The sequence below is a fragment of the Pseudomonas sp. PvP100 genome (assembly GCF_017833055.1).
Lineage (GTDB): Bacteria > Pseudomonadota > Gammaproteobacteria > Pseudomonadales > Pseudomonadaceae > Aquipseudomonas > Aquipseudomonas syringae.
The window spans coordinates 4,212,508-4,270,178 of record NZ_JAFIBO010000001.1 but is presented as its reverse complement, the minus strand read 5'-3'; the positions used below and the strand labels follow the sequence as shown (position 1 = coordinate 4,270,178).

Below are 57,671 nucleotides of genomic sequence, written 5' to 3'. Positions count from 1 at the left end.
GCTGGACCGTCTGGCTCCCCGCTACTTTATCCAGCCCTTCGCCGATTGCTTCGTCAAGCGCGGCAACTTCATCGGGTGGTATTGGCGATGTCATTTCAGCGGGCTCAACTACAAAATTAAATTCGTTGGCCCCATCCAATGGTAGTAAAGCAGCTTCATCGAGGCCGAGTAGAAGACGAGGAGGCTATCAAACAGGCTTTGCCAGCAGAGATCCTGCCGTGAGGAGTGCACGCCAAAAATATTATGCTGCACTTAAAACCGCTGGTATTAAAAAGCCTAAGCCTGATAGTCCTGTCTATATTGATGGCAAGCTGGAAACTGAAGCGTTTGCTACAAGAATTAACTATTTTCAAGAGAAGATGAATTATATGTCCAGTATTAAAGGTACTGATAATTATAATCCAACCACCTATGCCAATCAGGTCACAGCATTGAAGCGAGAAAAAAGGGACCAGGCTAAGTGTCTACAGAACCCGAGAGAAAAAAATAAATCCACTCAGTCGTAATTCTCAATCGGCTCTCTTCACCAAAAACACCGGCAAATACAACCCCAAATAAGCATCAAACACCCGCATCCCTTCCTCAGCCATGCGCGGTGTGATCTCGTCATGCAACTGCACCGACCGCGCATACACCCGATCCCCCAGCTCCATGGCCAGCGCAAACACGTCGACATCGTCCGGCAGTGCGGGCAACTGGAAGTGGCGATCAAATACCTCAAGCATCAGCTGCCCCAGCTCAATGTCGTGCTGGCGGTCGGCCTGGTTGATTTCAGTCAGGCCGTGCTGGGCGAGGATCAATTGGCGAGCGGCGGCGTCGGCGTTGTAGATGGCCAGCATGCGCAGCTCGACGATGCGTGACAGGTCGCGCCAGGTGGTGAGCTGGTCGTGATCGATGGGGGCCTGCAGCGACGCGCGAAAGGCGGCGTGGATGTCGGCGGTCAGTGCTTCAAGCAGCGCGGGGACGCTGGCGAAGAAGTGGTACACCGACGAGGGTGGAATGCCGGCTCGCTCAGCAACGCTGTAGATCGACAGACTGGCCACGCCTTGTTCGGCAAGCAGCGTGCGCGCGGCGTCGAGAATCGAATCGATTCTGGCCTGGCTGCGTGCTTGAGGTTTGCGAGGCGTGGCGGCGCGGGTCATGGGCGTGGCTCTTGGTTGGGCTGCGGGCATTGTAAGGGATTACAACGGGATGAATCGCTGTCGTTGCCAAACGATTATCGCTCCCACGCTGGAGCGTGAGGATCGATAAGCGTCGGGATACACACCAAACAAAAACGCCGCACAGCTAAAGGCTTTGCGGCGTTTTGTGTTGCTCAGCCTCAATCAGACCGTATGCAGATACCAGTTGTACTCGAGGTCGGAGATGGAGTGTTCGAACTCTTCCAGCTCGCTCTCTTTACACGCCACAAAGATGTCGATGTATTTCGGGTCGATGTACTTGGCCATCACCGGGTTGTCGTCCAGCTCGCGCAATGCATCGCGCAGGTTGTTCGGCAGGCTTTGTTCGTGCTGTTCGTACGAGTTGCCTTCTACCGGGGCGCCAGGCTCGACCTTGTTGACCAGGCCGTGGTGCACGCCCGCCAGGACCGAAGCCATCACCAGGTATGGGTTGGCATCGGCACCAGCAACGCGGTGTTCGATACGTACCGCATCGGCGGTGCCGGTCGGTACGCGAACGGCGACCGTGCGGTTATCCAGACCCCAGGTCGGCGAGTTGGGCACATAGAACTGCGCACCGAACCGGCGATACGAGTTGACGTTCGGGCACAAGAAAGCCATTTGTGCCGGCAGGGTCTCGAGCACACCGCCGATTGCGTGACGCAATGCGGCGTTCTGCTCGGGATCCTCGCTGGTGAAGATGTTCTTGCCGTCGCGATCCAGAATCGAAATGTGAACGTGCAGACCATTACCCGCCTGACCCGGATAGGGCTTGGCCATGAAGGTCGTGTCCATCTCGTGATCGTAGGCGATGTTCTTGATCAGGCGCTTGAGCAATACGGCGTAATCGCACGCCTTGATCGCGTCGGCGACGTGATGCAGGTTGACTTCGAACTGGGCCGGGGCGCTTTCCTTGACGATGGCGTCAGCAGGAATGCCTTGTTCCTTCGCACCTTCGAGGATGTCCTGAAGGCAGTCGACGTATTCGTCGAGGTCGTCGATCAGGTAGACCTGTGTCGAATGCGGGCGTTTGCCGGAGATCGGCGAGCGCGGCGGTTGTGGGCGACCGTTCACGTTCTCCTGATCGATCAGGTAGAACTCCAGCTCGAACGCTGCGCAGATAGTCAGGCCCATTTCGTCGAATTTGGCGACGACCTGGCGCAATACTTCACGCGGGTCGGCGAAAAACGGATCGCCTTCGAGTTCGTGCATGGTCATCAGCAATTGCGCAGTAGGGCGCTTTTGCCATGGCTCGTTGCACAGGGTGTCGGGGATGGGATAACAGATTCGGTCAGCATCACCGATGTCCAGGCCCAGGCCGGTGCTTTCCACCGTGGAGCCATTGATATCCAGAGCAAATAAAGAGGCAGGCAGGTTGATGCCCTTCTCGTAAACCTTATGGAGGCTGGTGCGTTCGATGCGTTTGCCACGCACCACACCATTCATATCTGCAATCAGAAGGTCAACGTACAGAACCTCAGGATGTTCCTTAAGGAACGCGTTCGCTTCGTTAAGCTGAACGGCACGCGGGGGTACCGACATGATGCAACACCTTTGTTGTTAAAAATATCAATCATCAATGATTGCGGATCTCAGTCAATCCGAAAGCCATGATGAAGTCAATAGAGCCTTTTTTTGCCCTAAAACTGCGCCAAATGGCCTTTTTTGCTGCTATTTAGGGCGTTTAATTCCGTTTTTGACCGTTGTTAAATACGAGCTAGAGCGGCCTGTCTTCTATTCTTAACGGCTTGTTGTATAAAAAAATGAACGAGGCTAAGCTCGATCGCAACCCAGTAGAGCAACACTAGCGGGGGTCCCATGCTTCACCTTTCCCTGGTCGACACGCGGCTATCAAGTCCGTACGGCGCCCATCATGCCTGTGATCTCGGTGCTCGTGGTGGGCTGCCACACTTTGCGACATCCCTGAACGGCTATCGAAGCCAGTCTGCTCTACGCTCAACGCTGGACATTACCACTATAACGGCATCGTCAGTGTGACCGCGGCCGTCTGGAAATCCGGCCCCGCAGCTGTCACCTTACCCCTATTCGGCGTCTGCCGAAACGAGTTGTACATCATGACGCCGATGCGTCTGGAACGCCTGATCACGATCAGGACAATAAAACCCTGAGGTATTTATGAGTACCAACCTCGACCAGCTCACCGATTGGTTGAAAGAACACAAGATTACCGAAGTCGAATGCATGATGTCCGACCTCACCGGGATCACGCGCGGCAAGATCTCGCCGACCAACAAGTTCATCGCTGAAAAAGGCATGCGTCTGCCTGAGAGCGTGCTGTTGCAGACGGTGACCGGTGACTACGTAGAGGACGATATCTACTACGAGCTGCTGGACCCGGCAGACATCGACATGATCTGCCGCCCCGATCAGAACGCGGTGTATCTGGTGCCCTGGGCGGTCGAGCCCACTGCACAGGTGATCCACGACACCTACGACAAGCAAGGCAACCCCATCGAGCTGTCGCCGCGCAACGTGCTGAAGAAGGTTCTCAAGCTCTATGCCGATCAGGGCTGGCAGCCCATCGTGGCGCCGGAGATGGAGTTTTACCTGACCAAGCGTAGCGACGACCCTGACTACCCGCTACAGCCGCCGATCGGGCGCTCCGGGCGTCCTGAAACGGGCCGTCAGTCGTTTTCGATCGAAGCGGCCAACGAGTTCGATCCGCTGTTCGAAGACGTCTATGACTGGTGCGAACTGCAGAACCTGGACCTGGACACGCTGATCCACGAGGACGGCACGGCGCAGATGGAGATCAACTTCCGGCACGGTGATGCGCTGTCGCTGGCCGATCAGATTCTGGTGTTCAAGCGCACCATGCGCGAAGCCGCCCTCAAGCACGATGTCGCGGCGACCTTCATGGCCAAGCCGATGACCGGCGAGCCAGGCAGTGCCATGCACTTGCACCAGAGCATCATCGACATCGAGACCGGCAAGAATATCTTCTCCAATGAAGACGGGACCATGAGCGAGCTGTTTCTGAACCACGTCGGTGGCCTGCAGAAGTTCATCCCCGAGCTGTTGCCGCTGTTCGCGCCCAACGTCAACTCGTTCCGACGCTTTCTGCCCGACACCTCGGCGCCAGTGAATGTCGAGTGGGGCGAAGAGAATCGCACCGTCGGCCTGCGTGTGCCGGATGCCGTGCCGCAGAACCGTCGCGTGGAAAACCGTCTGCCGGGTGCGGATGCCAACCCTTATCTGGCCATCGCCGCCAGTCTGCTGTGCGGCTTCATCGGCATGGTCGAAGGTATCAACCCGAGCGCACCGGTGGTCGGGCGCGGTTACGAGCGACGCAATCTGCGTCTGCCGTTGACCATCGAAGACGCGCTGGAGCGTATGGAAAACAGCAAGACCATCGAAAAATACCTGGGCAAGAAATTCATCATCGGTTACGTCGCGGTCAAGCGCGCCGAGCATGAAAACTTCAAGCGCGTGATCAGTTCGTGGGAGCGGGAATTCCTGCTTTTCGCCGTCTGATCACGCAGAGCGCCGCCGCAGTTGAGGCGCGGCGCTCTGCCAACTGACCTGATCAAAGGAAGTGCTGCATGAGTGCCAACAACCCGCAAACCCTCGAATGGCAGGCCCTGAGCAGCGAGCATCACCTGGCACCGTTCAGCGACTACAAACAATTGAAAGAGAAAGGCCCGCGCATCATCACCCGTGCCGAGGGCGTTTATCTGTGGGACAGCGAGGGCAACAAGATCCTCGATGGCATGTCCGGGCTGTGGTGCGTGGCCATCGGTTATGGCCGCGAAGAACTGGCCGACGCAGCCAGCAAACAGATGCGCGAGCTGCCGTACTACAACCTGTTTTTCCAGACCGCCCACCCGCCGGTGCTGGAGTTGGCCAAGGCCATTTCCGAGATTGCACCGCAGGGCATGAGCCATGTGTTCTTTACCGGTTCTGGCTCTGAAGGCAATGACACGATGCTGCGCATGGTTCGTCATTACTGGGCGCTGAAAGGCCAGCCGAACAAGAAAACCATCATCAGCCGTGTCAATGGCTACCACGGCTCCACCGTCGCCGGTGCGAGTCTGGGTGGCATGACGTACATGCACGAGCAAGGCGATCTGCCGATTCCAGGGGTGGTGCACATTCCCCAGCCTTACTGGTTCGGCGAAGGCGGCGACATGACGCCGGACGAGTTCGGCATCTGGGCTGCCGAGCAACTGGAGAAGAAAATTCTCGAGCTGGGCGTCGAGAACGTCGGTGCGTTCATTGCCGAGCCGATCCAGGGCGCAGGCGGTGTGATCGTCCCGCCTGATTCCTACTGGCCGAAGATCAAGGAAATCCTCTCCCGCTACGACATCCTGTTCGCCGCCGATGAGGTGATTTGTGGCTTCGGGCGTACCAGTGAGTGGTTCGGTAGCGATTTCTATGGCCTCAAGCCGGACATGATGACCATCGCCAAAGGACTGACCTCCGGTTACGTGCCGATGGGCGGCCTGATCGTGCGCGATGAAATCGTCGCGGTGCTCAATGAGGGCGGCGATTTCAATCATGGCTTTACCTACTCCGGGCACCCGGTGGCTGCCGCGGTGGCGCTGGAGAACATCCGTATCCTGCGCGAAGAGAAGATCGTCGAACGGGTCAGGTCGGAAACGGCACCGTATTTGCAAAAGCGTTTGCGTGAGTTGAGCGATCATCCGCTGGTGGGCGAAGTCCGCGGTGTCGGGTTGCTCGGGGCCATTGAACTGGTGAAGGACAAGGCCACCCGCGAGCGCTATACCGACAAGGGCGCGGGAATGATCTGTCGAACCTTCTGCTTCGACAATGGCCTGATCATGCGGGCTGTGGGCGATACCATGATCATTGCTCCACCGCTGGTGATCAGTTTTGCGCAAGTCGATGAGCTGGTAGAGAAGGCGCGCAAATGCCTGGATCTGACGCTGGCGGTGTTGCAGGGCTGAAAATGCCAAAAAAGCGTCGATTCAAGCGCAATGTGCATTGTTTGAGGGGCTTCGGCTTGAAAGCCTGCCCAGGAAGTTGCCAGACTAATGGCTACACGCCGCTAACTGACGGTCAGTGATAAAAATACATTGGAGCTACGCATGAAAAAATTTGGCAAGACCCTTCTCGCGCTGTCACTGATGGGCGTTGTGGCCACTGTTGCGCAGGCCGATGACAAAGTGCTGCACGTCTATAACTGGTCCGATTACATCGCGCCGGACACCGTTGCCAAATTCGAGAAAGAATCGGGCATCAAGGTGGTCTACGACGTTTTCGACAGCAACGAGACGCTCGAAGCCAAATTGCTCGCGGGCAAATCCGGCTATGACATCGTCGTGCCGTCCAACAACTTCCTGGCCAAGCAGATCAAGGCAGGCGTTTATCAGGAGCTGGACAAGTCCAAGCTGCCAAACTGGAAGAACCTCAACGAGTCGCTGCTCAAGGCCGTGTCGGTCAGCGACCCGGATAACAAGCACGCATTCCCGTACATGTGGGGTTCGATCGGTATCGGCATCAACCCGGACAAGGTCAAGGCCGCTCTGGGTGCTGACGCGCCAGTCAATTCCTGGGACCTGCTGTTCAAGCCGGAGAACGCTGCCAAGCTGAAGTCGTGCGGCATCAGCTTCCTCGACTCGCCGACCGAAATGCTGCCGATCGCCCTGCATTACCTGGGCTACCCGACCGACTCTCAGGACAAGAAGCAGCTCGCCGAAGCTGAAGCGTTGTTCCTGAAGATTCGTCCGTCGATTGGCTATTTTCACTCGTCCAAGTACATCTCGGATCTGGCCAACGGCAACATCTGTGTAGCGGTCGGCTACTCGGGTGATATCTATCAGGCCAAGTCCCGCGCTGCCGAAGCCGGTGGCAAGGTCAAAGTTGCTTACAACATTCCGAAAGAAGGCGCCGGCAGCTTCTACGACATGGTCGCCATTCCCAAGGATGCCGAGAACGTCGAGGGTGCCTACAAGTTCATGACCTTCCTGATGAAGCCGGAAATCATGGCCGAGATCACCAACGCTGTACGTTTCCCGAACGGTAACGCGGCGGCTACGGCGCTGGTCGACAAGGAAATCACCAGTGACCCTGGCGTTTATCCACCTGCCGACGTCCAGGCCAAACTGTATGCAATCGCTGATCTGCCTGCTGCCACGCAGCGGATCATGACCCGCAGCTGGACCAAGATAAAATCGGGTAAATAAGCCTGTCATCAAACCTGTGGATGCTGCGTAGCCTCGGCCGCGCAACATCCAGTAGACAGGAATATCGCCTAAACCTTTGCTGGTTGGACGCATAGACGGTAAGTTGCGCGCCGGTTTGGTTTTCGGGACGCCCTCCGGCGCTCAGGCCCCTCTGTTAAAAGGACTCATTATTTGTCTATTTCTATTCTTTCCAAAGCCTTGCTGGCGGCTGCCGGGCTGACACTGTCGATCAGTGCCCAGGCTGAGTCCACCGTGCATATTTATAACTGGTCCGATTACATCGGCAAGACCACCCTGGCCGACTTCGAAGCCGCTACCGGCATCAAGCCGATGTACGACGTGTTCGACTCCAACGAAACCCTGGAAGCCAAGCTGCTGGCCGGACGCACAGGCTATGACGTGGTGGTGCCGTCCAATCACTTCCTCGGCAAGCAGATCAAGGCCGGTGCGTTCCAGAAACTCGACAAGTCGCTGTTGCCCAACTACAAGAATCTCGACCCGGCGCTGCTCAAGCGCCTGGAGAAGAACGATCCGGGTAACCAGTACGCCGTGCCGTACCTGTGGGGTACCAACGGCATCGGTTACAACGTCGAGGAGGTCAAGGCGGCACTGGGCGTCGACAAGATCGACTCCTGGGCCGTGCTGTTCGAGCCGGAGAACATCAAGAAGCTCTCCAGCTGCGGCGTAGCGTTTCTCGACTCCGCCGATGAAATGCTGCCAGCGGTGCTCAACTACATGGGGCTGGACCCCAACAGCACCAAGGAAGCCGATTACAAAAAGGCCGAAGCCAAGCTGCTGGCGATTCGTCCTTACGTGACCTATTTCCACTCGTCCAAATACATCACCGACCTGGCCAATGGCGACATTTGCGTTGCCGCAGGTTTCTCGGGCGATGTGTTCCAGGCCAAGGCCCGTGCAGAAGAAGCGGGCAAGGGCGTGAAGCTCGCCTACAGCATTCCGAAAGAGGGCGGTAACCTGTGGTTCGACATGCTGGCGATCCCGGCGGACTCGAAGAACATCAAGGCGGCCAGTGCCTTCATCAACTACATGCTCGACCCCAAGGTGATCGCCAAGGTCAGCGATGAAGTCGGTTACGCCAACCCCAATCCCGCCTCCGGCGAGTTCATGGACCAGAGCATCCGTACCGATGAAGCGGTCTATCCGCCTCAGGAAGTGCTGGACCGCCTGTTCGTGAACAGCGAGTTGCCACCCAAGGTGCAACGTCTGATGACCCGCAGCTGGACCAAGGTCAAGTCGGGCAAATAAAAATCCAGCACCCGGCCATATGGGCCGGGTTGCCTACCTGTTGGGAGTTTCACCCATGGCAGTTGCCTCCGGCGCCTACAAGAAAGCCATCGAAGGCGGTCAGCAACCCAAAGAGGTGCTGGTCAAGATTGATCGGGTCACGAAAAAGTTCGACGAGACGATCGCTGTGGACGATGTGTCCCTGCAGATCAACAAGGGCGAGATCTTCGCCCTGCTTGGCGGCTCTGGCTCCGGCAAATCGACACTGCTGCGCATGCTGGCCGGGTTCGAACGGCCGACCGAGGGGCGCATCTACCTCGACGGTGTCGACATCACCGACATGCCGCCGTACGAACGCCCGATCAACATGATGTTCCAGTCTTATGCGCTGTTCCCGCACATGACCGTGGCGGACAACATCGCCTTCGGCCTCAAGCAGGACAAGCTGGGCAAGCCGGAAATCGAAGCCCGTGTGGCAGAAATGCTCAAGCTGGTACAGATGACCCAGTACGCCAAGCGCAAGCCGCATCAGCTCTCCGGCGGTCAGCGTCAACGCGTTGCTCTGGCCCGGTCACTGGCCAAAAAGCCCAAGCTGTTGCTGCTCGACGAGCCGATGGGCGCGCTGGACAAGAAACTGCGTTCGCAGATGCAGCTGGAGCTGGTGGAGATCATCGAGCGCGTTGGCGTGACCTGCGTGATGGTGACTCACGATCAGGAAGAGGCCATGACCATGGCCGAGCGCATCGCGATCATGCACCTGGGCTGGATCGCGCAGATCGGCAGCCCGATCGACATCTACGAGACCCCGACCAGCCGTCTGGTCTGCGAATTCATCGGCAGCGTCAACCTGTTCGAGGGTGACGTGATCGAAGACATGGAAGCCCATGCGCTGATCCGCAGCCCCGAGCTGGAGCGCAATATCTATGTCGGCCACGGCGTCAGTACGTCGGTGGAAGACAAGCACATCACCTATGCACTGCGTCCGGAGAAACTGCTGATCACCACCGAGCAGCCAGGCTTCGAATACAACTGGTCGCGCGGCAAGGTCCACGACATCGCCTATCTGGGTGGTCATTCGGTGTTCTACGTCGAGCTGCCGGGCGGCAAGCTGGTGCAGTCGTTCGTCGCCAACGCCGAGCGTCAGGGCGCACGGCCTACCTGGGGCGATGAAGTCTACGTCTGGTGGGAAGACGACAGCGGCGTGGTACTGCGCTCATGAAAATCCGCAAGATCAAGCGCGCGTTCGAGCGCATAAAGCCCAACGGGCGGCAGATGGTCATCGGCGTGCCGTTCCTCTGGCTGTTCCTGTTCTTTGCTCTGCCGTTTCTGATCGTGCTCAAGATCAGCTTCGCCGACGCCGACGTCGCGATCCCGCCGTACACCGAAATCTTCAGCTACGCCGACGAAAAGCTGCAGATGGTCCTCAACTTCGCCAACTACACTTTGCTCAGCGGCGACGATCTGTACGTTTCGGCCTATCTGGGCTCGCTGAAGATGGCCTTCATCAGCACCTTGCTGTGCCTGCTGATCGGCTATCCGATGGCCTATGCCATTGCCAGCGCGCGCAAGGACCTGCAAACGGTGCTGTTGCTGCTGATCATGATGCCGACCTGGACGGCGATTCTGATCCGTGTCTACGCCTGGATGGGCATTCTCAGCAACAACGGGCTGCTCAATGCATTCCTGATGTGGCTGGGGCTGATCGACGCGCCGCTGCAGATCCTCAATACCAACCTGGCGGTGTACATCGGCGTGGTCTATTCCTACCTGCCGTTCATGATCCTGCCGCTGTACGCCAACCTTGTGAAGCACGACACCAGCCTGCTGGAAGCCGCCTCCGACCTAGGCTCGAGCACCTTCAACAGCTTCTGGAAAATCACCGTGCCGCTGTCCAAGAACGGCGTGATCGCCGGCTGCATGCTGGTATTCATTCCGGTGGTGGGCGAGTTCGTGATTCCCGAGCTGCTCGGCGGTCCGGAAACCCTGATGATCGGCCGCGTGCTATGGCAGGAATTCTTCAACAACCGTGACTGGCCGGTTGCTTCGGCGCTGGCGGTCATCATGCTGCTGGTGCTGATCGTGCCCATTATCCTGTTCAACCGCAGTCAGGCCAAAGAACTGGAGGGCAAGGCATGAACCGCTTTCGATTCTCGAACCTGATGCTGGTGCTGGGTTTGCTGTTCATCTATGCGCCGATGGTGATTCTGGTCATCTACTCGTTCAACGCCTCGCAACTGGTGACGGTCTGGGGCGGCTGGTCGGTGAAGTGGTACGTCGGCCTGCTGGACAACTCGCAACTGATGGGCTCGGTGATGCGCTCATTGGAAATCGCCTGCTACACCGCCATTGCTGCGGTGGCGCTGGGGACCATGGCGGCGTTTGTGCTGACCCGCATCAGCCGCTTCAAAGGCCGCACGTTCTTTGGCGGGCTGGTCACGGCTCCTTTGGTAATGCCGGAAGTAATCACCGGTCTGTCGCTGTTGCTGCTGTTCGTGGCCATGGCGCAATTGATCGGCTGGCCGCAGGAACGCGGCATCATGACCATCTGGATCGCGCACACAACGTTCTGTGCGGCCTACGTGGCGGTGGTGGTGTCGGCGCGCCTGCGTGAGCTGGACCTGTCGATCGAAGAAGCCGCAATGGACCTGGGCGCCCGTCCGTGGAAGGTGTTCTTGCTGATCACCATCCCGATGATCGCGCCATCGCTGGCAGCCGGGGGCATGATGTCCTTCGCGCTGTCGCTGGACGACCTGGTACTCGCCAGCTTCGTTTCCGGGCCCGGCTCGACGACCTTGCCGATGGAAGTGTTCTCTGCCGTGCGCCTGGGTGTGAAGCCTGAAATCAACGCCGTGGCGAGCCTGATCCTGCTGGCCGTGTCACTGGCGACCTTCCTGGTCTGGTTCTTCACCCGCCGCGCGGAAAACAACCGCAAGCGTGCGATCCAGCAGGCTATCGAGGAAAGCGCGGCAGACGCCTGGAAACAGCCTGATCCGAGGCGTGCTCCGGCGGCGTGAAGACCTGATCGTGCGCGATACACAAGCCCGCTCTTGATCCTGCCCGTAGGGCGTAGGAGCGAGCTTGCTCGCGAACTGCCGGGGACCGGCAGCCAAACCAGCGACCTCGGTTGTGCCTGATGTACCGTACGTGACGGTTTCACTGTCGGTTCCCGACAGTTCGCGAGCAAGCTCGCTCCCACGCCCTCCGGGCAGAAGCGCCATTTCTGGGCTCGGCGCAGAGAGTATCGCTACGCCCCCGGCACCAGCCGTAAAACCCTTGGAAGCAGCCTGATCGTGCGCGATACACAAGCCCGCTCTTGATTCTGCCCGTAGGGCGTAGGAGCGAGCTTGCTCGCAAACTGCCGGGGACCGGCAGCAAAACCAGCGACCTCGGTTGTGCCTGATGTACCGTACGTGACGGTTTCACTGTCGGTTCCCGACAGTTCGCGAACAAGTTCGCTCCCACGCCCTCCGGGCAGAAGCGCCATTTCCGGGCCCGCGCAGAGAGTATCGCTACGCCCCCGGCACCAGCTGTAAAACCCTTGGAAGCAGCCTGATCATGCGCGATACACAAGCCCGCTCTTGATTCTGCCCGTAGGGCGTGAGAGCGAGCTTGCTCGCGAACTGCCGGGGACCGGCAGCCAAACCAGCGACCTCGGTTGTGCCTGATGTACCGTACGTGACGGTTTCACTGTCGGTTCCCGACAGTTCGCGAGCAAGCTCGCTCCCACGCCCTCCGGGCAGAAGCGCCATTTCTGGGCTCGGCGCAGAGAGTATCGCTACGCCCCCGGCACCAGCCGTAAAACCCTTGGAAGCAGCCTGATCGTGCGCGATACACAAGCCCGCTCTTGATTCTGCCCGTAGGGCGTAGGAGCGAGCTTGCTCGCAAACTGCCGGGGACCGGCAGCCAAACCAGCGACCTCGGTTGTGCCTGATGTACCGTACGTGACGGTTTCACTGTCGGTTCCCGACAGTTCGCGAGCAAGCTCGCTCCCACGCCCTCCGGGCAGAAGCGCCATTTCCGGGCTCGGCGCAGAGAGTATCGCTACGCCCCCGGCACCAGCCGTAAAACCCTTGGAAGCAGCCTGATCATGCGCGATACACAAGCCCGCTCTTGATTCTGCCCGTAGGGCGTAGGAGCGAACTTGTTCGCGAACTGCCGGGGACCGGCAGCCAAACCAGCGACCTCGGTTGTGCCTGATGTACCGTACGTGACGGTTTCACTGTCGGTTCCCGACAGTTCGCGAACAAGTTCGCTCCCACGCCCTCCGGGCAGAAGCCCCATTTCCGGGCTCGGCACAGAGAGTATCGCTAAGCCCCCGGCACCAGCCGCAAAACGCCTGGAAGCAGCCTGATCATGCGCGATACACAAGTCCGCTCTTGATTCTGCCCGTAGGGCGTAGGAGCGAACTTGTTCGCGAACTGCCGGGGACCGGCAGCCAAACCAGCGACCTCGGTTGTGCCTGATGTACCGTAAGTAACGGTTTCACTATCGGTTCCCGACAGTTCGCGAACAAGTTCGCTCCCACGCCCTCCGGGCAGAAGCGCCATTTCCGGGCCCGCGCAGAGAGTATCGCTACGCCCCCGGCGCCAGCCGCAAAACGCCTGGAAGCAGCCTGATCATGCGCGATACACAAGCCCGCTCTTGATTCTGCCCGTAGGGCGTAGATACTCTGTTCGCTCCCACGCCCTCCGGGCAGAAGCGCCATTTCCGGGCCCGCGCAGAGAGTATCTCTACGCCCCCGGCACCAACCGTAAAACCCCTTCCGTATGCTCGGCAATGTCCTTCTCGCTGAAGCGCTGTGGCAGGTATTCGCCGTTCACGAATGCCTTGGCCTGATCGGAGTAGTGCTTGTCGAAGGGCACGCCGCTTTGTCCTACCGGGTTTATCCCCAGGCTGTGCGCCGGGTCGGCGAAGTCGATCAGGCGGCGGGTCGAGGGGCCGTAGCCGACTGGCCACGGGGCGGGGCGGATGCTCGATGACAGGTTGTTCGGTACTTCGTGCGTACCCGGCGCTGCGTAAGGGCCGACGTTGAAAATCATGTCCAGCGGCTTTTGCGAACCCAATGGGTGGCCTTGGGTCAGGGTATGCGCCTTGCCCCACACCCATTCGTCCGGGTTGGTGCCGTACAGCGACCGCAAATGCGAAACACTGGCGCGCCAGGCCACCTTGACGGTGTTGGCGCGGCTTTCTTCGTGGGGTGAATTGCGATTGTTCCACCACGGCGAATCGGCATCGGCGGCCAGGCGCGGCAGGGCGGCGTCCAGCACGCGGGTCGACAGCAGGGTTTCAAACATCGCGTCGCCCAATTCGTCGTGAAAGGTCTCTTCGGTCAGGTCGAACAGGAACTGATTGAACAGCGTGGCACCCACCGAATCGACGGGATAATCACCTTTCCAGCTGGCCAGTCGCTCCACGAGTGCCCGTTCGTCCGGGTCGCTGACAACGCTGCGCAGCACTGGAATCAATGGCCTGAGAATGCTCGGTGCATAGTCGGTCTGCGTGCTCAGTTGCAGCGCTTTGCTGGCGGCCAAATCCCATTTGATGCTGGAGTCACTGAGTTGCCGGTTCAGCGCTTGGCCGCGTTCGGCCGGGTTGTAGTAGCCGGGAATCGGCATGCCGGTCGGCGACTGCGGCTGGAAGTTGGCTGACACGATGTAGCCACGCGCCGGGTTTTCTTCGTGCGGGTTGGCGCTGAACGGGTAAAAGCCGAGCTTATCGGCCTGTGCCGTGCTGCCGTCCAGAATGAAGATGGGGTTGACGCCCTGCGGACGGATCGGCAGTTGCGCCGCAGCCCACCAGCCGATATCGCCCTTGGCGTTGGCCCAGACAATGTTGAGGCCCGGCGACTGAATCTTCTCGGCTGCGCTATGCATCTTGTCCAGTGTATCGGCGCGGTTGGCCTCGTAGAAACCGTCCAGCACCGGGTTGGCGGACGCCAGAAACGACCACCACATCGCGATAGGTGTCTGGCCGGCGTTCTTGCCCATCACGTTATTGACGATAGGGCCGTGCGGCGATTCCAGCAGCGTCAGTGTGACCGGGGCCTGGCCCTTGACGGCGATCTGCTGCTCGGTGCGTTTCATGTCCGTCCATTGCCCGTGGTACCAGACCTGATTCGGGTTATCCGGGTTGGTCTTCTCGGCAATCAGGTCCACGTCATCGTTCTGGAACATGGTCAGGCTCCAGCCGAAATCCATGTTGTGGCCCAGCAACGCGAACGGGTTGAGTGCAGGAAAGTGCCCGTACAGCTCGAAGCCCGGCGCAGACAGCTGCGCTTCGTACCATATCGAAGGTACCGAGAAGCGAATGTGCGGGTCACCCGCCAGGATCGGCTTGCCGCTTTGCGTGCGGCTGCCGGAAATCACCCAGGCGTTGCTGCCTTCGAATTGCGGCAGGCCAGCGTCTTCAAGCGCCTTGTGACTCAACTGCGCCAGCTGATTCAGGCCCTTCCAGTCGGCGTCGGCCAGTGCCGGTTTCGAGTCGAGCATGCCGTCCGGGTGCCAGTCCAGGTCGAAGACTTTCAAGTACTCCGGCCCAAGCTGATCGCGCACGTAGGTCAGCAGCGGCTCGGTTCTGAACGCCGCGGCAAAACTGTAAGCCAGATAGCCGGCGATGCTGACCGTGTCCTCTGTGGTGAAGCGTCGTCTGGGGATGCCCAGTGCGTCGAACTCCATCGGCCTTGCATGGGTGTCCTGATACTGGTTGATGCCGTCAATGTAGGCTTCCAGCGCTTTCCAGGTCGGGGTGTTCTTGTCCTGACGTGCGACATACGCGTCCGCGTGTTCACGAATGCGCAGGGTGCGAAACAGTTTGTCGGTCTCGACCAGATTCGGCCCCAGTACCTCTGCCAGCTCGCCACGTGCCAGGCGGCGCAGCATTTCCATCTGGAACAGCCGGTCCTGAGCATGGGCATAGCCCAGCGCACGGTAAAGGTCGGCTTCGTTCTCGGCGCGGATGTGCGGCACGCCACGCTCGTCGTAGCTCAGGGTGACGGGGGCCTGAAGACGGCTCATGGCGATCTCGCCGTCGCGTACTGGCAACTTGCTATTTACGTACCAGCCCGCGACACCTGCAAGCAGGGCGATGATGATGGCTAGAATGAAGAGGCTGCGTTTCATCCGGTTTCTCTGTAAATGGCGTAGGCAGGAATGGAGACTATCGTTGTGACGCAGTTGACTCGATGAAACCCGACACAAGAGCCATTTGAAGCGGCTTCAGGGCGAATTCGGGCGGGTGAGCTCGCAAGCATCGCCCAGTGTGCAGACAGTAATGTGCACGTTCAATGACAGATGTCTGCGATTACAGCGGCTTAGCTTGCCATGCCGTGGCAGACAGAAGAATATCGTTACACAACTTTACGAGCCATTTGTTGAAATCTGGAAACCACATGTCCGCCACGTTCGACCCCGATAACCTGCGTGCCAGCCTGCTGCCGCTGAGCGTTATTGATCCGCTTTCCATGGAGGGGCTGGCCTATCAGCGCTTCTACGGTCTTGCCGGACTGTGTGGCGACAACGTCATACGCAGCTGGCTGGGGCGCCTCGATGTGGCGGGCTACGAGGTGGTCGGGCAGGTCTGGCTGCCTGACAGCCCGGTCGCCACGCTGTTTCTGTTTCACGGCTTCTATGACCACATGGGGTTGTACCGGCATGTGATCGAGTGGGCTCTGGAGCAGGGTTTTGCCGTGATCGCCTGCGACCTGCCGGGGCATGGTCTGTCGAGCGGCAGTCGTGCCTGTATCAATGACTTCGCCGAGTACCAGTTGGTGTTGCAACGCCTGCTGCTCGAAGCCGAAGGCCTTGGGCTGCCACATCCCTGGCACCTGTGCGGCCAAAGCATGGGCGGTGCCATCGTGACGGATCACCTGCTTCATCAGGGGGCAGACTCGCCCGCGCAGGGGGAGGTGATCCTGCTGGCGCCGCTGGTCCGGCCGCGTGCCTGGGGCTGGTCGCGTCTGAGTTATCACCTGCTCAAACCGTTCGTGAACGGCATTGCCCGCCGTTTCACCGAAAACTCCAACGCACCCGCGTTCCTGCCTTTTCTGATGGCCGATCCGTTACAGCCGCTGCGGCTGCCTACTGCCTGGGTCGGCGCGCTGGCGCAATGGATCGCGCGTGTTGAAAGCGCGCCGCGCAGCCTGCGCAGCCCGCTGATCATCCAGGGCGAGGCGGACATGACGGTCGACTGGTCGCACAATCTGGCGATTCTGAAAGACAAGTTCAGCCAGCCGCAGATTCTGATGCTCGGGCATGCCCGGCATCATCTGGCCAACGAAACGCCAGAGCTGCGGGCTCGGTACTTTGATTTTCTGAAAGGGCGCTTGCGCTAGGCGCTCTGGTGACGATCAGGGATTAAGGCTCGACGCACTCTGTCCGACGGCCAGCCCGGCACGAATCGCGGCCAGAGCGGCCTGGTAATAGGCTTTGCCTTCCGTCGACTCGGCGAAGGTCGAGAATTCTTCGAGCTCAGGGTCCGACAAGTCGCGATAGACGTACAGCAGCGTGTTGTTCAGATCAGCACTCATCTGCGCCATCAGGCGCTCGCGCTGGCCTTCGAGCATGCCCTGCGCCTGGCCTCCACCGAGCAGGCCGGGAATCATCTGGCTCAGGCTGTCTGCGGCAACGCCTGCGATGGCAAGGCTGACTTCCGCGCCGGCCTCTCTGGCCGGCAGCGCCTGGGCCAGATGGCCGATCAACAACTGACGCGTCGCGTCCGCTTCGATATGCGGCAGCCCATGGGCATGTTTGGCCAGCTGATCGGCGCGGGTGGCGGTCAGCTCGGCATTGACGATCTTGCGGCCCAGCGGTGACTGGAAAAACTGCAGCGACGGGGCAGGGTCCTTGAGGCTTTCACGCAGGCGCTTCGAGGCGCGCTGGTCCATGGCCTGGGGGGCGAAACGCTGATTGCTGTTGTTGACCAGCGCTTGATAAACCGCGGGCGGCAGGTTGTTGCTGTAACGCTGTTGGGCAGCCTTGAGGGCATCGTTGAAATGCGCGCGCTGTTCCGGCCAGCCTGCAGACTTGTACAACTGATCGTAGCTGTCTGCCCAGGCAGGTGAGGTGCAGAACATCAACAGCAAAACAAACAAACGACGCATTGGGGACTCCTGTCGGCAGGCCGCTATTCTCCCGGTGTTGGCGTGGATTTGTCGAGTTATGAGTGGCTTCGGTGAATGAAATCTCATGCGTGTGATGCCGCCTGTATAAGCCTCTGTCCGATTTCAGGGCTTATGGATACTATGCACGCCATGCGCATACCCTCTGACCACCCACTGCTGTTACGAATCGTCGACGATCTGGCCGCCAACGGCTGGTCGCAGCAGAATATTTTCCTGCCCGAAGCTCTGACTCTGGAACTTGAGCAAGAGTGCCGCAAACGTGCGGCCGAAGGCGAGCTCGAGCCTGCCGCGATTGGCAAGGGAACCGCGCTGGAAATACGCGAGGGGATTCGTGGCGACCGCATTCAGTGGCTCGAGCCGGGGCAGGTGCAGTGCTGCGACCGCTATCTCGAGCTGATGGACAGTTTGCGTCAGGCGCTCAATCGCGGCCTTTTCCTTGGGCTGGAAGATTACGAAAGCCATTTCGCGCTGTATCCGCCGGGTGCCCGCTACCTCAGGCATGTGGACCGATTCCGCGATGACGACAGGCGCATGGTGTCGGCGGTGCTCTACCTCAATAACGCCTGGCTGCCCGAGCACGGCGGTCAGTTGCGCATGTACCTCAAGGACGAGGTGGCTTACGACGTTCAGCCTACGGGCGGCTGCCTGGTGGTCTTTCTGTCCGGCGAAATTCCCCATGAAGTCATGCCCGCCAGTCGTGATCGCCTGTCACTGACGGGGTGGTTCAGACGCCGGGGCAACGAGCTGTTCCAGTAACCTGCGGGCTGCGTTCATGAAAACAGTTTCATCAACGTAATGAGCCATTGAGCCGGACTGCGGTCTATCGTGAGCACTCCTGAACCGACGGATTCGTCGTGTGAGGGTCGACTTACGCCAACTGCAGCCGGAGCAATCATGAAATCCTTATTTTCTGGAACGATGGTCGCCGGCCTGTTGCTCAGCGCATCCATGCTGGCCAGCGCCGCCGATATACCACGCACCGCAGCCCCTGAAGGCGCCGAGGTGTACATCATCTCGCCCAAGGACGGTGAAACGGTCACCTCGCCGTTCAAGGTGCAATTCGGCCTCAAGGGTATGGGCGTCGCGCCTGCGGGTGTCGATGTTCCTGAGACCGGCCACCATCACCTGCTGATCGACGTGAAGGATCAGCCGTCGATGAATGCACCACTGCCGGTCAGCGACAACATCCGTCACTTCGGCAAGGGCCAGACCGAAACCGAAATCAACCTGCCGCCGGGCCAGCACACCCTGCAATTGCTGATGGGCGACAAAGGCCACATGCCGCTGAACCCTTCGGTCGAGTCGAAGAAGATCACCATCAATGTGAAGTAGGTATTTGATTTCACGTGCCGGGGTTTGACGCGGAGCGTCACGAACGGCATTCCCACGCTGGAGCGCTCATCGTTATACACAAGTCCGCTTTTGATTCTGGCCGAAGGCCGTGGGAGCGACCGGGGCGGCGATCCGCATTGCTCGCGAAGGGGCCCATGTAGTCGAAGAAGATGCATCGTTTGACGCACCGTCTTCGCGAACAAGTTCGCTCCTACAAAAGCCTGAGAGCCACGTTTTACGAGCTCTTCAGGACTTGTGTGTGACGATGAGCTGCGCTCTGATCAGAACAACACGCGGCTGCGGATGGTGCCTTTGATCTGTTGCAGCTTGGCCTGGGCGAGGTCGGAGTATTCGGCGTCGACGTCGATGACCACGTAGCCGACTTTCTCGTTGGTCTGCAGGAACTGACCGGAGATGTTGATACCGTTCTCGGCGAAGACCTTGTTGATCTCGCTGAGCACGCCCGGGATGTTTTCGTGGATGTGCAACAGGCGGTGCTTGCCAGGGTGCGCAGGCAGCGCCACTTCCGGGAAGTTGACCGAGGACACCGACGTACCGTTGTCGCTGTACTTGACCAGTTTTTCCGCCACTTCCAGACCGATGTTGGCCTGCGCTTCGGCAGTCGAGCCACCGATGTGCGGCGTCAGGATGACGTTGTCCAGACCGCGCAGCGGGCTTTCGAAGATGTCGTCGTTCGAACGCGGCTCGACCGGGAACACGTCGATGGCTGCGCCGATCAGGTGCTTGTCCTTGATGGCGTCAGCCAGTGCGTCCAGCTCGACCACCGTGCCACGCGCGGCGTTGATCAGGATGCTGCCCTTCTTCATCGCGCGGATTTCTTTTTCGCCGATCATCCACTGGGTTTCCGAGGTTTCCGGAACGTGCAGCGTGACGATATCGGACATGCCCAGCAGCTCGTTCAGGCTCGACACCTGAGTGGCGTTGCCCAGCGGCAGCTTGGTCAGCGTGTCGTAGAAGTACACCTGCATGCCCAGACCTTCAGCCAGCACCGACAGCTGCGTACCAATCGAACCGTAACCGATGATGCCCAGCTTCTTGCCACGGATCTCGAAGGAGTTGGCCGCGCTCTTGATCCAGCCGCCACGGTGGCAGGAAGCGTTCTTCTCGGGGATACCGCGCAGCAGCAGGATGGCTTCGGCCAGCACCAGTTCGGCGACCGAACGGGTATTGGAGTAGGGCGCATTGAACACTGCGATACCGCGCTCGCGCGCCGCGTTCAGGTCAACCTGGTTGGTGCCGATGCAGAAGCAGCCGACCGCAACCAGTTTCTTGGCGCAATCGAACAGCTCTTCGGTCAGCTGAGTACGGGAGCGGATACCGATGAAATGGGCGTCGGCGATCTTTTCTTTCAGTTCGGCTTCCGGCAGAGACTTGGTGTGGTACTCGATGCTGGTGTAACCGGCTGCCTTGAGGACGTCGACAGCGGATTGGTGGACGCCTTCGAGAAGAAGGAACTTGATCTTGCTCTTGTCGAGGGAAGTCTTGCTCATCTGCGTAAACCTGTGTCCCGAAGAAAATTGGCAGGGGGTGGCCGGATCGGCTCTGGGCACGACTCGCGGGGGGCGTATGCTAGCATATGAGCCCCGCGAAACCTCATCCCGAACGTGAACCGTTCTCAGGATGCCCATGAATCGTTCGAGAGTTGATTCAATGACCGATCGCGTTTTGATTGATGAGCTGCAGACCCTGGTCGACCCTGGCAAGGTGCTCACTGATGCCGGTTCTCTGGAGACTTACGGCAAGGACTGGACCAAGCAGTTCACCCCTGCGCCACTGGCCATCGTATTCCCCAAGACCACCGAACAGGTGCAGGCCATCGTACGCTGGGCCAATGAGCGGCTCGTGGCGCTGGTGCCCTCGGGTGGACGAACCGGGCTTTCGGCGGCTGCGGTGGCCGCCAACGGTGAAGTGGTCGTCTCGTTCGATTACATGAACCAGGTGCTGGATCTGAACCTCACCGACCGCACGGCGGTCTGTCAGCCTGGCGTGATCACCCGGCAATTGCAGGCGCTGGCTGAAGAAAACGGTCTTTATTACCCGGTCGACTTTGCTTCTTCGGGCTCCAGCCAGATCGGCGGCAATATCGGCACCAATGCAGGCGGCATCAAGGTCATTCGCTACGGCATGACGCGCAATTGGGTCGCCGGCCTCAAAGTGGTCACCGGCAAGGGCGACCTGCTGGAGCTGAACAAGGACCTGATCAAGAACGCCACCGGCTACGATTTGCGCCAGTTGTTCATCGGTGCCGAAGGTACGCTGGGCTTTGTCGTCGAAGCGACCATGCGCCTCGACCGTGCGCCGAAGAACCTCACCGCGATGGTGCTGGGCACCTCGGACTTCAACTCGATCATGCCGGTGCTGCATGCCTTTCACGGCAAGCTCGACCTGACCGCCTTCGAATTCTTCTCGGACAAATCCTTCGCCCGCGTCATGGCGCGCGGTGATGTGCCGTCGCCTTTCGACACGCCGTGCCCGTTCTACGTGTTACTGGAGTTCGAAGCGACCACCGAAGACCTCGCCGATCAGGCCCTGGCGACTTTCGAGCACTGCGTCGAGCAGGGTTGGGTGCTGGACGGCGTGATGAGCCAGAGCGAACAGCAATTACGCAACCTGTGGAAGCTGCGCGAGTACATCTCCGAAACCATCTCGCATTTCACGCCGTACAAAAACGATATCTCGGTCACTGTCTCGAAAGTGCCGGAGTTTCTGGCTGAAATCGATGCCATCGTTGCCGAACACTATCCGGACTTCGAAGTGCTCTGGTACGGCCACATTGGCGACGGCAACCTGCACCTGAACATCCTCAAGCCCGAGAGCCTCGACAAGGACGAGTTCTTCGTCAAATGTGCCCGGGTCAACAAGTGGGTGTTCGAGACCGTCGAAAAGTACAACGGCTCGATTTCGGCCGAGCACGGCGTCGGGATGACCAAGCGTGACTATTTGACGTACAGTCGCTCGCCGGTCGAAATCGAATACATGAAGGCATTGAAAGCGGTGTTCGATCCCAACGGGATCATGAATCCCGGCAAAATCTTCGCCGTTTGATCCGTCGCAACCATTTGATCCGTCGCAACAATAAGCAGGCTACCTCTTACAGCCTCAGGAGACGTCATGAGCTACCAGCACAAATATGTCGATGGCACCAACATTCACTTCCCGCTGGGTAAAGTGGTCTGCATCGGGCGTAACTACGCCGAACACGCCAAGGAACTGGGCAACGCGGTGCCTACCGAGCCGCTGCTGTTCATGAAACCCGGCAGCGCGGTGGTTGCGCTGGAGGGTGGCTTCACCATCCCGGCAGACCGCGGTTCGGTGCATTACGAAGCCGAGATCGTGGTGTTGATCGGCAAGCCCCTGAGCAAGAGCCCGTCGCGTGAAGAGGTGCTCGACGCGATCAGCGGCTTTGCACCTGGTCTGGACCTGACGCTGCGTGACGTCCAGTCTCGTCTGCGTGAGAAAGGCCTGCCGTGGGAGCTGGCCAAGTGTTTCGACGGCGCTGCGGTGATCCCGCCGTTCGTGCCCGCCGAGACCTTCCCGGATCTGGAGGACATCGGTATCCGCCTGACCCTCAATGGCAAGGTGGTTCAGGACGGCAACAGCAACATGATGCTCAACCCGATCGTGCCGATGATCCAGCACATGGCAGCCAACTTCTCGCTGCAGGCCGGCGACCTGATCATGACCGGCACGCCTGCCGGTGTCGGGCCGTTTGAAGCCGGCGACCAGATCGCGCTGGAACTGGTCGGGCAGACGCCTTTCGAGAGCGTCGTCAGGTAAGCCGACAGTCTTTCAGGCAGCGCCCAAAGCCACACGGGATCACTCTCGGGTGGCTTTTGTTTGTGGGGTGACTGATAGTCCAGTCGGTTTTGCGTTTTTTTCACACCTGTTCTGGATAATCCGGCCGTCCCTGCAAGGGCACCACGTCGTCATGAAGTCTCATTTGCTCAGGAACACATGAATGGCCAGTACTGCCGCAACGCCGCCTCGTACCAAAAAACGCTTCGCTTATCTGCGCAACATGCGTTGGTATTCGTGGTTGTTAGTGGTTGCTTTGCTGGGCTATGGGCTGGCGTTCATCATGCATTGGGATGACCGCGCGCTGCTCTGGTTTCAGGAGCGGTTCGAGAGCAAGGCAGGCCGTCACGCCAGCATCTGGCTGCCGGACTACCACGTGGATATCGACGCCAAGGTGCTGCCCGGCATGGAAAAGGACGAGGCGTCGGACCTGTCCTATAACCCGGTGACCAAAACGCTGTTTGCGGTCATGGGCAAAAATGCGTTTCTGGTGGAGCTGACGCTCACGGGCGATGTACTGCGCAAGATCCCGTTGGTGGGCTGGAGCAATCCGGAAGGCGTTGCCGTCATGAACGATGGCCTGATTGCGATCACTGACGAGCGCCAGCACAAGCTGACCATCGTTAAAGTGAATGCCGACACCACCACCCTGAACATCGCGGATTTCCCCCAGTATGAACTCGGCAAGTCCGCCAACCAGAACAAGGGCTACGAAGGCATCGCCTGGGACCCACAGCGTCAGCAGCTGATACTGGGCGAGGAGCGACCTCCCGCGCTGTATACGTGGAAAAGTGATGGCAGTGACGTGCTGACAGGCGACAAGCAGCCGCTATCAAGTCGCTCGCTGGACATGCGCAATCTGTCCTCGCTGAGCATCGACCCGCGCACGGGCCACATGCTCGCGCTGTCTGCCGATTCGCACATGTTGCTGGAAGTCGACGAGCAAGGCGAGCAGGTGAGCTTCATGACATTGTTGGGCGGCATGAACGGTTTGAAGGATACAATTCCGCGCGCAGAAGGCGTGGCCCTCGATGAGGCCGGTACGCTGTACATGGTCAGCGAACCGAACCTGTTCTATTCGTTTCACAGGGCGCTTCACAAGCACTGAGCCAGGACGGCCGCTACACAGGTCGCCGATACACATTCGGCAAACATATAGCACCATGCCATTAAGCTTGCTTTCAGGATGGCATGGTATCAATCCCGTCCGCTCAATCTGTCCGAGTCACCCTTCATGCGTCGCTCTACTCGCTCTTTAGTTCTGCTTCTGGCCCTTGTACCCCTGATCGTCGTGTTCGTGATCGCCAATCAGCGATACCGCTATGTTGAAAGCGCCCTGTTCGACTGGCAGGTGTTCTGGCAGTCCGACTCGCTTCAGTCCATTGGTCTGGATCAGTACCGCGTCGTCACAGAAGCACAGGTGATCGACGGGCTGCAGGATGATGTCTCGGGCCTGAGCTACGACCCGGACCGCAAGAGCCTGTTTACGGTGACCAATCAGAACCCCGAACTGGTCGAGCTGAGCCTGGACGGTCGTGTGCTGCGGCGCATTCCGCTGGTGGGTTTCGGTGATGCAGAGGCCGTCGAATACATCAGCCCGGGCACTTACGTGATCAGCGATGAGCGTCGGCTCCGGCTGATTCAGATTCACGTCGATGACAACACCAAAAGTCTGGACGCCGCCCAGGCAGAACAATTGACGCTGGGCATCACCGCCAGCGGCAACAAGGGCTATGAAGGGCTGGCCTATGATTCGGTGGGCAAGCGCCTGTTTGTCGCCCGGGAGCGTGATCCGGTGCAGATCATCGAGGTGCGCGGCTTTCCCAAGACCAACACCGAGGCTCCCGGCAATCTGCAGGTCATCTCCAACAGCAAGCGCGATGGCCGACTGTCGGTTCGTGACCTCTCCAGCCTGCAATTCGATGAGACCAGCGGCCATTTGCTGGCGTTGTCCGATGAGTCGAAGCGCATTCTCGAACTCGACACCAGTGGTCATCCGATTGGCAGCGGCTCGCTGGCAAAAGGGGCGATGGGGCTGAGCAAGGACGTGCCGCAGGCTGAAGGGATGGCCATGGATGCTGAAGGGGCGTTGTATCTGGTGAGCGAGCCGAACCTGTTTTACGTGTTCCGCAAGCCTTGAGCCTGTGAGGGTCATGCCCACCTTGCGTGGGCACAACCGGTTTTATCAGCGCGTCAGGGTTTTCACGCCGTCGTTGGTGCCCAGCAGCAACAGGTCGGCCGGCCGGGCGGCGAACAGGCCGTTGGTAACCACGCCGACGATAGCGTTGATCTGCGCTTCCAGCTCCACCGGGTTGGTAATGCTCATGTTGTGCACATCAATGATGATGTTGCCGTTGTCGGTCAGAACACCTTCGCGATAAACCGGGTCGCCGCCCAGTTTCACCAGTTGTCGCGCAACGTGGCTGCGGGCCATCGGAATGACTTCGACCGGCAGCGGGAACGCGCCCAGCACTGGTACCAGCTTGCTGCCGTCGGCGATGCAGATGAAGGTCTTGGCCACGGCCGCGACGATTTTCTCGCGAGTCAGTGCCGCGCCGCCGCCCTTGATCAGGTTCAGGTGCTCGTCGCTTTCGTCGGCTCCGTCGACATAGAACTCAAGATCGCTGACCGTGTTCAGCTCATAGACCGGAATGCCATGCGCCTTCAGGCGCACCGCAGTGGCTTGCGAGCTGGCGACAGCGCCGTCAAACGCGGTCTTGTGCTTGGCCAGCGCGTCGATGAAGCAGTTGGCCGTGGAGCCGGTGCCGACGCCCACAATGCTTTTGTCATCGAGCTTCGGAAGGATGAAGTCGACAGCTGCCTGAGCGACTGCCTGTTTGAGTTGATCCTGGGTCATGCGGGCTCCACGGTGCCTGATGTAGGTAGAAGAGGGGGATGCAAAAAGGCCCGCATTATAGCGGCGACTGCGCCGCAAAGCCCTGTCATTCGTATGGTCGTCTTTCGGTGCGCAGAGTAGACTTCCCGACCTTGCCCGCTTCGTCAGTGATGCCACCCCGATGCTTGAACAGTACGTCAAGAAAATCCTCACCTCGCGCGTCTACGACGTTGCCATCGAAACGCCGCTGCAAGGCGCTCGCCAGCTGTCCGAACGGCTGGGCAATCAGGTGCTGCTCAAGCGCGAAGATCTGCAGCCGGTGTTTTCGTTCAAGATTCGTGGCGCGTACAACAAGCTCGCGCAATTGCCCGCAGAGCAGACCGCACGCGGCGTAGTGACGGCATCGGCGGGCAATCATGCTCAGGGCCTGGCGCTGGCGGCGCGTGAGTTGGGGATCAAGGCGACCATCGTCATGCCGCGCACCACGCCGGAGATCAAGGTCGAGGGCGTGCGCTCGCGGGGTGCCACCGTGGTGCTGCACGGCGATTCCTTCCCGGAAGCGCTGGCCTACTCGCTGAAGCTGGTCGACGAACAGGGCTTCGTTTATATCCATCCATATGACGACCCTGACACCATCGCCGGGCAAGGCACGGTGGCGATGGAGATTCTTCGTCAGCAACCGGGCCAACTGGACGCGATCTTTGTTCCGGTCGGGGGTGGCGGCCTGATTGCCGGTATCGCGGCGTATGTGAAATACCTGCGCCCGGAAATCAAGATCATTGGCGTGGAGCCGGACGATTCCAACTGCCTGCAGGCGGCGATGGCCGCAGGTGAGCGCGTGGTGCTGAGCCAGGTCGGGCTGTTTGCCGATGGCGTGGCGGTCGCGCAGATCGGCCATCACACCTTTGAGGTGTGCCGGCATTATGTCGATGAAGTGATCACCGTCAGCACCGACGAAATCTGCGCGGCGATCAAGGACATCTACGACGATACTCGCTCGATCACCGAGCCGTCCGGTGCGCTGGGCGTGGCCGGGATCAAGAAGTATGTCGAGCAACGCGGCGTCAGCGGCCAGACGCTGGTGGCGATCGATTCAGGGGCCAACGTCAACTTCGACCGTTTGCGCCACGTGGCCGAACGTGCAGAGCTGGGCGAAGGTCGCGAGGCGATCATTGCCGTGACCATCCCCGAGCAACCGGGCAGCTTCAAGGCATTCTGCGAGGCTATCGGCAAGCGGCAGATCACCGAATTCAACTACCGCTACCACACCGACCGCGAGGCGCACATCTTCGTCGGCGTGCAGACCCATCCCGAGAACGACCCGCGCAGCGCCCTGATCGCCAGCCTGACCGAACAGGGCTTCCCGGTGCTGGACCTGACCGACAACGAACTGGCCAAACTGCACATCCGCCACATGGTTGGCGGGCATGCCGAGCGGGTCAATGATGAAGTGGTGCTGCGCTTCGAGTTCCCGGAACGACCGGGCGCGCTGTTCAACTTCCTCAACCGCCTGGGCGGTCGCTGGACCATCTCGATGTTCCACTACCGCAACCACGGCGCAGCCGATGGCAGGGTGGTTGCCGGGCTGGTCGTGCCGGAGGATGAGCGGCATCTGGTCGGCGCTGCGCTGGATGAGATTGGTTACCGGTATTGGGACGAAAGCGAGAACCCGGCGTACAGGCTGTTTCTGGGCTAAGGCCGTGGATATTTCTCGTTCCTCACGCTCCGCGTCACAAGAGGACGCAGAGCGTCCAGACCGGCGTACCCACCGGAGCATGGGCACGATAGCGCTTAGGGCGCGAACCTGGTGTTCACACTGCTAAACTCACCCAAGCCCGATTCCAGAGGAACACCGCGTCATGGAACCCATCACCACCCTCAATACCTTGCACATCGTCGCCACCGCGTTGTTGTTGATCAGCGCGCTGGTGTTGGCCAGCGGGGTGGTCAAGGTGCGTCTTGAAGGCGACACGACCGTGCAGAATCGCCTGCTCAAGCGGCCGTTGCTGTTTTTCTGGGTGTTGATGGCCGTGTGTCTGGCGACGCTGCCGTTCAGTGGCTGGTGGCTGGTGCATTTGAAAGGCCTGTCACTGGGCCAGACCTGGGTGCTGGGCAGCAGCGTGCTTTACACCCTGGGGCTGTGCAGTTGGGTCTGGCTGGTGGCCAGGCTCAATCGGTTGCGTCTTGGTGCCAAAGGTGGCAAGCGCGGCTTTACCCTGGCGCTGACGGTGATCAGCGTCGTGTGTTTCGTGGCGATGGCCGGTCTGACGGGCTTCAAACCGGCCTGAGTATTGCCAGCACTCAGTGACGCAGGGTAATCACCGGCCAGCCGCGGCGCTCGGCTTCGGCACGTAATTTATCGTCCGGATCGACCGCAACCGGATTGGCCACCTGCTCCAGCAGAGGCAGGTCGTTCATCGAGTCACTGTAGAAATAGCTGTCTTCGAGGCTGAACGCGTTGTCTTCCAGCCACTGATTGAGGCGTGTCACCTTGCCTTCACGGAAGCAGGGCACACCTGTGGTGCGGCCGGTATAGCGGCCGTCAGCCATCTCGCATTCGGTCGCCAGCAGGGTATCGATCCCCAGTTGCGCCACGATAGGTGCCGTCACAAAGCGGTTGGTGGCGGTGATCACCACCAGCTTGTCGCCGGCCTCGCGGTGTTTGGCGATCAATTCCAGCGCCTTGGGCAGCATCATCGGTTCGATGCAGTCACGCATGAACTCGCGATGCCACTGCTCGAGCTGCGCCATGTCAGTGTTGCCCAGAATCTCCAGAGTAAAATTCAGGTAATCGGTCATGTTCAGCGTGCCGGCCAGGTAATCCTGATAGAACTCGTCGTTGCGGGTTTTGTAGGTCGCGGCATCAAGGATCCCGCGCCGGCACAGGTAATCGCCCCAGGCGTGATCGCTGTCGCCGCCCAGAAGGGTGTTGTCGAGGTCGAATAAAGCCAGGCGCATAGGGTTACTCGCTGAAATAGTTGAAAAAAGAGCCCCAGAATACGAGGTTTTCACAAGTCTTCACATAAGGTGATAAGCCTCGTTGCTGGTTTGATCGCCTTTGTGGAACAATGCGGCGACATGCGTTTGCGAGGTTGTTGCCGTGATCGACCCCGATGGTTTCCGTCCTAATGTCGGGATTATTCTGACAAACGATGCTGGTCAGGTCCTATGGGCTCGGCGTATTAACCAGGATGCCTGGCAGTTTCCTCAAGGGGGTATCAACCCGCAGGAGACGCCGGAAGACGCGCTTTATCGCGAATTGAATGAAGAAGTCGGTCTGGAACGACATGATGTGCAAATACTTGCCTGCACTCGGGGCTGGTTGCGCTATCGTCTGCCGCAAAGACTGGTCCGTACTCACAGCCAGCCGCTGTGTATCGGTCAGAAGCAAAAATGGTTTCTCCTGCGCCTGATCTCCAACGAGCAGCGGGTGCGGATGGATTTGACCGGTAAACCGGAGTTCGATGGCTGGCGCTGGGTCAGCTATTGGTATCCGTTAGGCCAGGTGGTGACATTCAAGCGCGAGGTGTATCGACGCGCACTCAAAGAGCTTGCCCCGCGCCTCTTATCGCGCGACTGACACGGAGTTCGACCCCGAGCCATGCTCAATACGCTGCGCAAGATCGTCCAGGAAGTTAACTCCGCCAAGGATCTCAAGGCGGCGTTGGGCATTATTGTGTTGCGCGTCAAGGAGGCCATGGGCAGCCAGGTCTGCTCGGTCTACCTGCTCGATGCCGAGGTCAACCGCTTTGTCCTGATGGCCTCCGAAGGCCTCAACAAACGCTCCATCGGCAAAGTCAGCATGGCGCCGAATGAAGGCCTGGTCGGTCTGGTCGGTACGCGCGAAGAACCACTGAATCTCGAAAACGCCGCAGATCACCCTCGTTATCGCTATTTCGCCGAAACCGGTGAAGAACGCTACGCCTCGTTCCTGGGCGCGCCGATCATCCACCACCGGCGCGTGGTCGGCGTATTGGTCATCCAGCAAAAGGAGCGCCGTCAGTTCGACGAGGGCGAAGAAGCCTTCCTGGTCACCATGAGCGCGCAACTGGCGGGCGTTATCGCGCATGCCGAAGCGACCGGCTCGATCCGCGGTCTGGGTCGTCAGGGCAAGGGCATTCAGGAAGCCAAGTTCGTCGGTGTCGCCGGTTCGCCGGGTGCTGCGGTCGGTGTCGCCGTGGTCATGCTGCCGCCTGCCGATCTGGAAGTGGTCCCCGACAAGACCGTCACTGACATCGCCGCCGAACTGGCGTTGTTCCAGAACGCGCTGGAAGGCGTACGCGGTGACATGCGCACCCTGTCAGCCAAGCTGGCCACCCAGTTGCGTCCCGAAGAGCGGGCGCTGTTCGATGTCTACCTGATGATGCTCGACGACGCCTCGCTGGGCAGCGAAGTGACCGACGTCATCAAGACCGGCCAATGGGCGCAGGGCGCCTTGCGCTCGGTGGTCAGTGAGCACGTCAAACGTTTCGAACTGATGGACGATGCCTACCTGCGCGAGCGGGCGTCGGACGTCAAGGACCTGGGCCGCCGTCTGCTGGCCTATCTCCAGGAAGCGCGGCAACAGGCGCTGGTCTATCCCGATAACACGATTCTGGTGAGTGAAGAGCTGACCCCGGCCATGCTCGGCGAGGTGCCGGAAGGCAAACTGGTCGGCCTTGTATCGGTTCAGGGTTCCGGCAACTCCCACGTTGCAATTCTGGCGCGGGCCATGGGCATTCCCACGGTCATGGGCCTGGTGGACTTCCCATACTCCAAGGTCGATGGCATCAATCTGGTGGTCGACGGCTATCATGGCGAAGTCTTTACCAACCCCAGCGAAATCATGCGCAAGCAGTTCGGCAAGGTGGTGGAGGAGGAGCGTCAGCTCTCTCAGGGCCTGGATGCCCTGCGCGAATTGCCTTGCGTCACCCTCGACGGGCATCGCATGCCGCTGTGGGTCAACACCGGCCTGCTGGCCGACGTGGCGCGGGCGCAACAGCGTGGCGCCGAAGGGGTGGGCCTGTACCGCACCGAAGTGCCGTTCATGATCAACCAGCGCTTCCCGAGTGAAAAGGAACAGCTGGCGATCTACCGTGAGCAACTGGCCGCCTTCCACCCACTGCCGGTGACCATGCGCAGCCTGGACATCGGTGGCGACAAGTCGCTGTCCTACTTCCCGATCAAGGAAGACAACCCGTTCCTCGGCTGGCGCGGTATTCGCGTCACCCTCGACCACCCGGAAATCTTCCTGGTCCAGACCCGCGCCATGCTCAAGGCCAGCGAGGGCCTGAATAACCTGCGCATTCTGTTGCCGATGATCTCCAGCACCCACGAAGTGGAAGAGGCGCTGCACCTGATCCACCGCGCCTGGGGCGAGGTGCGCGACGAAGGCACTGACGTACCGATGCCGCCGGTGGGCGTCATGATCGAAGTGCCGGCGGCGGTCTACCAGACCCGCGACCTGGCGCGTCAGGTGGACTTCCTCTCGGTCGGCTCCAACGACCTGACCCAGTACCTGCTCGCGGTTGACCGCAACAACCCGCGTGTGGCCGATCTCTATGATTACCTGCACCCGGCAGTGCTTCAGGCGCTGCAAAGCGTTGTGCGTGACGCGCATGCCGAAGGCAAGCCGGTGAGCATCTGCGGCGAAATGGCGGGTGACCCGGCAGCAGCGGTGTTGTTGATGGCGATGGGCTTCGACAGCCTGTCGATGAACGCCACCAACCTGCCGAAAGTGAAATGGATGCTGCGCCAGATCAACCTCAGCAAGGCCAAGGAACTGCTTGCGCAACTGATGACCAACGACAACCCGCAAGTCATCAGCAGCTCCCTGCAACTGGCACTGAAAAACCTCGGCCTGTCGCGGATGATCAACCCGAGCTCGGTCAAAGGGCACTAAGCGCTACTAATGCTTTCGTGAGCAAGCTCACTCCCACAGTGGTACACATTGTCCTCGTAAGCGAACTTGTTCGCGAAGAGGCCGGTACAGACTCCGGGAAATGGGCCGTTTGGACTATTGCCTTCGTGAGCAAGCTCACTCCCACAGGGAGTACACATGCCCCCGTAGGAGCGAACTTGTTCGCGAAGAGGCCGGTACAGGCTTCGGGAAATGGGCCGTTTGGGCTATTGCCTTCGTGAGCAAGCTCACTCCCACAGGGAGCACACATGCCCCCGTAGGAGCGAACTTGTTCGCGAAGAGGCCGGTACAGGCTTCGGGAAATGGGCCGTTTGGGCTATTGCCTTCGTGAGCAAGCTTACACACACGCCTGTTTCAAGACCGGACGCAGAGCGTCCAGAACGGCCTACCACGCGGAGCGTGGGAACGATAACCATACCCAGGCCTTACGGCTGGACACACCAGGCACATCTTTTTTCACTTCGTTCAGGCGGCTTCCATCGGTCGCCGCTAGAGCATCCTGCCGGGCTCCGGTAACATGCGCGCCTGATTCAGTCGCTCGCAAGGGCGTTCCAATTGAGGAGTCGCAATGCTGCCTTACCCGCAGATTGACCCGGTAGCCGTCGCTATCGGCCCGCTGCAAATTCACTGGTACGGTTTGATGTACCTGGTCGGTATCGGCGGCGCTTGGCTGCTCGCGTCGCGTCGTCTGAACAAGTTCGACCCGACCTGGACCAAGGAAAAACTCTCCGACCTGATTTTCTGGCTGGCCATGGGCGTGATTGTCGGTGGGCGGCTGGGCTACGTGCTGTTCTATGACCTGTCGGCCTACATCGCCAACCCGCTGCTGATCTTCGAGGTCTGGAAGGGTGGCATGGCGTTCCACGGCGGCTTTGTCGGCGTAATGATCGCGGCCTGGTGGTTTGGCAAGCGCAACGGCAAAAGCTTCTTCCAGCTGATGGACTTCGTTGCCCCGCTGGTGCCGATCGGCCTGGGTGCCGGGCGTATCGGCAACTTCATCAACGCCGAGCTGTGGGGCAAGCCGACCGATGTGCCGTGGGCCATGGTCTTCCCGCCGTTCAGCGACCCTGCGCAACTGGCGCGTCATCCCTCGCAGCTGTATCAGTTCGCGCTGGAAGGCGTTGCGCTGTTCATCATCCTCAATCTCTACGCCCGCAAGCCGCGTCCGACCATGGCCGTTTCCGGCATGTTCGCGCTGTTCTACGGGATCTTCCGCTTTGTGGTCGAGTTCGTCCGCGTCCCTGACGCCCAGTTGGGTTACCTGGCGTGGGGCTGGGTGACCATGGGGCAGATCCTCAGCCTGCCGATGATCATCGCCGGCCTGTTCCTGATCTGGCTGGCCTACAAGCGCGACCCGTCCGCCAGCAAAGCAGCGGTTTAATACCGAAACGCCGGGTGAAGACGCCCGGCGCGTTCAACAATGCAGGTGATTTATGAAGCAATATCTGGAACTGGTCGCTCATGTGATCAAGCACGGGACCTTGCAAGCCAACCGTACCGGCGTGAACACCATCAGCTTTCCGGGTGCGATGCTGCGTTATGACTTGCAGGAAGGCTTTCCGGCGATCACCACACGGCGCATGGCCTTCAAATCGGCCATCGGCGAGATGGTCGGCTTTCTGCGTGGCGTAAACAACGCCGCCGAATTCCGCGAGTTGGGCTGCAAGGTCTGGGATCAGAACGCCAACGAAAACGCTCAGTGGCTGAACAACCCGTTCCGCAAGGGCGAGGACGATCTGGGCGAAATCTATGGCGTGCAGTGGCGCAAGTGGCCTGCCTACAAGCGTATCGATGCTGGCAATGTCGCGGCCATCGAACTGGCGCTGGGCCAGGGGTATCGTCAGATTGCCGAGTCCGAAGAAGACGGTCAGTCTTTCGTGGTCCTGTACAAGGCCATCGACCAGATTCGCCAGTGCGTCGACACCATCATCAACGACCCGGGCAGCCGGCGGATCCTGTTCCACGGCTGGAACTGCGCACAGCTCGATGAAATGGCCCTGCCGCCGTGCCACCTGCTGTACCAGCTGCACCCGAACCCGCAGACCCGCGAAATCTCGCTGACGCTGTACATCCGCTCCAACGATCTGGGCCTCGGTACGCCGTTCAACCTGACCGAAGGCGCCGCGCTGCTCAGCCTGATCGGCCGCCTGACCGGCTACACGCCGCGCTGGTTCACCTACTTCATCGGCGACGCCCACGTGTACGAAAACCACCTGGACATGCTCAACGAACAGATGACCCGCGAGCCGTACCCGATGCCGAAACTGGTGATCTCCGACCGCGTGCCCGAGTTTGCCAAGACCGGTGTGTACCAGCCTGAATGGCTGGAGCTGATCGAGCCTTCGGACTTCACCCTGGAAGGCTACCAGCACCACCCGGCAATGACGGCGCCGATGGCGGTTTGAGTCCGTACGAGAGCGAATTGAGCGTTGTGCTATAGTTTTGGCGTAAATCCCCTGACCCTGTTCAACGGAATCGACTATGTTTTTCAATCGGATTGGACATCGTAGTGATACGAAGAAGGCTGAAGACGCGGCCCTCATGCAGGCAATCAAGAGCATCGACACTCTTGTGGTAAGGGGTGGTCGCATGTCCATGGACGCCAAAGAAATCGAAGGCTTGGTTCGCTCCTCCCGCGATAAGGCTAAAAAACTGGTCACTCCGCAAGCCGAATCCTGATAAATGGCTTTTTTACTTCTGCTGCCACTACTCGTCAGCGGCTTTTTGGTGTGCCTGAAGGATCCCACCGTTTATTGCAGGCTGCATCGCCATGAAGGCCAGATGCTTTACTTCCTGGTGGGGCGGTATGGTATCTACTGTTTCTTAGCGGCCATGTTTGTTACCGCAGCCCTTGCAGGTCTGTTCTCGCATGATTGGGGCGTGTTTTGCCCAAAATGGGCCCAAACGACGGACGCGACCTCGCCAGTCTGTTTTGCCGTGAACACCGATTTCATGGGCGCTTTAGGTCAAATGGGGCAGGACTTCGACATCACTGGCAGGAATTTTAGCCAGGTGGGCGTGTTCCTTGCCCTGTCGGGTTTACTGACCTTGGCGATGCCAAGCCTCGGAGCTTTTCTTACTGTCAGGATTCTCAAGTGGCAACTGGGCGCGGGTAAAAAAGAAGAAATTGCGGTCTATCTGCTGGGTCAGTCTGTAGATCACAGCCCTATCTGCTCGACGCTTTTCGATGCATTTGTCGACAAGGAAGAAGTGATGATCACGATGGCGGATCGAAAGGTCTACGTCGGTTACATCATGGACGTCGGAGCCCCTACCGAAGTGACGGGTGTGAATCAGGAGATTCTGCTTATCCCGACCGTCAGTGGCTATCGGGACAAGGACACCCTGAAAGTGGTGTACACGACCGATTACCCAAGTGATACACCGCTCAGGCCTATTGGTTTTCGGCAGGAAAATATCGTCTCGATCAGCATCTTCAGCGAGGAGGTACGCGAAGCGTTCAAACGCGTTGATTCTGAGCGGGCGGGTGAAGAGTCAGCGAAAGAGAAAGCTGCCAAGGATCAGCTCGTCAAGGCGATCACTGAGCTTGTGGCGGTGGTGCAGGCCGCGCAGCGCTGAACCAGAGGTCTCAAACCCGTCTCAATGCCCATGACTCCTCCCCACATGTGAAGGCTCGCCCTCTGGCGTTGCCACAGCCCCCGTCACTTCCAGCCTTTCCAGTATCGCGCAATGTTCTGTCGTGCCATCACTGCAGCGGCGGCGCAGGTCGAGCAGTTGTTCCTGGAGCGCCTGTAGGCTCGCGACGCGGGCATTGACGTGTTCGATGTGCTCGTCGATCAGGGCGTTGACGTTTTCGCACTGATCCTGCGGACTGTCGCGCAGGTTGAGAAGGTTGCGGATTTCCTCGAGGGTCATGTCCAGGCTGCGGCAATTGCGGATGAACGACAGGCGCTCCATGTGCGCCTGGGTATACAGCCGGTAATTGCCGTCACTGCGCGCGGGGGCAGGCAGCAGGCCTTCGCGTTCGTAATAGCGGATGGTTTCGACCTGGGTGTCGGTCAGTTTTGCCAGTTCGCCGATTTTCATTTCGACTCATCTCGTTTGAGTGCTTGACCCTATAGTGGCTACAGGGTGTTCACTTGGCAACAAGCAGAATCCTGGAGCCACAACGAATGGGCACGACGATCAAGAATTCCCCCGCACATGACCACGATCATGACCATGATCACGACGAGCACGCGCACGAGCAAAAGCCCGTGGAGCATGCCCATTCGTGCTGCTCCAGCGATGCACAGCCCGCTGTAGTGACCTTTGGCGAAGCGTCTGCAGCGGGTGGTCGTCTGAGCAGCTTCCGTATCGAGGCGATGGATTGCCCCACCGAGCAGACGCTGATCCAGAACAAGCTGGGCAAGCTGGCCGGTGTGCAGAAGCTGGAATTCAACCTGATCAACCGCATGTTGGGCGTCTGGCACGACCTGCCGTCCACCGACCCGATTCGTGAGGCCATCAGTTCGCTAGGCATGCAGGCCGAGCCGGTCGAGGCGGGTGCAGCGTCTACCGAATCGGCGCCGGTGGTGAAGAAACACTGGTGGCCGCTGGCGTTGTCCGGCGTTGCGGCGCTGGGCGCAGAGGTGGTCCATTTTGCATCGCTCGGCCCGACCTGGGTGGTTGCCTTGCTGGCACTGGTGTCGATCTTCAGTTGCGGGCTGACGACCTACAAGAAGGGCTGGATCGCACTCAAGAACTTCAACCTGAACATCAATGCACTGATGAGCATCGCAGTGACCGGCGCCATTCTGATCGGTCAGTGGCCGGAAGCGGCGATGGTGATGTTCCTGTTTACCATTGCCGAGTTGATCGAAGCCAAGTCCCTGGACCGTGCGCGCAATGCGATCAGTGGCCTGATGCAACTGACGCCTGAGCTTGCCACCGTCAAGCAAGCGGATGGCAGTTGGCAGGAAGTTGAAGCCAAAAGCGTCGAACTGGAGGCTATCGTCCGGATCAAGCCCGGCGAGCGTGTCGGGCTTGACGGTGAGGTGGTGTCTGGCAGCTCGACGATTGATCAGGCATCGATTACCGGTGAAAGCCTGCCAGTGGAGAAGACTGTCGGCGACAAGGTTTTCGCGGGCACCATCAACCAGGCCGGTTCGCTGGAGTACCGCGTCACCGCCGCCGCAAACAACTCGACGCTGGCGCGCATCATTCATGCGGTGGAAGCGGCGCAGGGTTCGCGTGCGCCGACCCAGCGCTTTGTCGACAGCTTTTCCCGTATCTATACGCCGGTGGTGTTCGTCGTTGCGTTGGCACTGGCGTTGGTCGCGCCGCTGTTCTTCGGTGGCGAATGGTATGACTGGATCTATCGGGCGCTGGTGCTGCTGGTGGTGGCCTGCCCATGTGCGCTGGTGATTTCCACGCCGGTGACCATCGTCAGCGGTCTGGCAGCGGCGGCGCGCAAGGGTATCTTGATCAAGGGTGGCGTTTATCTGGAAATGGGCGAAAAGCTCGATTATCTGGCGCTGGATAAAACCGGCACGCTGACCCACGGCAAGCCGGTGCAGACTGATTATGTGCCGTTGAACCCTGCTGTCTCCGATAGCGCGCCGGGGATTGCCGCAAGCCTCGCCGGTCGTTCGGATCACCCGGTATCCCAAGCGATTGCCAAGGCCGCCGATGGCAGCCTGACGCTGTATGAAGTCAGCGCGTTCGAGGCGTTGGGTGGCCGCGGTGTGAAAGGCGAGATCAATGGCCAGATGTATCACCTGGGCAACCATCGCCTGGTGGAAGAACTGGGCCTGTGTTCGCCGGAGCTGGAAGCCAGGCTCGATGCGCTGGAAATGCAGGGCAAGACCGTGGTGCTGTTGCTCGATGCCTCTGGCCCGATTGCGCTGTTTGCCGTCGCCGATACGGTGAAGGAGACCAGCCGTGAAGCCATCGCCCAGTTGCACGAGTTGGGCATCAAGACGGTCATGCTGACGGGTGATAACCCACACACGGCCAAGGCGATCGCCGATCAGGTCGGCATCGATGAGGCGCAGGGCAATCTGCTGCCTGCCGACAAGCTCAGTGCGATCGAGGCGCTTTACAGCCGCAATCACCGGGTAGGCATGGTGGGCGACGGTATCAATGATGCCCCTGCGCTGGCCCGTGCGGAGATTGGTTTCGCGATGGCCGCTGCAGGCACCGATACGGCTATCGAGACGGCAGATGTCGCCCTGATGGACGATGATCTGCGCAAGATCCCAACGTTCATTGCGCTTTCACGCCGGACATCGGCGGTGCTGAAACAGAACATTGTGTTGGCCATTGTGACCAAGGTGCTGTTCATCGGTATCACCTTCGCGGGCCTGGCGACCATGTGGATGGCGGTGTTTGCCGACATGGGCGTGAGCTTGCTGGTGGTGTTCAACGGCTTGCGGTTGCTCAAAAAGTGATCAGGCGGGAATCTTGAAGGGCGGACGCGGAGCGTCCGGAACTGCATTCCCACGCGGAGCATGGGAACGATAATCGTGGCCACCGGCTATCGCTCCACGCTCTGCGTCCGACGTTGTCAGCCGAAGCGCTCTTGTCCCCAGGCAATGAAGGTTTCCAGCAGTGGCTTGAGCACGGCGCGGGTCGGCTCGGCCAGGTCCGGGCGGTAGTGGAAGGGCACGAATTCGTCCATGTAGGTGCTTTGTGCCAGCTCCAGCTGTACGGCGTGGATGTTATTGGCCGGGTCGCCATAGTGGCGGGTGATGTGGCCGCCCTTGAAGCGTCCGTTCAACACATGGCTGTAGTCCTTGGCCGCTGCGCAGACCTGCTCCATTCGGCTGGCCAGCTCCGGGTCGCAACTTGCGCCATTGAAGGTGCCCAGGTTGAAGTCCGGCAGGCGGCCATCGAACAGGTGCGGAATATGGCCGCGAATCGAGTGGGCGTCGAACAGCAGCGCATAACCGAACTCGTTACGCATGCGCTGCAGTTCCTGCTCCAGCGTCTGGTGATACGGCATCCAGATCTGCTCCAGATACTGCGCCCGCTCCTCGGCGCTGGGCGTCTGGCCGTCCTTGAACAGTGGCACGCCATCGAACAGGATCGACGGAAACAGGCCGGTGGTCGCACCTGCGTACATGGGCTTGTCGTCAGCGGGCCGGTTGAGGTCGATGACAAAGCGCGAGTATTCGGCAGCCAGCGTGCTGGCGCCCAATTCGGCGGCGAAGTCATACAGACGCGGAATGTGCCAGTCGGTGTCCGGCAGGCTCAAGGCTTCGTCCACCAGCGCGGCTTCGACCACCGGGGTCAGTTTCAGACCGGCATGCGGCATGCTGATCAGCAGCGGAATGCGGCCACGCTTGAATGTCAGAACGTTATCCACAGGGCTCTCCTTCAGATCGATGATTCGACGCCGTGGCGCACGATGCGTTTGTCCAGATCGCCGCCCAGCCAGTAGGCCAGATCAGCCGGTCGTTCGATGTTCCAGGCGACGAAATCCGCGACCTTGCCGACCTCCAGCGAGCCGTGGGTCGCGCTCATGCCCAATGCTTTGGCGGCATTGAACGTCACGCCCGCCAGTGCTTCTTCGGGCGTCATGCGAAACAGCGTGCAGGCCATGTTCAGCATCAGGCGCAATGACAGGCCCGGCGACGTGCCAGGGTTGAGGTCGGTGGCAATCGCAATCGGTACGCCGTGCTTGCGCAGCGCGTCCATCGGCGGCAGTTGTGTTTCGCGCAGGAAGTAAAACGCGCCCGGCAGCAGCACCGCGACGGTTCCGGCAGCGGCCATGGCGATGGCGTCGTCTTCGGTCATGAACTCCAGATGATCCGCCGACAGCGCCTTGTAGCGCGCAGCCAGGCTCGATCCGCCTAATGACGACAGCTGCTCGGCATGCAGTTTGACCGGCAGCGCCAACTGCCCCGCGGTAATGAACACCTGCTCGACCTGCGCAGGCGAAAACGCCAGGTATTCACAGAAAGCATCTACTGCATCGACCAGCCCTTCGGCTGCCAGTGCCGGGAGCATGTCGTTGCAGATGTGGTTGATGTAATCGTCTGCGCGGTCGGCGTATTCCGGTGGCAGCGCATGGGCGGCCAGGCAGGTGGCGCGCACGGTGACGGGCTGGGTGTTGCCCAGACGCCGGATCACCCGCAGGATCTTGCGCTCGTTTTCCAGGTCCAGCCCGTAGCCCGACTTCATCTCGACGGTCGTGACGCCGTCTTTCAGCAGATGCCGCAAACGGCGCTCGGCACTGGCGTACAGCTCATCCTCGCTGGCGTCGCGCGTCGCACGCACCGTGCTGGCAATACCGCCGCCCGCTGCGGCGATCTCGGCGTAGCTCACGCCCTGTAAACGCTGTTCGAACTCGCCGCTGCGGTTGCCGCCGAACACCGTATGGGTGTGACAATCGATCAGGCCGGGCGTGACCCATGCACCGCCCAGATCGATGCAGTTGTCATGTTCCGGCTCGGCCAGCTCGGCCTGAGGCCCGATCCACTCGATGAGCGCTCCGGAGGTCACGATGGCGGCATGCTCGATGATCGAGTATTTGCCGTGCGCCATGCTTGCGATGTGACAGTTTTTCCAGAGCGTTTTCATTCCAGGCCTCGTTGATCAATGAGTGTTGTTGAGCGCCTTGGGCTTGACCCACACAGCGTAGGCGATGAGCAGCAGCACGATCCAGATTGCGCCGACGATCAAGGCTGCACGGTTGTCCGGGAAGTAGCCCAGCACGCCGAAGATGAACAGCATGAAGGCGATGGCGGCCGCAGGCCCGTAAGGCCAGAACGGCACGGCGAATTTCAGCTGTGCCGCTTCCTCGCGGTTCATCGAGCGGCGCATCGCGACCTGCGTCAGCAGAATCATCAGCCAGACCCACACGGTGGCGAAGGTGGCCAGCGAAGCGATCAGCAGAAACACATCCTTGGGGATCAGGTAGTTGAGCAGCACGCCGCCCAGCAACGCGATGCCCATGACCAGCACGGTCATCCACGGCACGCCATGGCGCGACACGCGGGCAAAACTGGCGGGCGCCTGACCTTCACGGGCCAGGCCATACATCATGCGGCCTGCGCCGAAGATGTCGCTGTTGATCGCCGACACGGCCGCCGAGATCACCACGATGTTGAGGATGGTCGCCGCCGAAGCGATGCCCAGGTTGTCGAAAATCTGCACGAACGGGCTGCCCTGCGTGCCGATCTGCGGCCACGGGTAGATGCACATCAGCACGAACAGTGTCAGCACGTAGAACAGCAGAATGCGCAGCGGCACGGCATTGATCGCTTGCGGCAGGCTGCGCTGCGGGTCCTTCGCTTCGCCTGCGGTAATGCCGATGATTTCGATGCCGCCGAAGGCAAACATCACCACTGCGAACGAGGCGATCAGACCGGTGACGCCGTTGGGCATGAAGCCGCCATGCGCCCACAGGTTGCTGATGCCGATTTCGCTGCCGCTGGCCGAGCTGCCGATACCGAAGATCATGATGCCGAAGCCTGCGACGATCATCGCCACGATGGCGCTGACTTTGAGGATCGACAGCCAGAACTCGGTTTCACCAAAGACTTTCACGTTGCACAGGTTGAGCGCGCCGATCAGAAAGACGATGCCCAGCACCCAGATCCAGCGGGGTACTTCCGGAAACCAGAAGCCCATGTAGATGCCGAATGCGGTCACGTCGGCGAGGCAGACGATGATCATCTCGAACGCGTAGGTCCAGCCGAGCACGAAGCCGGCCAGCGGGCCCATATAGCGGGTGGCGTAATGGCTGAACGAACCGGACACCGGGTCGTGGACCGCCATTTCGCCGAGCGCGCGCATCACCATGTACACCGCCGCGCCGCCGATCAGGTAAGCCAGCAGTACGGCAGGCCCGGCCTGTTGAATCGCCGAGGCCGAGCCGTAGAACAACCCTGTACCGATGGCAGAGCCCAGGGCCATGAAGCGGATGTGGCGGGCGGATAACCCGCGTTTCAAACCATCTTGTGACGTCATTTCAGGTCCATTTCATTACAGGTATGGCAATAGCTGCGAGAACGCCTGCATCCGGCATCCCGCAGCGATGACCAAAGCGAGCCCTGCCAGGCTCGCGGTGCATCACAGACTGGGTAGCAGACGTGCAGGAACCAACGGGTTCAGGCAAGTGGAGGACAACAGCTGACTGGCAGCTTCGATGTCCGGTGCAAAAAAGCGGTCCTTTTCATAGAACGGGACCTTGCTGCGCAACAGGCTGCGGGCTTGCTCCAGCTTCGGAGAGGTTTTCAGGCCCTCACGCAAGTCCAGACCCTGGCAGGCAGCCAACCATTCTACGGCAAGAATCCCGCGAACGTTTTCTGCCATTTCCCATAAACGCTTGCCGGCGGCCGGGGCCATCGACACATGGTCTTCCTGATTGGCCGAGGTCGGCAGGCTGTCGACACTGTGCGGGTGGGCCAATGCCTTGTTTTCACTGGCCAGTGCGGCGGCGGTCACCTGCGCGATCATGAACCCGGAATTGACGCCGCCGTTGGCCACCAGAAAAGGCGGCAACTGCGACATGTGCTTGTCCATCATCAGCGAAATGCGTCTTTCGCTGAGCGAGCCGATCTCGGCGATGGCCAGCGCGAGGTTGTCCGCCGCCATGGCGACCGGCTCGGCGTGAAAATTGCCACCGGATATGACGTCGTTCTCGGCGGCGAACACCAGCGGGTTGTCGGACACCGCGTTGGCTTCGATTTCCAGCACCTCGGCGGCCTGACGCAGTTGGGTCAGGCATGCGCCCATGACCTGTGGCTGGCAGCGCAACGAGTAAGGGTCCTGAACCTTGTCGCAGTTGCGGTGCGACTCGGATACGCCACTGCTTTCGCCCAGCAGGTCTCGGTAGCAGGCCGCCGCGTCGATCTGTCCGCGCTGTCCGCGTGCGGCATGAATGCGCGCGTCGAAGGGCGAGCGCGAACCCAGTACCGCTTCAACCGTCAGCGAGCCGCAGGTCAGAGCCGCCGCGAACAGATCTTCGCCTTCGAACAGGCCGCGCAATGCGTAGGCGCTAGACACTTGCGTGCCGTTGAGCAGTGCCAGCCCTTCCTTGGCCGCCAGGGTCAGCGGTTGCAGCCCGGCAGCCGCCAGTGCATCGACGCCGTTGAGCCATTCGCCCTTGTAGCGCGCCTTGCCTTCGCCCAGCAGCACCAGGGACATGTGCGCCAGCGGTGCCAGGTCACCGGAAGCGCCGACCGAGCCCTTGAGCGGAATATGCGGGTAGACCTGGGCATTGATCAGCGCAATCAGGGCGTCGATGACCACGCGCCGAATGCCCGAGAAGCCGCGGCTCAGGCTGTTGACCTTGAGCACCATGATCAGACGCACCAGCTCATCGCTGATCGGCTGACCGACACCGGCCGCATGCGACAGCACCAGCGAACGCTGCAGGTTTTCCAGGTCTTCGCTGGCAATCCGCGTCGAAGCCAGCAGGCCGAAGCCGGTGTTGATGCCGTAGGCGGTGCGGTTCTCGGCCAGAATGCGCTCGACACAGGCGACGCTGTCGTCGATCTGCTGGTCTGCGCTGCTGTCCAGCGTCAGGCTGACCGGCTGCAGATAAATATCGCGCAGTTGCGCCAGGGTCAGTTGGCCGGGGATCAGGTTCAGCGTCTTGGCAGATAAGGTGGTCACGATGCTGCTACTCCTTGATGAATGTCAGCGACGGCTTGTGGCCATACGCTGTTTTTATAGGCCTGCCGCGTTGTTACGGCAGTGCTGGAAAACCCTTTCCAGCGACGCTTCGTCTTTGATCAGGGCCGCGCTGCTGGCGATGTCCGGAGCCAGCCAGCGGTCTTCGTCATAGGCCGGGATGCGCTCGCGCAGCAGTCGCCACGCGGCACCGGTGCCCACGCCAAAACCCTGTGTCTTGAGAAATTCGAATGCCTGGGCCGCGAGCAAATACTCGATGGCCAGAATCTGCGTGGTATTGCCCAGTACCTTGTGCAGCTTGAGCGCAGCGCTGGTGCCCAGGCTCAGGTGGTCTTCTTGCAGACCGGAGGTCACGTAGTTGTCGACCACGGCCGGTTGCGCCATTTGGCGGTTTTCCGCGCACAGCGAAGCGGCGACGTACTGGACGATCATCATTCCCGAGTTGACCCCCGGCTGGGTGACCAAAAACGCCGGCAGGCCGCTGACCATCGGGTTGATCAGGCGGTCCAGGCGTCGTTCGGCGATCGAGCCCAGCTCGGCCATCGCCATGCACAGCAGGTCTGCCGCCATGGCCACCGACTGGCCGTGTGGATTGGCCTGGGACACCACCCGGAAAGCCTCGGGCGTGCCGAGCAGCAGCGGATTATCGGTGACTGAATTGAGCTCGATCTCGACCTGGCGAGTGGCGTGAGCCAGTTGGTCGCGCGTGGCGCCATGCACCTGGGGAATCGAACGAATACTCAGCGCATCCTGGGTACGAATGCCTTCGCTGCTGGCGAGCACTTCGCTGCCGGCCAGCAAAGTGCGCAGGTTCTTGCCCACCTGTTGCATGCCCGGATGCGGCTTGAGGGCGAGGATGCTTGCATCGAACGCGTCCAGCTGGCCGCGCAGGGCTTCGAAGCTCATCGCGCCGATTACGTCGGCCCATTGGCTCAGGCGCTCGGCATCGGCAATGGCCAGACAGCTCAGGCCGGTCATGCACGGTGTGCCGTTGACCAGGCACAATCCGTCCTTGGCGCCGAGGATAACCGGAGCCAGACCTTCTTCATTCAGGGCCTGCTCGGCCGGGACGATCTGCCCGCGATAGCTGACCTGGCCGATGCCCAGCAACGCAACACCGACGTGCGCCATGTGCGTCAGGTAACCCACCGAGCCCTGCGCCGGTACTTGCGGCGTGATGCCCCGGTTGAGCAGGGCCAGCAGCGCTTCGACCACTTGCCGGTGAATGCCCGACTTGCCCTGGCTGTAGTTGAGAATCGCGGCGCAGATGATTGCACGGGTCTGCTCGTCGGCCAGTGGCGCACCGACGCCGCAGGCATGGCTGAGCAGGGTATTGCGCGACAGACGACTGAGCTGGTCGCCTTGCAGTGACACATTGCACAGCGCGCCGAGCCCGGTGTTCACGCCATAGGCACGCTCGCCACTGACGACGATGCGCTGCACGATGGCCTGAGCGTTGTCGATCCGTGCCCAGGCAGCATCCGACAAGGCCAGTTTTGCGCCATGTCGGGCCACGGCGACCACGTCCTGCCATCCCGCAGGTGCTTCACCGATGACGATCTGTTCTGCTCGCGACATCTGCAACGGTCCTTAAAGGGTGGCTACGCGGCGCTGAACGAAACGATCCACGTAATCGTCGGCGGGCGAGTGGAGGATTTCTTTCGGCGTACCGACCTGAATCAATCGCCCGTCCTTGAGGATCGCAATGCGATTGCCGATGCGCACGGCCTCGTCCAGATCGTGGGTAATGAACACGATGGTCTTGTGCAGGCTGGCTTGCAGCTCCAGCAACTGGTCCTGCATCTCGGCGCGGATCAACGGGTCGAGGGCGCTGAATGCTTCGTCCATCAGAATGATGTCGGTATCGGCCGCCAGTGCGCGGGCCAGACCTACACGCTGACGCATGCCGCCGGAAAGCTGGTGCGGGTATTTGTTTTCATAGCCCTTGAGGCCTACGGTGGTGATCCAGTGCTGCGCGCGTTCCTGACACAGCGCCTTGCTCTCGCCACGTACGGTCAGGCCGTAGGCCACGTTGGCCAGCACGGTCTTGTGCGGCAGCAGGCCGAAGCTCTGGAACACCATGCTGATCTTGTGCCGGCGGAATTGGCGCAAAGCCTCCATGTCGTAACGCAGGATGTCTTCGCCATCGACCAGAATCTCGCCGCTGGTGGGGTCGATGAGCCGGTTGAAGTGACGCACCAGCGTCGATTTTCCCGAGCCGGACAGGCCCATGATGACGAAGATTTCGCCGCTGCCGATCGACAGCGACAGGTCGTTGACCCCGACCACGCAGCCTGTCTGGGCCAGCACCTGGTCCTTGCTCTGGTTTTGCTTGATCAGTTGCAGTGCTTCCTTGGAGCGGTTGCCGAAGATCTTGAATACGTTTTTGACGACGATTTTGTTCGGTTCCACGCTGCTCATTTGTGCGCCTCATGCCGTGGGCGGCCATAGGCCTGCGTGATACGGTCGATGACGACCGCCAGAATGACAATAGCCAGGCCCGCTTCCAGCCCGCGCCCGACGTTGAGGGTCTGAATGCCCACCAGAACGTCCTCACCAAGCCCGCGTGCACCGATCATCGAGGCAATCACCACCATCGACAGCGCCATCATGGTGGTCTGGTTGATCCCGGCCATGATGCTCGGCATCGCCAACGGCAGTTGCACACCGAACAGTTGCTGCCAGCGATTGGCGCCGAACGCGTTGATGGCTTCCATCACTTCACCATCCACCTGACGAATGCCCAGATCGGTCAGACGAATCAGCGGCGGCGCGGCGTAAATCACCGTGGCGAAGATCGCCGGAACCTTGCCCAGACCGAACAGCATCAGCACCGGGATCAGGTACACGAAGCTGGGCATGGTCTGCATGATGTCGAGCAGCGGCATAAGCACCGAGCGCAGACGATTGCTGCGTGCCGAAAGGATGCCCAGCGGAATGCCGATCAGCACCGCGATGATCGTGGCGACCAGCATCAGCGCCAGGGTTTGCATCAGCTTGTCCCACAACCCGACCGCACCGACCAGAAACAGCAGGCCGACGATGACCAGCGTCGTGACGATCTTGCGTGTCGCGTGCCAGGCAATGCCGCCGACGATCATCAGCATCAGCCACCACGGCGCCATGCGCAGCAGGCCTTCGAGGTTGACGATGGCCCATAGCAGGGTGTCGGAGATGTGCCGGAACACATCGCCGTACTGCGTGACCAGTGAGTCGACGCCATCGTTGACCCAGTTGGCGATCGAGAAAGTGAAGCTTTCAGGAAACATAAGCGGCTCTCAAATGAGGTGTGTCGGGTCAACGACAGGGCTGTCGAACCGTTCGGTCCGACAGCCCGGTCGTTTACAACGAAGCGTCCACCTTCTTCGCGGCGTCTTCGCTGACCCATTTGTGCCAGACTTCGGGGTGCTCTTTCAGGAAAATCTTCGCCAGCTTCGGCGATTCGATGCGTTCCTTGGCCATGCGCCCCAGGTTCTGGTTGAGCAGGTCGATCGGCAGGTTGACCTTTTCCAGGATGGCGACCAATTCAGGGGCCTCATCGTGGAACACTTTGGACACGCCGACCTTGATATCGATCGTCTTGTTGACCCCGGCTTTCTCTTCCAGACGCACCAGGTCTACCTGACCCATGAGCGGCGTGGGTGACCAATAGTAGGTCAGGATCGGCTCGCCACGTTTGTAGCTGGACAGAATCGCCGCATCCAGCGCCGGGCCGGTGCCTGGGCGGAAGTTGGTGTATTTGCTTTCCAGGCCGTAGCTCTTGAGCATTTCGCTGTTTTCCAGCTCACAGGTCCAGCCGGCCGGGCAGTTGTAGAAGCGCCCCTTGCCAGGCTCTTCCTGATCCTTGAACACGGCTGAATACTGGGCCAGGTCGCTGATGGATTTCAGGTTGGGTGCCTTTGCCTCCAGCTTGCGTTTGGCATCGCCTTCGATCACATAGCGGGGCACGTACCAGCCTTCCACTGCGCCGACGATCGGCGCGCCGACACCGACCACCTTGCCGGCAGCGGCGGCCTTGTTCCAAACCTCGCTGCGGCCGACCCATTCTTCGGCAAAGATCTGGATGTCGTTGGTGCCCAAGGCGTTTTCCATGGCAATGGAATTGCCGGGCAGGGCGTCAACGGTGCAGCCGTAACCCTTGTCCAGAACGACCTGCAGAATGTCGGTCAGCAGCATCGCGCTTTCCCAGTTGAGGCCGGCGAATTTCACCGGCTTGCCTGATTCGCACCAGCCGGCCGCCTGACTTGCGCCCGCGCTGGCGAGCAGGCCAGCGGATACCAGTGTGGTCAACAGGGCCTTTTTCATATTCATTGTCGATGCTCCTAAGCCTGAAATGGATGACGGCAGCTTGAATTAGGCATCCGGCCCGTGGGCATGCTCATGCCCGTCCCCGACGTATGTCGGCCTGATGACCGACAACGTTTTCAACGTCCGATCATTGGCAGGTTCAAGCCCTGCTCTTTGGCACAGTCGATAGCGATTTCGTAGCCGGCATCGGCATGACGCATCACCCCGGTAGCCGGGTCGTTGTGCAATACGCGGGCGATACGCTCGGCGGCCTCATCGGTGCCGTCGCAGACGATCACCATGCCGGAATGCTGCGAAAAGCCCATGCCCACGCCGCCACCGTGGTGCAGCGAGACCCAGGTCGCACCGCTGGCGGTATTGAGCAGGGCATTGAGCAGCGGCCAGTCGGAGACGGCGTCGGAGCCATCGCGCATGGATTCGGTTTCGCGGTTGGGGCTGGCGACCGAGCCGGAGTCCAGGTGATCACGACCGATCACTACCGGTGCCGACAACTCGCCACTGCGGACCATTTCGTTGAAGGCCAGGCCCAGTTTGGCGCGTTGACCCAGGCCGACCCAGCAGATACGCGCCGGCAGGCCCTGGAAGCTGATGCGTTCGCGGGCCATGTCCAGCCAGTTGTGCAGGTGCTCGTCATCCGGAATCAGTTCTTTGACCTTGGCGTCGGTCTTGTAGATGTCCTGCGGGTCACCTGACAGCGCGGCCCAGCGGAACGGCCCGATGCCACGGCAGAACAGCGGACGGATGTAGGCGGGGACGAAGCCCGGGAAATCGAAGGCGTTGGTGACGCCGACTTCCTTGGCCATCTGGCGAATATTGTTGCCATAGTCAAAGGTCGGAATGCCTGCTTGCTGGAAGGCGAGCATGGCTTCGACGTGCTCGGCCATCGACTGTTTGGCCGCCTTGACCACACTGGCCGGCTCGCTCACCGAACGGGCACGGTACTCGTCCCAGGTCCAGCCTTTGGGCAGGTAGCCATTGAGCGGGTCGTGGGCGCTGGTCTGGTCGGTGACCATGTCCGGGCGCACACCGCGACGGACCATTTCCGGCAGGATATCCGCCGCGTTGCCACACAGGGCGATGGAGATGGCTTTGCCTTCGGCCGTGTATTTGGCGATACGCGCCAGTGCGTCATCGAGATCAGCGGCCTGTTCGTCGACGTAGCGGGTCTTGATGCGGAAATCGATGCGGCTCTGCTGACATTCGATGTTCAGCGAGCAGGCCCCGGCCAATGTCGCGGCCAGCGGCTGCGCGCCACCCATGCCGCCCAGGCCTGCGGTCAGCACCCAGCGACCCTTGAGGTTGCCGTCATAGTGCTGGCGACCGGCTTCGACGAAGGTTTCGTAAGTGCCTTGCACGATGCCTTGGCTACCGATGTAGATCCAGCTGCCGGCGGTCATCTGGCCATACATGGCCAGGCCCTTGGCATCCAGTTCGTTGAAGTGCTCCCAACTGGCCCAGTGCGGCACCAGGTTGGAGTTGGCGATCAGCACGCGCGGGGCATTACTGTGGGTCTTGAATACGCCGACCGGCTTGCCGGACTGCACCAGCAAGGTTTCATCATCGTTGAGCTGAGTGAGGCTTTCGACGATCCTGTCGTAGCACTCCCAATTGCGCGCAGCGCGACCGATGCCACCGTAAACCACCAGCTCATTGGGGTTTTCGGCAACTTCCGGGTCGAGGTTGTTCATCAACATGCGCAGCGGCGCTTCGGTCAGCCAGCTCTTGGCGGTCAATTGAGTACCGCGTGCAGCCCGTACGACGCCTTCGCGATGGCGGGTCCAGTCCTGCTTCAGGTCTTGATTATTCTCGGTCACAAAAAAATCCTCGGCGATCAATTCGAACCACCCCGATGAAGGGCGAACAGCGCCTGGCGAAGCAGGCTGATTCAAGTGGGCAGAAGACAGAATGTTTAGCCTGTCTCTACTTGTACATACAAGCATATGCAATCAAAAGACCAACTTTTCGCTGCTGTTGTTTTTAAGCCGTCGAATTGGCCTGCAAGGCTTTATTTCCGGAGCCTTGCGGTTTTGGTCAGCGCGCAAGCATTGGCCCGAGAGGAGCGCTGTTCTGTTACCTGAATGACTTTTTGCGCAGTTTTGGGGCGGCAGGTAACAGATTGGTGCGAGGAGGGTGTGCATCGCGTCAAGACCGGAATCAAAGTGCTGCGGATGTTTGCAAACAGCGCGTTTGGGGGGCTGAAAATGGCCTCTTTAGCGTGGGAACGAACCCGCTCGAGCACGCGTCATACCCAGGCCTGAGCCAGCATTCACCGGCCTGCGATTAGGTCTCGCGGGTGTTTTCATGTTTAAATTGAACGCTCGTTCAAGTTAAACCGGTGGTTCGCTGCCCGCTCACAACAGGAGGCTTACCCTTGCCGTATCCGCTTTTCGCAATTGGTTTTATCAGTCCGGAGGCGCTCAACCGATGAGTTCTTCGAGTTCCTCTTCAAGCGGCATGGTTCGCATGAATGCTCCAGTGTTCTATTTCGCTGCGAGTTTTATTCTGATTTTCGGCATCGTCGTGATCGCGTTCCCGCAAGCCAGCGGCGAATGGCTGCTGGCGGCGCAAAACTGGGCGGCCAACACGGTAGGCTGGTACTACATGATGGTCATGACCCTGTACCTGGTCTTCGTGGTGGTCACCGCCTTGTCGGGCTTCGGCAAGATCAAGCTCGGTGCCGACCACGACGAACCCGAGTTCAGTTACCTGTCATGGGCCGGCATGCTGTTTGCCGCCGGCATCAGCATCACGCTGTTCTTTTTCTGCGTTTCAGAACCCCTGACGCACCTGCTGCAGCCACCGCAGGGCGAGGGCGGTACCGCTGAAGCAGCACGCCAGGGCATGCAATTGCTGTTTCTGCACTGGGGTCTGCATGGCTGGGGCGTGTTCGCGTTCGTCGGTATGGCGCTGGCCTATTTCGCTTATCGCCATAACCTGCCGCTGGCCCTGCGCTCGGCGCTGTACCCGCTGATCGGCAAGCGCATCAATGGCCCTATTGGCTATGCGGTCGATGGCTTCGGCATTATTGCGACCATCTTCGGGCTCGGCGCAGACATGGGCTTCGGGGTGCTGCACCTCAATTCCGGTCTGGACTACCTGTTCGGCGTGGCGCACACCCACTGGATTCAAGTCGGTCTGATCACCCTGATGATGGGCGCGGCGATTCTGGTGGCGATCGCCGGTGTCGACAAGGGCGTACGCGTCATGTCCGACATCAACATGCTGCTGGCCTGTGCGCTGTTGCTGTTCGTGCTGTTTGCCGGCCCGACTCAGCATTTGCTCAATACACTTGTGCAGAACATCGGTGACTACCTGGGCGCACTGCCGAGCAAGAGTTTCGACGTGTATGCCTACAACGAGCCGAGTGACTGGCTGGGCGGCTGGACGGTGTTCTATTGGGCTTGGTGGATTGCCTGGGCGCCGTTCGTAGGCCTGTTCATTGCGCGCATCTCCCGTGGCCGTACCATCCGCGAGTTCGTCTTCGGTGTGTTGCTGATCCCGCTGGGTTTCACCCTGGCCTGGATGTCGATCTTCGGCAACAGCGCCATCGATCAAGTGCTCAACCACGGCATGACGGCGCTGGGTCAATCGGCTATCGACGATCCGTCGATGACCCTGTACCTGCTGCTGGAAACCTATCCGTGGAGCAAGACGGTCATCGCGGTCACAGTATTCATCAGCTTCGTGTTCTTCGTCACCTCGGCCGATTCGGGCACGGTGGTGCTGTCGACACTGTCAGCCAAAGGCGGCAACCCTGACGAAGACGGTCCGAAATGGCTGCGGGTGTTCTGGGGTGTGGCCACGGCGTTGATCACCAGTGGCTTGCTGTTCTCGGGCAGCATCGATGCGCTGAAATCGGCCGTGGTGCTGACGTCGTTGCCATTCTCGTTGATTCTGTTGCTGATGATGTGGGGGCTGCACAAGGCGTTCGTCATGGAGTCGCAGCGCAAGATCGCCCAGTTGTACTCACTGGCGCCAGTGTCCGGTTCACGACGCGGCGGCTGGCGTCAGCGTCTGAGCCAGGCGGTGCATTACCCGTCGCGAGACGAGGTGTATCGCTTCCTCGATCAGACCGTGCGTCCGGCGATTGAAGAAGTGACGGCGGTGTTCGTCGAGAAGGGCTTGAACGTGGTCAACGTACCCGACCCGTCCAACGACTCGGTGACCCTGGAAATCGGTCATGGTGAAGAACGTCCGTTCATTTACCAGGTGCAGATGAAAGGCTTCTTCACCCCGTCGTTCGCCCGTGGCGGCATGGGCTCCAAGCAATTGAACAACCGCCGCTACTACCGCGCCGAGGTGCACTTGAGCGAGGGCAGTCAGGACTACGACCTGGTGGGTTACACCAAGGAACAAGTCATCAACGACGTGCTCGATCAGTACGAACGGCATATGCAGTTCCTGCATCTGGTGCGTTGATCGGGGTTTGAGGACATCTATCGTTCCTCACGCCACAGTGGGAATGCCGTGCTTGACGCGCCGCGTCACACATCTGCGCCGCGCCCTATGTTCAGAATAGGACGCGGAGCGTCCAGAACGGCATACCCACGCGGAGCATGGGTACGATGGTGTTCTTACGGGCGACTATCGTTCCTCACGCTCCAGCGTAGGCTCGAGATTGCGCCGGGCTCAGGTACTCTCCCGTTCCACCAGGCTGCACTCCAGCAGATTCAGCCGTTGTACTTCTCCCTCTACCGGTAATACACCGAGGCTTTCAAGCACCCGCGTGGCAGCCATTACGCCGATCTGCAGGGCGGGCGGTTTGATGGTGGTCAGGCTGGGCAGCATCATTTCTGCGAAGGCGTAATCGCCAAAGCCCATGACGGCACAATCCTGTGGAATGCTCAGGCCTGCGCGCTGGCTGGCGAGCAGGGCGCCGGCTGCCAGGTTGTCGTTGGCGAAGAAGATCGCGTCAGGGCGGGGCGCTTGGTTCATCAGGGTGTCCATCGCCTGTTTGCCAGCCTCGAAGGGCGCTCGATCCGCGTCCGGGACGAAAACCCACGGCGTGATACCTAGCCCTTCCACGGTTGCGGCATAGCCGTCGCGACGCTCCAGTGCGCTGAAGTCGCCCGCGATGCTGTTCTGGACGAATGCGATGCGCCGGTAGCCTTTGTCATGCAGATAACCGGCTGCCATCACGCCGACGTCGTAGTGCGAAAAGCCGATCTGGATCGGGCTGCGGTCGGGTTGATGGTCCCAGGTTTCGATCACCGGAACATCGGTCTGCTCGATCATGTTCTCGGTAGCTGGGCTGTGAAAGCGGCTGGTCAGCACCAGTGCCGCTGGTGACCAACCCAGGAAAGCCCGCACTGCGCTTTCCTCCTGCTCTGCGGAAAAGTAGCTGGACGCCAGCAGCAACTGGAAACCGTGCCGGCTCAGTGTGTCGCTGAAGCCCTGAATGGTATTGGCAAAGATCGGCCCGGAGATGTTGGGAATCACCATCGCCACCACCCGGCTGCGTGCTGATGCCAGGCCGCCAGCAACCAGATTGGGCACGTAACCCAGTGCACTGACTGTGCTCGCAATCCGCTCGCGCAGTTCGGGCGAGACCTGTTCCGGCTGATTGAAATAGCGCGACACGGTAATGGCCGACACCCCTGCCTGACGCGCCACGGCGGTGATCGTCACCCGGCCTGCGCCTCGGCGTTTGCGTATCAGGGGCTTCTCGTCGGCCATGGTCGATCACTTCGCATAAAAGTAAAAAGAATATAAAACTAATTTTTCAGTATTGGACGATCTATCAGTCGTTTCCTGATACTGACGATGTTAGCGCTAACAAAGATGGTTTGTCTGCTACTCGCCACCGCGAATGCCCGGACCCGGTTTAGTCAGCACGCATAGGCGCCAGTGCGCATCGCACTGTCGGATCAGGGCAAATTTCAGGTAGGCACGCAGATGCACACAACAGGTGGGGATGGCGTCAGACACACGCTTCTGGCGCAGGCGATCGATCAGGCTCATACGGCGCGGGGGCGCCGTTGTGGGTGGTTGCTGATGGGGCTGACGGCATTGCCGTGTGTTCCGGCCATGGCAGAGACAGCGGCAGGGCAGAACACAGAAACAGTAGCGCTGGAATCGGTGACCGTGACCGCCACACGCCGCGAAGAATCGCTGCAAAAAGTACCGGTCGCCGTGTCCGTGATCGAGGGCGAACAACTGGAACGCGATAACCGTAATGGCGTGGCCAGCATCGTGCAGCAGGTGCCATCGTTGAATTTCCGCACCGGGGCTTCCAACAAGGACACTTCGCTGTTCGTTCGCGGTGTCGGCACCATTTCCACCTCGCCAGGCGTCGAACCGACGGTGGCCACGGTGATCGATGGTGTGGTGTATGCGCGTCCGGGTCAGGCCACGCTGGACTTGCTCGACCTGGAACGCATCGAAGTGCTGCGCGGCCCGCAAGGCACGCTGTTCGGCAAGAACGCTTCGGCCGGCGTGCTCAACGTCACCACCAAGGCACCGACCGAAGAGACTCACGGTTACATCGATCAGTCCTATTACAGCGGCAATGAAAGCCGCACCCGTTTCGGTATTGGCGGCAGCCTGATTCCGCAGACCCTCAAAGGCTCGATCACGACGTTGTTCGGCAGCTATGACGGCAATGTCGATAACAAGCTCAATGGTCAGGAAGTCAACGGCTACAACCGCAAGGGCGCACGCGGCAAGCTGGAATTCACGCCCAATGACGACATCACCTTCACCCTCGCAGCGGACTACATGCAGTCCCATGACGACGCGCCCAACGGGGTGGTAACCAAGGCGTTGACCCCGTCCTTCGCCAGTGCCCTGGCGCCGGTACGTGCCGACAGCGATAACCGCAATGTCGTCAGCGATTACCGCAGCCATGTCGAGGACGTCAACAAAGGCCTGTCCGGTCAGCTCGACTGGCAACTGGGCGACTACACCCTGACCTCCATCACTGCCTGGCGCGGCTGGGACAACACGCAGTATCAGGACGGCGACCGGCTTGGCACTGTCACTGCGGCGTTCCCCGGCACCGAAGACAAGGGCGATCTGACGTTCAACCAGTATTCCCAGGAGCTGCGTCTGGCGTCGCCGAAAGGCCAGTTTGTCGAATACGTCGGCGGTCTGTTTTACATGCACGGCAAGAGCGACGAGACCTATCAGCGCACGCTGATCACACCGACGACTCAGGATCGCGGCATCGCCGACTACAGCACCACCACCGACAGCTATTCGGTGTTCGGCGAAACCACGTTCAACTTCACCCCGGACTTGCGTGCGATTGCCGGGGCACGCTGGACCCACGACGATCTGGAATACGATCATCGCCGCGTGTCGACATCGGCTACGACCGTCAGCGGCATTCAGCCAGCGACCAGCAGTTCCGGCGCGGTGGATGAAGACGGCAAGTCCGGGCGTCTCGGTTTGCAGTACGACCTGAGCGACAGTGTGATGACCTACATCACCTACTCGCGCGGCTATAAAGGCCCAGCCTACAACGTGTTCTTCAACATGCAGCCGCGCGACACCGAGGCCCTCAAGCCGGAAACCTCGAACACCTGGGAGGTCGGCCTCAAGGCCACCACCTGGAACAATCGCCTGACCACCAACCTGGCGGTGTTCCACAGCGAGTACGACAACTATCAGGCGAATTTCTTCGACAGTGTGGCTGGACAGGTCGTGACGCGCCTGATCAACGCAGGCAGTGTCAGCACCGAAGGGGTCGAGCTGGATTACGCCCTGCAAGCCACCCGAAACCTGAAATTCTCCGGTGCGTTGTCCTACACCAGAGCGCGCATCGACAGCTTTGCCTGCCCGGCCGGTGCGGCGGCGTCCTGCAACGTCGACGGCAAGACCCTGCCATACAGCCCAGACTGGAAAAGCTACGTTCGCGCCGACTACACCATCCCGCTGGACAATGGCCTGGATATCGAACTGGGCACCGATTACAGCTGGCAGAGCGAAGTGCAGTACGACATCAGCCAGAACCCGGACACCAAACAGGGCGCTTACGGCATCTGGAACGCCAGCGTGGCACTGGCGGATTACAACAGTGGCTGGCGTGTGGCACTGCTGGGCAAGAACCTGGCCGACAAGTCCTATTCGCCAATGCTGGCCACCGGTGGCAACTACGTTTACCGGTCTGTGCCGCGTGATGACGAACGTTATTTCGGCGTGCAGTTACGCAAGGATTTTTGAGCCAAGACCCCAGGCAACACGTAAGGAGTGAGGTATGAGCACGACTGCTCGACAGATGAAACTGGGCGCTTTCCTGATGGCCACCGGGCACCATGTCGCTGCCTGGCGGCACCCGGATGTGCCTGCGGATGCAGGGCTGGATTTCAAGCATTACCGGCACGTGGCCAGGGTCGCGGAGGCGGCAAAATTCGATGCGCTGTTCGTCGCCGACAGCGTGGCTGCCGCGATGGGTGATATCGCTAGCCGCATGGCGCGCTCCGATCATTTCGAACCACTGACCCTACTCTCGGCACTCAGTGCTGTGACCGAGCATATTGGTCTGATCGCGACAGCGACCACCACCTACAACGAGCCGTACCACGTAGCCCGCAAGTTCGCCTCGCTGGATCATCTCTCCGGTGGGCGAGCGGGCTGGAATCTGGTGACGTCGGATGCCGCCGCCGAAGCGCAGAACTTCGGTCGCGCCGAGCATGTGGGGCATGCCGAGCGCTATAGCCGCGCACGAGAGTTTCATCAGGTGGTGACCGGCCTGTGGGACAGTTGGGCAGACGACGCTTTCACCCGCGATAAGGCCAGTGGCGAGTACTACGATCCGGGCAGACTGCATGTGCTTAATCATCAGGGCGAGCACTTCAGCGTCAAGGGGCCGCTGAACGTCGCGCGTTCGCCGCAAGGTCAGCCGGTGGTGGTGCAGGCCGGTTCCTCGGAAGTCGGACGTGATCTGGCGGCGCAGACGGCGGAAGTGGTATTCACCGCGCAGACCTCGCTGGCCAGTGCGCAAGCTTTCTACGCTGACCTCAAGGGTCGTCTGAGTGCTTACGGGCGGGCCGTCGACTCACTGAAAATCATGCCCGGCGTGTTCATCGTCGTGGCCGAAACCGAAGCCTTGGCGAAAGCTAAATTCGAGTCGTTTCAGGAGCTGGTCGAGCCTCGGGTCGGGGTCGCTCTGCTGGGCCGCATGCTGGGCAATTTCGACCTGTCGGGCTACCCGCTGGACGGCCCGCTGCCGGAATTGCCATTGACCGACAGCGGCCAGCGCAGCCGGCAGAAACTGCTCACCGAACTGGCCGATCAGGAAAACCTGACCCTGGCGCAACTGGGGCGACGGATTGCCGGTGGGCGAGGGCACTACAGCCTGATCGGCACGCCGGAGCAGATAGCCGATGAGTTGCAACGCTGGTTCGAGCAAGGCGCGGCGGATGGCTTCAATGTGCTGGTGCCGCACCTGCCGGGCGGTCTCGAAGATGTCGCGAGACTGCTGGTGCCGGAGCTGCAGCGGCGCGGGCTGTTTCGCACCGAGTATGAAGGCACCACCTTGCGCGAAAACCTGGGCTTGCAACGGCCTGCTTATAGATTTTGATCGTTGCCGCATGCAAGTCCTGATGAGCGCAGAAAGCGGGCTCCCACGGCCTTCGGCCAGAATCAAAGGCAGATTTTTATACAGAATTAAGGGATTACCCATGAAATCATTTACGTTTATCGCCGCCATTCTGGCCTTTAGCGGCCTGTTCGGTACAGCTGCTGCCGACGAGCCTGACACCCTTCGCATCGGCTATCAGAAGGGTTCGATCACGCTGGTGCTGGCTAAGGAACATGGCCTGCTGGAAAAGCGTTTTCCCCAGAAGAAAATCAAATGGGTCGAGTTTCCGGCCGGGCCGCAGATGCTGGAGGCGCTGAACATTGGCAGCCTGGACATCGCCTCCACCGGCGACATTCCGCCGATTTTCGCTCAGGTCGCAGGTGCCGACCTGGTCTACATCGGTGCCGAGCCACCCAAGCCGCAGGTGGAAACCCTGTTGGTGCGCAACGAAAGCCCGGTGCACAGCGTCGCAGAATTGAAAGGCCGCAAGGTCGCTCTGCAGAAAGGCTCCAGCTCGCATAACGTGGTGCTGCGTTTGCTCAACAAAGCAGGCCTGACGTTCAAGGATATTCAGCCAATCTACCTGACCCCTGCCGATGCCCGCGCTGCCTTTGAAAACGGCAGTGTCGATGCCTGGGCGATCTGGGACCCTTACTATTCCATCGCCATGAGCGAAGGCCA

Annotated in this window: 46 protein-coding genes (1 of these 46 running past the window's edge); 28 read left to right on the top strand and 18 right to left on the bottom strand. The window is 60.1% G+C overall.

What is annotated here, in order from left to right; all coding sequences use genetic code 11:
* Window positions 1-125 precede the first annotated feature (125 nt).
* On the top strand, window positions 126-506 hold the full coding sequence (locus JOE39_RS18305; RefSeq protein ID WP_210078515.1) for a hypothetical protein: 381 nt from the start codon (window positions 126-128) through the stop codon (window positions 504-506).
* Window positions 507-509: 3 nt separating this feature from the next.
* Here the strand turns inward: JOE39_RS18305 and JOE39_RS18300 are convergent, their stop codons facing one another.
* Together JOE39_RS18300 and JOE39_RS18295 are read right to left on the bottom strand one after the other, a co-directional pair.
* Window positions 510-1,142: a TetR/AcrR family transcriptional regulator gene (locus JOE39_RS18300; protein ID WP_010406564.1), complete on the bottom strand. Its 633-nt coding sequence runs from the start codon at window positions 1,140-1,142 to the stop codon at window positions 510-512.
* Between the two features lie 183 nt (window positions 1,143-1,325).
* Window positions 1,326-2,702 carry a glutamine synthetase family protein gene (locus tag JOE39_RS18295; protein ID WP_003413528.1) on the bottom strand — a complete coding sequence of 459 codons (1,377 nt, stop codon included), beginning with the start codon at window positions 2,700-2,702 and terminating at the stop codon, window positions 1,326-1,328.
* A gap of 594 nt (window positions 2,703-3,296) precedes the next feature.
* On the opposite strand from JOE39_RS18295, the gene JOE39_RS18290 reads away from it, so the two are divergent.
* The 7 genes from JOE39_RS18290 to JOE39_RS18260 all read left to right on the top strand — a co-directional run bounded on the left by JOE39_RS18290 (window position 3,297) and on the right by JOE39_RS18260 (window position 11,586).
* Window positions 3,297-4,655, top strand: coding sequence for a glutamine synthetase family protein (locus tag JOE39_RS18290; protein WP_002555767.1), 1,359 nt, complete (start codon window positions 3,297-3,299; stop codon window positions 4,653-4,655).
* A 68-nt stretch (window positions 4,656-4,723) separates the two neighbouring features.
* Window positions 4,724-6,088 carry an aspartate aminotransferase family protein gene (locus JOE39_RS18285; protein WP_210078516.1) on the top strand — a complete coding sequence of 455 codons (1,365 nt, stop codon included), beginning with the start codon at window positions 4,724-4,726 and terminating at the stop codon, window positions 6,086-6,088.
* A gap of 141 nt (window positions 6,089-6,229) precedes the next feature.
* Window positions 6,230-7,327, top strand: coding sequence for a polyamine ABC transporter substrate-binding protein (locus JOE39_RS18280; protein ID WP_032660144.1), 1,098 nt, complete (start codon window positions 6,230-6,232; stop codon window positions 7,325-7,327).
* 171 nt (window positions 7,328-7,498) lie between these two features.
* Window positions 7,499-8,593: a polyamine ABC transporter substrate-binding protein gene (locus JOE39_RS18275; protein ID WP_210078517.1), complete on the top strand. Its 1,095-nt coding sequence runs from the start codon at window positions 7,499-7,501 to the stop codon at window positions 8,591-8,593.
* Between the two features lie 55 nt (window positions 8,594-8,648).
* Entirely contained in the window at window positions 8,649-9,791 is a 1,143-nt protein-coding gene (gene potA / locus JOE39_RS18270; RefSeq protein WP_003394418.1) for a polyamine ABC transporter ATP-binding protein, read from the top strand.
* Entirely contained in the window at window positions 9,788-10,708 is a 921-nt protein-coding gene (locus tag JOE39_RS18265) for an ABC transporter permease subunit (protein ID WP_210078518.1), read from the top strand. The genes potA and JOE39_RS18265 overlap by 4 nt, the downstream gene beginning before the upstream one ends.
* A complete protein-coding gene (locus tag JOE39_RS18260; RefSeq protein ID WP_003394422.1) occupies window positions 10,705-11,586 on the top strand; it encodes an ABC transporter permease subunit in 882 nt (293 codons plus the stop codon). The genes JOE39_RS18265 and JOE39_RS18260 overlap by 4 nt, the downstream gene beginning before the upstream one ends.
* 1,716 nt (window positions 11,587-13,302) lie before the next feature.
* Here JOE39_RS18260 and JOE39_RS18255 read toward each other — a convergent pair.
* Window positions 13,303-15,690: a penicillin acylase family protein gene (locus tag JOE39_RS18255; protein ID WP_210078519.1), complete on the bottom strand. Its 2,388-nt coding sequence runs from the start codon at window positions 15,688-15,690 to the stop codon at window positions 13,303-13,305.
* Window positions 15,691-15,959: 269 nt separating this feature from the next.
* On the opposite strand from JOE39_RS18255, the gene JOE39_RS18250 reads away from it, so the two are divergent.
* Complete coding sequence (locus tag JOE39_RS18250; RefSeq protein WP_210078520.1) at window positions 15,960-16,901, top strand: alpha/beta hydrolase; 942 nt, start codon at window positions 15,960-15,962, stop codon at window positions 16,899-16,901.
* 15 nt (window positions 16,902-16,916) lie between these two features.
* Here the strand turns inward: JOE39_RS18250 and JOE39_RS18245 are convergent, their stop codons facing one another.
* The gene (locus JOE39_RS18245) at window positions 16,917-17,669 is read right to left on the bottom strand and encodes a DUF2059 domain-containing protein (RefSeq protein WP_210078521.1); all 753 of its coding nucleotides are present in this window, start codon (window positions 17,667-17,669) and stop codon (window positions 16,917-16,919) included.
* A 141-nt stretch (window positions 17,670-17,810) separates the two neighbouring features.
* On the opposite strand from JOE39_RS18245, the gene JOE39_RS18240 reads away from it, so the two are divergent.
* Window positions 17,811-18,446, top strand: coding sequence for a 2OG-Fe(II) oxygenase (locus JOE39_RS18240; protein ID WP_003316482.1), 636 nt, complete (start codon window positions 17,811-17,813; stop codon window positions 18,444-18,446).
* Window positions 18,447-18,584: 138 nt separating this feature from the next.
* Window positions 18,585-19,022 (top strand): DUF4399 domain-containing protein, encoded by a 438-nt coding sequence (locus JOE39_RS18235; RefSeq protein ID WP_003420188.1) that lies wholly within the window; start codon window positions 18,585-18,587, stop codon window positions 19,020-19,022.
* A 281-nt stretch (window positions 19,023-19,303) separates the two neighbouring features.
* Here the strand turns inward: JOE39_RS18235 and serA are convergent, their stop codons facing one another.
* Window positions 19,304-20,533: a phosphoglycerate dehydrogenase gene (gene serA / locus JOE39_RS18230; RefSeq protein WP_002555754.1), complete on the bottom strand. Its 1,230-nt coding sequence runs from the start codon at window positions 20,531-20,533 to the stop codon at window positions 19,304-19,306.
* Window positions 20,534-20,693: 160 nt separating this feature from the next.
* Here serA and JOE39_RS18225 point away from each other — a divergent pair, with 160 nt between their 5' ends.
* From JOE39_RS18225 to JOE39_RS18210, 4 genes are all read left to right on the top strand, one after another.
* Window positions 20,694-22,088 carry an FAD-binding oxidoreductase gene (locus JOE39_RS18225; protein WP_029571842.1) on the top strand — a complete coding sequence of 465 codons (1,395 nt, stop codon included), beginning with the start codon at window positions 20,694-20,696 and terminating at the stop codon, window positions 22,086-22,088.
* Between the two features lie 66 nt (window positions 22,089-22,154).
* Complete coding sequence (locus JOE39_RS18220; RefSeq protein ID WP_003316478.1) at window positions 22,155-22,820, top strand: fumarylacetoacetate hydrolase family protein; 666 nt, start codon at window positions 22,155-22,157, stop codon at window positions 22,818-22,820.
* Window positions 22,821-23,001: 181 nt separating this feature from the next.
* A complete protein-coding gene (locus JOE39_RS18215) occupies window positions 23,002-23,946 on the top strand; it encodes an SdiA-regulated domain-containing protein (RefSeq protein ID WP_010406618.1) in 945 nt (314 codons plus the stop codon).
* Window positions 23,947-24,072: 126 nt separating this feature from the next.
* Entirely contained in the window at window positions 24,073-24,978 is a 906-nt protein-coding gene (locus JOE39_RS18210; RefSeq protein WP_024661944.1) for an SdiA-regulated domain-containing protein, read from the top strand.
* 45 nt (window positions 24,979-25,023) lie between these two features.
* Here the strand turns inward: JOE39_RS18210 and rpiA are convergent, their stop codons facing one another.
* On the bottom strand, window positions 25,024-25,695 hold the full coding sequence (rpiA, locus tag JOE39_RS18205; protein ID WP_024661945.1) for a ribose-5-phosphate isomerase RpiA: 672 nt from the start codon (window positions 25,693-25,695) through the stop codon (window positions 25,024-25,026).
* Between the two features lie 160 nt (window positions 25,696-25,855).
* Between rpiA and ilvA the strand changes: the two genes are divergently transcribed.
* Together ilvA and JOE39_RS18195 are read left to right on the top strand one after the other, a co-directional pair.
* A complete protein-coding gene (gene ilvA, locus JOE39_RS18200; protein WP_198705576.1) occupies window positions 25,856-27,370 on the top strand; it encodes a threonine ammonia-lyase, biosynthetic in 1,515 nt (504 codons plus the stop codon).
* 163 nt (window positions 27,371-27,533) lie between these two features.
* Window positions 27,534-27,962 (top strand): DUF2269 family protein, encoded by a 429-nt coding sequence (locus tag JOE39_RS18195; RefSeq protein WP_016569245.1) that lies wholly within the window; start codon window positions 27,534-27,536, stop codon window positions 27,960-27,962.
* 13 nt (window positions 27,963-27,975) lie between these two features.
* Here JOE39_RS18195 and JOE39_RS18190 read toward each other — a convergent pair whose 3' ends face one another.
* On the bottom strand, window positions 27,976-28,632 hold the full coding sequence (locus tag JOE39_RS18190) for an HAD family hydrolase (RefSeq protein WP_003413502.1): 657 nt from the start codon (window positions 28,630-28,632) through the stop codon (window positions 27,976-27,978).
* 142 nt (window positions 28,633-28,774) lie between these two features.
* Between JOE39_RS18190 and JOE39_RS18185 the strand changes: the two genes are divergently transcribed.
* The 6 genes from JOE39_RS18185 to JOE39_RS18160 all read left to right on the top strand — a co-directional run bounded on the left by JOE39_RS18185 (window position 28,775) and on the right by JOE39_RS18160 (window position 35,152).
* On the top strand, window positions 28,775-29,254 hold the full coding sequence (locus JOE39_RS18185; RefSeq protein WP_002555745.1) for an RNA pyrophosphohydrolase: 480 nt from the start codon (window positions 28,775-28,777) through the stop codon (window positions 29,252-29,254).
* 21 nt (window positions 29,255-29,275) lie between these two features.
* Window positions 29,276-31,555: a phosphoenolpyruvate--protein phosphotransferase gene (ptsP, locus tag JOE39_RS18180; RefSeq protein ID WP_003427436.1), complete on the top strand. Its 2,280-nt coding sequence runs from the start codon at window positions 29,276-29,278 to the stop codon at window positions 31,553-31,555.
* Between the two features lie 586 nt (window positions 31,556-32,141).
* Window positions 32,142-32,954: a prolipoprotein diacylglyceryl transferase gene (gene lgt / locus JOE39_RS18175; protein ID WP_003343867.1), complete on the top strand. Its 813-nt coding sequence runs from the start codon at window positions 32,142-32,144 to the stop codon at window positions 32,952-32,954.
* Between the two features lie 52 nt (window positions 32,955-33,006).
* Window positions 33,007-33,978, top strand: coding sequence for a thymidylate synthase (locus tag JOE39_RS18170; RefSeq protein WP_002555742.1), 972 nt, complete (start codon window positions 33,007-33,009; stop codon window positions 33,976-33,978).
* Between the two features lie 76 nt (window positions 33,979-34,054).
* Window positions 34,055-34,252 (top strand): hypothetical protein, encoded by a 198-nt coding sequence (locus JOE39_RS18165; RefSeq protein WP_003343866.1) that lies wholly within the window; start codon window positions 34,055-34,057, stop codon window positions 34,250-34,252.
* Window positions 34,253-34,255: 3 nt separating this feature from the next.
* The gene (locus tag JOE39_RS18160; RefSeq protein WP_210078522.1) at window positions 34,256-35,152 is read left to right on the top strand and encodes a hypothetical protein; all 897 of its coding nucleotides are present in this window, start codon (window positions 34,256-34,258) and stop codon (window positions 35,150-35,152) included.
* 21 nt (window positions 35,153-35,173) lie between these two features.
* Here the strand turns inward: JOE39_RS18160 and cadR are convergent, their stop codons facing one another.
* Window positions 35,174-35,620, bottom strand: coding sequence for a Cd(II)/Pb(II)-responsive transcriptional regulator (cadR, locus tag JOE39_RS18155; protein ID WP_003420159.1), 447 nt, complete (start codon window positions 35,618-35,620; stop codon window positions 35,174-35,176).
* Window positions 35,621-35,706: 86 nt separating this feature from the next.
* On the opposite strand from cadR, the gene JOE39_RS18150 reads away from it, so the two are divergent.
* A complete protein-coding gene (locus tag JOE39_RS18150) occupies window positions 35,707-37,965 on the top strand; it encodes a heavy metal translocating P-type ATPase (protein WP_024664066.1) in 2,259 nt (752 codons plus the stop codon).
* Window positions 37,966-38,081: 116 nt separating this feature from the next.
* Here JOE39_RS18150 and hutG read toward each other — a convergent pair whose 3' ends face one another.
* The 9 genes from hutG to hutU form a co-directional block, all read right to left on the bottom strand.
* Window positions 38,082-38,882, bottom strand: coding sequence for an N-formylglutamate deformylase (gene hutG, locus JOE39_RS18145; RefSeq protein WP_024649449.1), 801 nt, complete (start codon window positions 38,880-38,882; stop codon window positions 38,082-38,084).
* Between the two features lie 11 nt (window positions 38,883-38,893).
* Window positions 38,894-40,099, bottom strand: coding sequence for an imidazolonepropionase (gene hutI, locus JOE39_RS18140; protein ID WP_024683385.1), 1,206 nt, complete (start codon window positions 40,097-40,099; stop codon window positions 38,894-38,896).
* Window positions 40,100-40,114: 15 nt separating this feature from the next.
* Window positions 40,115-41,491 carry an amino acid permease gene (locus JOE39_RS18135; RefSeq protein WP_003426903.1) on the bottom strand — a complete coding sequence of 459 codons (1,377 nt, stop codon included), beginning with the start codon at window positions 41,489-41,491 and terminating at the stop codon, window positions 40,115-40,117.
* Between the two features lie 102 nt (window positions 41,492-41,593).
* Entirely contained in the window at window positions 41,594-43,141 is a 1,548-nt protein-coding gene (gene hutH / locus JOE39_RS18130) for a histidine ammonia-lyase (RefSeq protein WP_016569241.1), read from the bottom strand.
* Window positions 43,142-43,195: 54 nt separating this feature from the next.
* Entirely contained in the window at window positions 43,196-44,737 is a 1,542-nt protein-coding gene (gene hutH, locus JOE39_RS18125) for a histidine ammonia-lyase (RefSeq protein ID WP_003413483.1), read from the bottom strand.
* A 12-nt stretch (window positions 44,738-44,749) separates the two neighbouring features.
* Window positions 44,750-45,580 carry a glycine betaine/L-proline ABC transporter ATP-binding protein gene (locus tag JOE39_RS18120; protein ID WP_003396818.1) on the bottom strand — a complete coding sequence of 277 codons (831 nt, stop codon included), beginning with the start codon at window positions 45,578-45,580 and terminating at the stop codon, window positions 44,750-44,752.
* Window positions 45,577-46,428 carry a proline/glycine betaine ABC transporter permease gene (locus JOE39_RS18115; protein WP_003343849.1) on the bottom strand — a complete coding sequence of 284 codons (852 nt, stop codon included), beginning with the start codon at window positions 46,426-46,428 and terminating at the stop codon, window positions 45,577-45,579. The genes JOE39_RS18120 and JOE39_RS18115 overlap by 4 nt, the downstream gene beginning before the upstream one ends.
* 73 nt (window positions 46,429-46,501) lie before the next feature.
* Complete coding sequence (locus tag JOE39_RS18110; RefSeq protein WP_003413481.1) at window positions 46,502-47,470, bottom strand: ABC transporter substrate-binding protein; 969 nt, start codon at window positions 47,468-47,470, stop codon at window positions 46,502-46,504.
* 113 nt (window positions 47,471-47,583) lie between these two features.
* Window positions 47,584-49,281: a urocanate hydratase gene (gene hutU / locus JOE39_RS18105; protein WP_210078523.1), complete on the bottom strand. Its 1,698-nt coding sequence runs from the start codon at window positions 49,279-49,281 to the stop codon at window positions 47,584-47,586.
* A 649-nt stretch (window positions 49,282-49,930) separates the two neighbouring features.
* Between hutU and betT the strand changes: the two genes are divergently transcribed.
* Window positions 49,931-51,886 carry a choline BCCT transporter BetT gene (gene betT / locus JOE39_RS18100; protein WP_205902143.1) on the top strand — a complete coding sequence of 652 codons (1,956 nt, stop codon included), beginning with the start codon at window positions 49,931-49,933 and terminating at the stop codon, window positions 51,884-51,886.
* A 210-nt stretch (window positions 51,887-52,096) separates the two neighbouring features.
* On the opposite strand, the gene JOE39_RS18095 is transcribed toward betT, so the two are convergent.
* Complete coding sequence (locus JOE39_RS18095) at window positions 52,097-53,143, bottom strand: LacI family DNA-binding transcriptional regulator (protein ID WP_122243258.1); 1,047 nt, start codon at window positions 53,141-53,143, stop codon at window positions 52,097-52,099.
* Between the two features lie 171 nt (window positions 53,144-53,314).
* Between JOE39_RS18095 and JOE39_RS18090 the strand changes: the two genes are divergently transcribed.
* The 3 genes from JOE39_RS18090 to JOE39_RS18080 all read left to right on the top strand — a co-directional run.
* A complete protein-coding gene (locus JOE39_RS18090) occupies window positions 53,315-55,630 on the top strand; it encodes a TonB-dependent receptor (RefSeq protein WP_210078524.1) in 2,316 nt (771 codons plus the stop codon).
* Between the two features lie 34 nt (window positions 55,631-55,664).
* Window positions 55,665-56,990 (top strand): LLM class flavin-dependent oxidoreductase, encoded by a 1,326-nt coding sequence (locus JOE39_RS18085; RefSeq protein ID WP_210078525.1) that lies wholly within the window; start codon window positions 55,665-55,667, stop codon window positions 56,988-56,990.
* A 100-nt stretch (window positions 56,991-57,090) separates the two neighbouring features.
* Window positions 57,091-57,671: the 5' portion of a sulfonate ABC transporter substrate-binding protein gene (locus JOE39_RS18080; protein ID WP_032623924.1), read on the top strand. The gene runs 355 nt beyond the window's last position; 581 of the gene's 936 nt are visible here — the first part of the coding sequence; the start codon lies at window positions 57,091-57,093; its stop codon lies beyond the right edge, outside the window.

Bases quoted from the DNA above. Each gene is read 5' to 3' on its own strand.
- JOE39_RS18260 (WP_003394422.1), top strand. From the start codon at position 10,705: ATGAACCGCTTTCGATTCTCGAACCTGATGCTGGTGCTGGGTTTGCTG.
- cadR (WP_003420159.1), bottom strand. From the start codon at position 35,620: ATGAAAATCGGCGAACTGGCAAAACTGACCGACACCCAGGTCGAAACC.
- JOE39_RS18120 (WP_003396818.1), bottom strand. From the start codon at position 45,580: ATGAGCAGCGTGGAACCGAACAAAATCGTCGTCAAAAACGTATTCAAG.
- JOE39_RS18225 (WP_029571842.1), top strand. From the start codon at position 20,694: ATGACCGATCGCGTTTTGATTGATGAGCTGCAGACCCTGGTCGACCCT.
- ilvA (WP_198705576.1), top strand. From the start codon at position 25,856: ATGCTTGAACAGTACGTCAAGAAAATCCTCACCTCGCGCGTCTACGAC.
- rpiA (WP_024661945.1), bottom strand. From the start codon at position 25,695: ATGACCCAGGATCAACTCAAACAGGCAGTCGCTCAGGCAGCTGTCGAC.
- JOE39_RS18235 (WP_003420188.1), top strand. From the start codon at position 18,585: ATGAAATCCTTATTTTCTGGAACGATGGTCGCCGGCCTGTTGCTCAGC.
- JOE39_RS18215 (WP_010406618.1), top strand. From the start codon at position 23,002: ATGGCCAGTACTGCCGCAACGCCGCCTCGTACCAAAAAACGCTTCGCT.
- JOE39_RS18190 (WP_003413502.1), bottom strand. From the start codon at position 28,632: ATGCGCCTGGCTTTATTCGACCTCGACAACACCCTTCTGGGCGGCGAC.
- JOE39_RS18210 (WP_024661944.1), top strand. From the start codon at position 24,073: ATGCGTCGCTCTACTCGCTCTTTAGTTCTGCTTCTGGCCCTTGTACCC.
- JOE39_RS18110 (WP_003413481.1), bottom strand. From the start codon at position 47,470: ATGAATATGAAAAAGGCCCTGTTGACCACACTGGTATCCGCTGGCCTG.
- JOE39_RS18290 (WP_002555767.1), top strand. From the start codon at position 3,297: ATGAGTACCAACCTCGACCAGCTCACCGATTGGTTGAAAGAACACAAG.
- JOE39_RS18165 (WP_003343866.1), top strand. From the start codon at position 34,055: ATGTTTTTCAATCGGATTGGACATCGTAGTGATACGAAGAAGGCTGAA.
- ptsP (WP_003427436.1), top strand. From the start codon at position 29,276: ATGCTCAATACGCTGCGCAAGATCGTCCAGGAAGTTAACTCCGCCAAG.
- JOE39_RS18245 (WP_210078521.1), bottom strand. From the start codon at position 17,669: ATGCGTCGTTTGTTTGTTTTGCTGTTGATGTTCTGCACCTCACCTGCC.
- JOE39_RS18135 (WP_003426903.1), bottom strand. From the start codon at position 41,491: ATGACGTCACAAGATGGTTTGAAACGCGGGTTATCCGCCCGCCACATC.
- JOE39_RS18085 (WP_210078525.1), top strand. From the start codon at position 55,665: ATGAGCACGACTGCTCGACAGATGAAACTGGGCGCTTTCCTGATGGCC.
- JOE39_RS18300 (WP_010406564.1), bottom strand. From the start codon at position 1,142: ATGACCCGCGCCGCCACGCCTCGCAAACCTCAAGCACGCAGCCAGGCC.
- betT (WP_205902143.1), top strand. From the start codon at position 49,931: ATGAATGCTCCAGTGTTCTATTTCGCTGCGAGTTTTATTCTGATTTTC.
- JOE39_RS18295 (WP_003413528.1), bottom strand. From the start codon at position 2,702: ATGTCGGTACCCCCGCGTGCCGTTCAGCTTAACGAAGCGAACGCGTTC.
- JOE39_RS18150 (WP_024664066.1), top strand. From the start codon at position 35,707: ATGGGCACGACGATCAAGAATTCCCCCGCACATGACCACGATCATGAC.
- JOE39_RS18160 (WP_210078522.1), top strand. From the start codon at position 34,256: ATGGCTTTTTTACTTCTGCTGCCACTACTCGTCAGCGGCTTTTTGGTG.
- JOE39_RS18170 (WP_002555742.1), top strand. From the start codon at position 33,007: ATGAAGCAATATCTGGAACTGGTCGCTCATGTGATCAAGCACGGGACC.
- JOE39_RS18195 (WP_016569245.1), top strand. From the start codon at position 27,534: ATGGAACCCATCACCACCCTCAATACCTTGCACATCGTCGCCACCGCG.
- JOE39_RS18115 (WP_003343849.1), bottom strand. From the start codon at position 46,428: ATGTTTCCTGAAAGCTTCACTTTCTCGATCGCCAACTGGGTCAACGAT.
- hutI (WP_024683385.1), bottom strand. From the start codon at position 40,099: ATGAAAACGCTCTGGAAAAACTGTCACATCGCAAGCATGGCGCACGGC.
- potA (WP_003394418.1), top strand. From the start codon at position 8,649: ATGGCAGTTGCCTCCGGCGCCTACAAGAAAGCCATCGAAGGCGGTCAG.
- JOE39_RS18240 (WP_003316482.1), top strand. From the start codon at position 17,811: ATGCACGCCATGCGCATACCCTCTGACCACCCACTGCTGTTACGAATC.
- JOE39_RS18265 (WP_210078518.1), top strand. From the start codon at position 9,788: ATGAAAATCCGCAAGATCAAGCGCGCGTTCGAGCGCATAAAGCCCAAC.
- hutH (WP_003413483.1), bottom strand. From the start codon at position 44,737: ATGTCGCGAGCAGAACAGATCGTCATCGGTGAAGCACCTGCGGGATGG.
- serA (WP_002555754.1), bottom strand. From the start codon at position 20,533: ATGAGCAAGACTTCCCTCGACAAGAGCAAGATCAAGTTCCTTCTTCTC.
- JOE39_RS18250 (WP_210078520.1), top strand. From the start codon at position 15,960: ATGTCCGCCACGTTCGACCCCGATAACCTGCGTGCCAGCCTGCTGCCG.
- lgt (WP_003343867.1), top strand. From the start codon at position 32,142: ATGCTGCCTTACCCGCAGATTGACCCGGTAGCCGTCGCTATCGGCCCG.
- JOE39_RS18285 (WP_210078516.1), top strand. From the start codon at position 4,724: ATGAGTGCCAACAACCCGCAAACCCTCGAATGGCAGGCCCTGAGCAGC.
- JOE39_RS18220 (WP_003316478.1), top strand. From the start codon at position 22,155: ATGAGCTACCAGCACAAATATGTCGATGGCACCAACATTCACTTCCCG.
- JOE39_RS18095 (WP_122243258.1), bottom strand. From the start codon at position 53,143: ATGGCCGACGAGAAGCCCCTGATACGCAAACGCCGAGGCGCAGGCCGG.
- JOE39_RS18280 (WP_032660144.1), top strand. From the start codon at position 6,230: ATGAAAAAATTTGGCAAGACCCTTCTCGCGCTGTCACTGATGGGCGTT.
- JOE39_RS18255 (WP_210078519.1), bottom strand. From the start codon at position 15,690: ATGAAACGCAGCCTCTTCATTCTAGCCATCATCATCGCCCTGCTTGCA.